This is a genomic window from Rubritalea profundi (genome assembly GCF_002954445.1).
Classification (GTDB): Bacteria; Verrucomicrobiota; Verrucomicrobiia; order Verrucomicrobiales; family Akkermansiaceae; genus Rubritalea; species Rubritalea profundi.
The window spans coordinates 2,611,666-2,669,336 of sequence record NZ_MQWA01000001.1 but is presented as its reverse complement, the minus strand read 5'-3'; the positions used below and the strand labels follow the sequence as shown (position 1 = coordinate 2,669,336).

General features: G+C 51.6%; 51 protein-coding genes (1 of these 51 running past the window's edge). 30 read left to right on the top strand and 21 right to left on the bottom strand.

The features are described from left to right. Both ilvE and BSZ32_RS11700 read left to right on the top strand, forming a co-directional pair. On the top strand, positions 1-609 hold the 3' portion of the coding sequence (ilvE, locus tag BSZ32_RS11705; RefSeq protein WP_105043582.1) for a branched-chain-amino-acid transaminase. It extends 273 nt beyond the left edge of the window; 609 of the gene's 882 nt are visible here — the last part of the coding sequence; the start codon falls outside the window, past its left edge; it ends in the stop codon at positions 607-609. A 199-nt stretch (positions 610-808) separates the two neighbouring features. After that, entirely contained in the window at positions 809-1,558 is a 750-nt protein-coding gene (locus tag BSZ32_RS11700; protein WP_105043581.1) for an MBL fold metallo-hydrolase, read from the top strand. Between the two features lie 89 nt (positions 1,559-1,647). On the opposite strand, the gene BSZ32_RS11695 is transcribed toward BSZ32_RS11700, so the two are convergent. Together BSZ32_RS11695 and BSZ32_RS11690 are read right to left on the bottom strand one after the other, a co-directional pair. Then, the gene (locus BSZ32_RS11695) at positions 1,648-3,075 is read right to left on the bottom strand and encodes a phospholipase D family protein (protein ID WP_105043580.1); all 1,428 of its coding nucleotides are present in this window, start codon (positions 3,073-3,075) and stop codon (positions 1,648-1,650) included. A 107-nt stretch (positions 3,076-3,182) separates the two neighbouring features. Then, positions 3,183-4,706, bottom strand: a complete 1,524-nt coding sequence (locus BSZ32_RS11690) for a beta-N-acetylhexosaminidase (RefSeq protein ID WP_105043579.1) — start codon at positions 4,704-4,706, stop codon at positions 3,183-3,185. A gap of 317 nt (positions 4,707-5,023) precedes the next feature. Between BSZ32_RS11690 and BSZ32_RS11685 the strand changes: the two genes are divergently transcribed. From BSZ32_RS11685 to BSZ32_RS11655, 7 genes are all read left to right on the top strand, one after another. After that, entirely contained in the window at positions 5,024-5,215 is a 192-nt protein-coding gene (locus BSZ32_RS11685; RefSeq protein WP_105043578.1) for a hypothetical protein, read from the top strand. A 129-nt stretch (positions 5,216-5,344) separates the two neighbouring features. Next, positions 5,345-6,193 carry an endonuclease/exonuclease/phosphatase family protein gene (locus BSZ32_RS11680; RefSeq protein WP_105043577.1) on the top strand — a complete coding sequence of 283 codons (849 nt, stop codon included), beginning with the start codon at positions 5,345-5,347 and terminating at the stop codon, positions 6,191-6,193. A gap of 441 nt (positions 6,194-6,634) precedes the next feature. Next, positions 6,635-6,760, top strand: a complete 126-nt coding sequence (locus BSZ32_RS20135) for a hypothetical protein (protein ID WP_276308433.1) — start codon at positions 6,635-6,637, stop codon at positions 6,758-6,760. Positions 6,761-6,987: 227 nt separating this feature from the next. Next, the gene (locus tag BSZ32_RS20235; RefSeq protein ID WP_129589733.1) at positions 6,988-7,398 is read left to right on the top strand and encodes a thioredoxin domain-containing protein; all 411 of its coding nucleotides are present in this window, start codon (positions 6,988-6,990) and stop codon (positions 7,396-7,398) included. 15 nt (positions 7,399-7,413) lie between these two features. Continuing rightward, positions 7,414-7,719, top strand: a complete 306-nt coding sequence (locus BSZ32_RS20230) for a peroxiredoxin family protein (protein ID WP_105043574.1) — start codon at positions 7,414-7,416, stop codon at positions 7,717-7,719. A 15-nt stretch (positions 7,720-7,734) separates the two neighbouring features. Then, complete coding sequence (locus tag BSZ32_RS11660) at positions 7,735-8,397, top strand: hypothetical protein (RefSeq protein WP_105043573.1); 663 nt, start codon at positions 7,735-7,737, stop codon at positions 8,395-8,397. Beyond that, positions 8,394-10,082, top strand: coding sequence for a hypothetical protein (locus tag BSZ32_RS11655; protein WP_105043572.1), 1,689 nt, complete (start codon positions 8,394-8,396; stop codon positions 10,080-10,082). The genes BSZ32_RS11660 and BSZ32_RS11655 overlap by 4 nt, the downstream gene beginning before the upstream one ends. Before the next feature lie 668 nt (positions 10,083-10,750). Here BSZ32_RS11655 and BSZ32_RS20130 read toward each other — a convergent pair. Together BSZ32_RS20130 and BSZ32_RS18880 are read right to left on the bottom strand one after the other, a co-directional pair. Further along, complete coding sequence (locus BSZ32_RS20130; RefSeq protein ID WP_276308432.1) at positions 10,751-10,885, bottom strand: hypothetical protein; 135 nt, start codon at positions 10,883-10,885, stop codon at positions 10,751-10,753. Positions 10,886-10,959: 74 nt separating this feature from the next. Continuing rightward, positions 10,960-12,777 (bottom strand): glycerophosphodiester phosphodiesterase family protein, encoded by a 1,818-nt coding sequence (locus BSZ32_RS18880; RefSeq protein ID WP_165788806.1) that lies wholly within the window; start codon positions 12,775-12,777, stop codon positions 10,960-10,962. 519 nt (positions 12,778-13,296) lie between these two features. Between BSZ32_RS18880 and BSZ32_RS11645 the strand changes: the two genes are divergently transcribed. Further along, positions 13,297-14,379: a vWA domain-containing protein gene (locus BSZ32_RS11645; RefSeq protein WP_105043571.1), complete on the top strand. Its 1,083-nt coding sequence runs from the start codon at positions 13,297-13,299 to the stop codon at positions 14,377-14,379. A gap of 18 nt (positions 14,380-14,397) precedes the next feature. Here the strand turns inward: BSZ32_RS11645 and BSZ32_RS11640 are convergent, their stop codons facing one another. From BSZ32_RS11640 to BSZ32_RS11595, 10 genes are all read right to left on the bottom strand, one after another. Further along, positions 14,398-15,810 carry an arylsulfatase gene (locus tag BSZ32_RS11640; protein ID WP_165788805.1) on the bottom strand — a complete coding sequence of 471 codons (1,413 nt, stop codon included), beginning with the start codon at positions 15,808-15,810 and terminating at the stop codon, positions 14,398-14,400. A 165-nt stretch (positions 15,811-15,975) separates the two neighbouring features. Beyond that, entirely contained in the window at positions 15,976-16,824 is an 849-nt protein-coding gene (locus BSZ32_RS11635; RefSeq protein ID WP_105043569.1) for an FAD:protein FMN transferase, read from the bottom strand. A 7-nt stretch (positions 16,825-16,831) separates the two neighbouring features. Beyond that, the gene (locus tag BSZ32_RS11630) at positions 16,832-17,701 is read right to left on the bottom strand and encodes a hypothetical protein (protein ID WP_165788804.1); all 870 of its coding nucleotides are present in this window, start codon (positions 17,699-17,701) and stop codon (positions 16,832-16,834) included. 105 nt (positions 17,702-17,806) lie between these two features. Continuing rightward, complete coding sequence (locus tag BSZ32_RS11625; RefSeq protein WP_105043567.1) at positions 17,807-19,111, bottom strand: FAD-dependent oxidoreductase; 1,305 nt, start codon at positions 19,109-19,111, stop codon at positions 17,807-17,809. Positions 19,112-19,205: 94 nt separating this feature from the next. Then, entirely contained in the window at positions 19,206-20,684 is a 1,479-nt protein-coding gene (locus BSZ32_RS11620) for a FecR domain-containing protein (protein ID WP_105043566.1), read from the bottom strand. Position 20,685: 1 nt separating this feature from the next. Next, positions 20,686-20,871, bottom strand: coding sequence for a sigma factor-like helix-turn-helix DNA-binding protein (locus BSZ32_RS11615; RefSeq protein ID WP_105043565.1), 186 nt, complete (start codon positions 20,869-20,871; stop codon positions 20,686-20,688). Between the two features lie 38 nt (positions 20,872-20,909). Further along, positions 20,910-21,194: a sigma factor gene (locus BSZ32_RS11610; RefSeq protein ID WP_105043564.1), complete on the bottom strand. Its 285-nt coding sequence runs from the start codon at positions 21,192-21,194 to the stop codon at positions 20,910-20,912. 310 nt (positions 21,195-21,504) lie between these two features. Continuing rightward, positions 21,505-23,802 (bottom strand): FAD-dependent oxidoreductase, encoded by a 2,298-nt coding sequence (locus BSZ32_RS11605; RefSeq protein WP_206018827.1) that lies wholly within the window; start codon positions 23,800-23,802, stop codon positions 21,505-21,507. Positions 23,803-23,887: 85 nt separating this feature from the next. Next, positions 23,888-24,559: a PEP-CTERM sorting domain-containing protein gene (locus tag BSZ32_RS11600; protein WP_105043563.1), complete on the bottom strand. Its 672-nt coding sequence runs from the start codon at positions 24,557-24,559 to the stop codon at positions 23,888-23,890. Between the two features lie 766 nt (positions 24,560-25,325). Continuing rightward, positions 25,326-26,822: a sulfatase family protein gene (locus tag BSZ32_RS11595; protein ID WP_105043562.1), complete on the bottom strand. Its 1,497-nt coding sequence runs from the start codon at positions 26,820-26,822 to the stop codon at positions 25,326-25,328. 333 nt (positions 26,823-27,155) lie between these two features. Here BSZ32_RS11595 and BSZ32_RS20370 point away from each other — a divergent pair, with 333 nt between their 5' ends. Both BSZ32_RS20370 and BSZ32_RS19380 read left to right on the top strand, forming a co-directional pair. Next, positions 27,156-27,509: a sulfatase-like hydrolase/transferase gene (locus BSZ32_RS20370; protein ID WP_343125946.1), complete on the top strand. Its 354-nt coding sequence runs from the start codon at positions 27,156-27,158 to the stop codon at positions 27,507-27,509. Next, positions 27,497-27,754, top strand: a complete 258-nt coding sequence (locus tag BSZ32_RS19380) for a sulfatase-like hydrolase/transferase (RefSeq protein ID WP_206018825.1) — start codon at positions 27,497-27,499, stop codon at positions 27,752-27,754. Before BSZ32_RS20370 ends, BSZ32_RS19380 begins: the two co-directional genes overlap by 13 nt. A gap of 198 nt (positions 27,755-27,952) precedes the next feature. Here the strand turns inward: BSZ32_RS19380 and BSZ32_RS11585 are convergent, their stop codons facing one another. Next, the gene (locus BSZ32_RS11585) at positions 27,953-28,147 is read right to left on the bottom strand and encodes a hypothetical protein (protein WP_105043561.1); all 195 of its coding nucleotides are present in this window, start codon (positions 28,145-28,147) and stop codon (positions 27,953-27,955) included. A 227-nt stretch (positions 28,148-28,374) separates the two neighbouring features. On the opposite strand from BSZ32_RS11585, the gene BSZ32_RS11580 reads away from it, so the two are divergent. Both BSZ32_RS11580 and BSZ32_RS19375 read left to right on the top strand, forming a co-directional pair. Next, the gene (locus BSZ32_RS11580; RefSeq protein ID WP_206018824.1) at positions 28,375-29,178 is read left to right on the top strand and encodes a class I SAM-dependent methyltransferase; all 804 of its coding nucleotides are present in this window, start codon (positions 28,375-28,377) and stop codon (positions 29,176-29,178) included. Next, positions 29,168-29,371, top strand: coding sequence for a hypothetical protein (locus BSZ32_RS19375; protein WP_129589730.1), 204 nt, complete (start codon positions 29,168-29,170; stop codon positions 29,369-29,371). The genes BSZ32_RS11580 and BSZ32_RS19375 overlap by 11 nt, the downstream gene beginning before the upstream one ends. A 278-nt stretch (positions 29,372-29,649) precedes the next feature. Here the strand turns inward: BSZ32_RS19375 and BSZ32_RS11575 are convergent, their stop codons facing one another. Continuing rightward, the gene (locus tag BSZ32_RS11575; protein WP_105043560.1) at positions 29,650-30,087 is read right to left on the bottom strand and encodes a hypothetical protein; all 438 of its coding nucleotides are present in this window, start codon (positions 30,085-30,087) and stop codon (positions 29,650-29,652) included. 124 nt (positions 30,088-30,211) lie between these two features. Further along, positions 30,212-31,375 carry an MDR family MFS transporter gene (locus BSZ32_RS11570; RefSeq protein WP_129589729.1) on the bottom strand — a complete coding sequence of 388 codons (1,164 nt, stop codon included), beginning with the start codon at positions 31,373-31,375 and terminating at the stop codon, positions 30,212-30,214. A gap of 480 nt (positions 31,376-31,855) precedes the next feature. Here BSZ32_RS11570 and BSZ32_RS11565 point away from each other — a divergent pair, with 480 nt between their 5' ends. From BSZ32_RS11565 to BSZ32_RS11525, 8 genes are all read left to right on the top strand, one after another. Beyond that, positions 31,856-33,202 (top strand): heavy metal-binding domain-containing protein, encoded by a 1,347-nt coding sequence (locus BSZ32_RS11565; RefSeq protein WP_105043558.1) that lies wholly within the window; start codon positions 31,856-31,858, stop codon positions 33,200-33,202. A 74-nt stretch (positions 33,203-33,276) separates the two neighbouring features. Continuing rightward, complete coding sequence (locus BSZ32_RS11560) at positions 33,277-34,071, top strand: DUF3347 domain-containing protein (RefSeq protein ID WP_105043557.1); 795 nt, start codon at positions 33,277-33,279, stop codon at positions 34,069-34,071. A 54-nt stretch (positions 34,072-34,125) separates the two neighbouring features. After that, complete coding sequence (locus BSZ32_RS19815) at positions 34,126-38,055, top strand: efflux RND transporter permease subunit (protein WP_105043556.1); 3,930 nt, start codon at positions 34,126-34,128, stop codon at positions 38,053-38,055. Positions 38,056-38,107: 52 nt separating this feature from the next. After that, complete coding sequence (locus BSZ32_RS11550) at positions 38,108-38,584, top strand: DUF3347 domain-containing protein (protein ID WP_105043555.1); 477 nt, start codon at positions 38,108-38,110, stop codon at positions 38,582-38,584. Positions 38,585-38,648: 64 nt separating this feature from the next. After that, positions 38,649-38,891 (top strand): hypothetical protein, encoded by a 243-nt coding sequence (locus tag BSZ32_RS11545; RefSeq protein ID WP_105043554.1) that lies wholly within the window; start codon positions 38,649-38,651, stop codon positions 38,889-38,891. A gap of 99 nt (positions 38,892-38,990) precedes the next feature. Further along, positions 38,991-39,863, top strand: coding sequence for a sialate O-acetylesterase (locus BSZ32_RS11540; protein WP_105043553.1), 873 nt, complete (start codon positions 38,991-38,993; stop codon positions 39,861-39,863). Positions 39,864-40,253: 390 nt separating this feature from the next. Next, positions 40,254-40,748: a hypothetical protein gene (locus BSZ32_RS11530; RefSeq protein WP_105043551.1), complete on the top strand. Its 495-nt coding sequence runs from the start codon at positions 40,254-40,256 to the stop codon at positions 40,746-40,748. Then, positions 40,694-41,746 (top strand): hypothetical protein, encoded by a 1,053-nt coding sequence (locus BSZ32_RS11525; protein WP_129589728.1) that lies wholly within the window; start codon positions 40,694-40,696, stop codon positions 41,744-41,746. Before BSZ32_RS11530 ends, BSZ32_RS11525 begins: the two co-directional genes overlap by 55 nt. Positions 41,747-42,083: 337 nt before the next feature. Here BSZ32_RS11525 and BSZ32_RS11515 read toward each other — a convergent pair whose 3' ends face one another. Continuing rightward, on the bottom strand, positions 42,084-43,310 hold the full coding sequence (locus BSZ32_RS11515) for a hypothetical protein (protein WP_105043548.1): 1,227 nt from the start codon (positions 43,308-43,310) through the stop codon (positions 42,084-42,086). A 108-nt stretch (positions 43,311-43,418) separates the two neighbouring features. Here BSZ32_RS11515 and BSZ32_RS11510 point away from each other — a divergent pair, with 108 nt between their 5' ends. Next, positions 43,419-44,552 carry a Fic family protein gene (locus BSZ32_RS11510; protein ID WP_105043547.1) on the top strand — a complete coding sequence of 378 codons (1,134 nt, stop codon included), beginning with the start codon at positions 43,419-43,421 and terminating at the stop codon, positions 44,550-44,552. Between the two features lie 299 nt (positions 44,553-44,851). Beyond that, positions 44,852-45,835: a thioredoxin family protein gene (locus BSZ32_RS11505; protein WP_105043546.1), complete on the top strand. Its 984-nt coding sequence runs from the start codon at positions 44,852-44,854 to the stop codon at positions 45,833-45,835. Positions 45,836-46,519: 684 nt separating this feature from the next. Here the strand turns inward: BSZ32_RS11505 and BSZ32_RS11500 are convergent. Together BSZ32_RS11500 and BSZ32_RS11495 are read right to left on the bottom strand one after the other, a co-directional pair. After that, positions 46,520-47,683 (bottom strand): 1-deoxy-D-xylulose-5-phosphate reductoisomerase, encoded by a 1,164-nt coding sequence (locus tag BSZ32_RS11500; RefSeq protein WP_105043545.1) that lies wholly within the window; start codon positions 47,681-47,683, stop codon positions 46,520-46,522. Positions 47,684-47,707: 24 nt separating this feature from the next. Then, positions 47,708-48,595 (bottom strand): phosphatidate cytidylyltransferase, encoded by an 888-nt coding sequence (locus BSZ32_RS11495; RefSeq protein WP_105043544.1) that lies wholly within the window; start codon positions 48,593-48,595, stop codon positions 47,708-47,710. 116 nt (positions 48,596-48,711) lie between these two features. Between BSZ32_RS11495 and BSZ32_RS11490 the strand changes: the two genes are divergently transcribed. The 4 genes from BSZ32_RS11490 to BSZ32_RS11475 all read left to right on the top strand — a co-directional run bounded on the left by BSZ32_RS11490 (position 48,712) and on the right by BSZ32_RS11475 (position 52,543). Next, on the top strand, positions 48,712-49,677 hold the full coding sequence (locus tag BSZ32_RS11490) for a CPBP family intramembrane glutamic endopeptidase (RefSeq protein ID WP_105043543.1): 966 nt from the start codon (positions 48,712-48,714) through the stop codon (positions 49,675-49,677). Beyond that, positions 49,659-50,381, top strand: coding sequence for a ComF family protein (locus BSZ32_RS18420; RefSeq protein WP_129589727.1), 723 nt, complete (start codon positions 49,659-49,661; stop codon positions 50,379-50,381). Before BSZ32_RS11490 ends, BSZ32_RS18420 begins: the two co-directional genes overlap by 19 nt. Positions 50,382-50,428: 47 nt before the next feature. Then, entirely contained in the window at positions 50,429-51,256 is an 828-nt protein-coding gene (gene accD / locus BSZ32_RS11480) for an acetyl-CoA carboxylase, carboxyltransferase subunit beta (RefSeq protein WP_105043541.1), read from the top strand. Between the two features lie 72 nt (positions 51,257-51,328). Beyond that, entirely contained in the window at positions 51,329-52,543 is a 1,215-nt protein-coding gene (locus BSZ32_RS11475) for a bifunctional folylpolyglutamate synthase/dihydrofolate synthase (protein ID WP_105043540.1), read from the top strand. Between the two features lie 7 nt (positions 52,544-52,550). On the opposite strand, the gene BSZ32_RS11470 is transcribed toward BSZ32_RS11475, so the two are convergent. Then, complete coding sequence (locus tag BSZ32_RS11470; RefSeq protein WP_240610623.1) at positions 52,551-53,024, bottom strand: dihydrofolate reductase; 474 nt, start codon at positions 53,022-53,024, stop codon at positions 52,551-52,553. 80 nt (positions 53,025-53,104) lie between these two features. Between BSZ32_RS11470 and BSZ32_RS11465 the strand changes: the two genes are divergently transcribed. Beyond that, positions 53,105-54,202 carry a PIN/TRAM domain-containing protein gene (locus BSZ32_RS11465; protein ID WP_105043539.1) on the top strand — a complete coding sequence of 366 codons (1,098 nt, stop codon included), beginning with the start codon at positions 53,105-53,107 and terminating at the stop codon, positions 54,200-54,202. A gap of 160 nt (positions 54,203-54,362) precedes the next feature. Then, positions 54,363-57,587, top strand: coding sequence for a carbamoyl-phosphate synthase large subunit (gene carB / locus BSZ32_RS11460; RefSeq protein ID WP_105043538.1), 3,225 nt, complete (start codon positions 54,363-54,365; stop codon positions 57,585-57,587). Positions 57,588-57,671 lie beyond the last annotated feature (84 nt).

Here is a 57,671-nt window from a genome sequence, read left to right as displayed (position 1 = left end):
CGCCTAGTAATCACTCGCGGTGAGGGGGGTCTCGGCCTCAATCCATACCTCTGCCCAAAGCCATCGATGTTCATCATCGCAGCGGCTATCCAGCTCTACCCTGAGGAAAACTATACCAAGGGACTAGAGCTCATTACCTGTGCGACTCGCCGTCCAACTCCTGGTTCACTCAGCCCACAGGTGAAGTCACTCAACTACCTCAACAACATAATGGCAAAGATCGAATGTATCCAAGCCGGTGTCATCGAAGGCGTCATGCTCAACGAGCAAGGCTACGTAGCTGAATGCACAGGCGACAACGTTTTCGTCATCAAAAAAGGCAAGCTCTACACTCCTCCGGTTTCTGACGGATCGCTCGACGGCATCACCCGCCAGGTCATCTTCGAACTTTGCCAGAATGCAGGACTTGAGCTCACTGAGAAGTCGATGACTCGCTACGATCTCTACACGGCAGACGAAATCTTCCTCACCGGCACTGCGGCCGAGGTGATTCCTGCGGTGAAGTACGATCAACGTCTAATCGGCGATGGAACTCCGGGCCCGATTTCCAAGCAACTCGTGGAAGACTTCCGTGCCCTAGCCAACAGCGAAGGCACCCCCTGCGTCTAGTGTTGTAAAATTTAGACTCCCTTTTAGAATGGCAGCTCCAGTGATGGAGCTGCCATTTTTATACTCTAGCAGCACGAACCCTTACCTTCCCAAAGCTTTTAAAATTAAGCTGTAGAGCTGAAATCAAGAACTCTGAGAGATCTTCTTTACCTCACTATGCTAGTGGATTAGAGTACTCGATACGTAATTTCTAGTACCTATGAAAATCCAACTGATCCGCAACGCCACACTCTGTATAGATTATAACAGGCACCGTATTCTTCTAGATCCCTTCTTCTCCCCTAAAGGAGCCCTTCCCGCATTTGCTGGAATCGCCCCGAACCCTACTGTCGAACTCCCCTTATCAAAGGAAGAAATCGTAGCCGGCACGGAACTTATCCTTCTCACCCACCTCCACCCAGACCATTTTGATGAACCCGCTCAAGAAGCTCTAGCTAAGTTTCTGCCGGTCATCTGCTCCCCTGTCGATCAGCCAAACATCGAAGGAAAAGGCTTCACCAACGTCTCAGCACTCAAGGACCCAATCGAGTGGGAAGGCATCACCATTGAAGCCACATTTGCTCAGCACGGAACAGGAGATTGGTTAACCCGCATGGGCCACGTCACAGGATTTCTGCTCAGTGCCCCAAACAGGCCATCGCTCTACATCGCTGCAGACACGGTGATGACCTCAGAGGTTAGAAACTTCCTCCAAGTCCGTAAGCCCAACATCATAATCACCAACTCTGGCGGAGCCCACTTCCCAGACGCACCACCAATCATTATGGACATTGAGCAAACATTAGAAGTCTGCGAACTGGCCCCGAAGTCCAAAATTATCGCGATCCATCTAGAAGCGCTCGATCACTGTCCAGTGACCCGCACAGCATTGCACCAGGCCGCTGAAGACGCTGGAATCTCAGCTAAACGCTTATTGATTCCAGCAGACGGGGAATGCCTAACATTCTAGAGCTGACTCTCTATCGGTAGCCACCGAGCGAAGGAATCGACAAGACGCTGGGAAAAGCCACGTGCCGGCTGAGTAGTTAGGGGATGCTCCTAGGCTCCCTTCCATACAATCTCACCCTTAGAATCATACTCTAACTTCCAAGAATTCTCAGGCTTCACCATTTCAGAGATCTGAGAATATAGCTTACTTGTAAGCTGCGGAGATTTGATAAAAAGACCTTCCTCGGTATTGAGATCCATCGCTCTAGGGTCCATATTCAGCGAGCCTATGAAACAGTACTCACGGTCCACCATCACGGCCTTCATATGCATTCCGATAAATGGCGCGATGACGGGTGACACATCGCAAAGGTCCCGCTGTTGCTGACTCGGTTGAAAATTATATTCGTACAGCTCACAGCCTGCATCGAGTATTGCCGTCCTATACTTTCGGTAATGGCTGTGAGCCATCGTATGGTTATTCGCCCCCAGAGAAGGGACCAGAATTTTGACTCTTACTCCCTTCTTAGTCATTGCTCCCAATTTTTCAAATGATGCGCTTAAAGGAATAAAATAAGGAGACACAATGATGATCTCACGCTTGGCTGAGGCCAAGGATTCTGTCAAATTATCCACAACAGCACGGTCTTCTCCTAGAGGGTCGTCCCCGATAAACTCAGCTTCACCAGTAACCATCTGCAGTTTCAACTTTTGCAATCTACTATCCCAGTTCGCGGAATAGCTCGGGTAAGATTTCAGCTCCGTCTCTTTATTATGTAGGACTCTGTACTGCAATTTAGCGTATCCTTCCTGTAGATCAAACGATTCTGCTTTATTTGATAGGCGACTCGCGGGGTAGGCTGAAGCACTATTCCAGAATCGATCGAACTCATAATTTACTTGCTCCAACACTGCTCCAGTGGTCAGAACATCGAGGTCCCGAAAGTTATATTTTTTTGATAACCCATAGTAATTGTCCCCTATATTCCGTCCTCCATTAATAGAAAACACTCCATCCGCAATGAAGGTTTTGTTATGCATCCGACGGTTCATCACGGAATAGTTCACCAAGAAATAGACGGTTCGTCCAAAGGCGTTCGCACGGACTTTGTTCGGGTTATAAAGACGGATCGCTAGATTAGGATGAGCCTCAAGCGCGGCGAGTCCTGCACTGTCAGATGTGAGCCAGATGTCATCCACCAATAACCGCACTCTCACTCCGCGATCGGCGGCCTTCAGGACTCGTTTAAAAACGAGAGCGCCACTGACATCATCATTCCATAAGAACGTCTGGATATCCAATGAGCTGACGGCTGAGTCAATCAAAGCCAAACGCCAATTGAGCGCTTCATTCGCAGCATTGATCAACAAGAAATGTGATTGATTACCTCGCTGGGTAACCTCCAAAGATGCTTTCACCAGGGGGCTATCAGCTGGAGCCTGCAAACTCATCTCTTTCACTTCATGCACTACCGGGGGCAGCGTACCACACCCGTTGAGCGCTAATAGTCCTATGATAATGAAGAGAATTCGAGCCATGATTCAGGACGTTAACAATTCACCTACCCATTTGCAGCCAAAAAGAATCCCCATGGCTCGGTGTTAAAATCTAAGGATGGGGTAACCCTTCTTCTTGGCCTTTCAGGCTACCAATAACTGGCCCCAGTGCGTTCGAGCAGGCTCTTGGTTGTAGTCTGGGTACCAGTCCAGACACGCTCGGCCATGATTGGCAGGCGTGGGGCAGGCCGCCCGTATTCGGGAAAACCGGGGCCTGTTCCTAGGAGGAGTCCTTCTTCTGCTTTCTCCTCGTTGTCCCATGAGCACATCTGGGCACCGATAATTTTGTTGCGGTGCGTCTTCGGGTTGAATTTTTTCCAGTAAGTAAACGGCTGGGGGCTGCGGCCGGCTCCAAACATGAAGGGCGACCACCGGGCGATGGCTTCCGGAGTACACATGTAGATGTTGTCGGCGACGTAGAGTGGCGACCACGCGGTGTTGAGGATGGTATACCCCGCGTTGAAGTAATCGCTAGGCATGCGCCCTTTATGTTTAATGTCGAACGGACAAACAATGATATCGGGATGGATTTTTGGAGTGCCCTTTGGGTCGAACCCTTCCCAGACAAACATGGTGCGCTCTTTGCCTTTGACGACGTCATGCATCCGGTTGATGAAGTGGTGGTAGAGTTGGGTGCCGTTCTCAAGTTTTTGGCTTTTCATGGTGGCGAGGCATGCTGTGCATTGAATGTTGTTATAGTGGACTTCGTCGGCGCCCAGGTGCCAGTAGTCACCTGGGATCATGTCCATAACTTCGGTGAAAAGTTTTTCTAGTGCTTGGTAGGTTTGTGGGTTGCCGATGCAGAGTTTTCTTGCTGGTTTGTTGTTAGTTGTTGTCGTGCATCCGAGCGATGGGATGCTGCGGATCAGGGCTGCTGCGTGTCCCGGGACGTCGATTTCCGGGATGATCTGGACGTGGTATTGATGGGCTGTATCGACGAGTTGTTGGATTTGAGCCCGGGTGTAGTGTTGATCCTTGGTGGGCAGTGTGGGGAAGGCGGTGCTGGGCAGGGTGTAGCTTTGGTGATCACTGAAGTGGATCTGGTAACGGTTAAGTTTCAGTGCTGCCATGCGCTTGATCATTTTTAGATGAAAATCGATCGAGTGAAACTTCCGAGCATTGTCGATCATGAGTCCGCGGTGGAGGAATTCCGGGGCATCGTTGATGGTGAGTTGGGCAATGGGGTTTTGCGGCCCAGCGTGTAGTAGCTGAAGTAAAGTTCTGGAGCCCCAGAAAATACCTGTTGGGGTGGCGGCGGTGAGGGTGATGCCTTGAGCGATCGTGAGGCGGTAGCCTTCATCGCCAAAGCTGCCGTCATCCTGGAGGCGCAGGGTGATCGAGTTAGATGGCTTAGTGCCGTGGGTGTGGTGGCCGCACTCAAATCCGTTGGCTGAGAGATCCTGGGCGATGGTCTGGGCCAGTGGCTTGAGCGCCGCAGCGCCAGCATCATAACTTAGGGTCAGTTTTTTCCCTGGTGTGAATGAGCCTTTTTCGTAGGTCACCTGGCGCGGGTAGGGCACGAGTGGCAGCTCGGAGCTATCCTCTGCTGCGTGGACTATGGCTGCCATGATGATGGCTACGATGGTAGTGAGAGTGATTATTCTAAGCTGCATAGGTGAAACTGGTGAATTGAGTGGTCGTGATACAGGGACTGTACGCGAGGTTGTGCTAATTCTTGCTAGAAAGGAAGGTTATATTTTACCCGTATTTTGTCATCTCATCTAGAGTTCGCGAACTTCCGCATCCCCCAGAAAAGCATGGATAGTTGCCTCGTAGGACTTGAGCGCTATGGTCAGTTCAAATGTGTATTTTAAATTTACAGAACGCGATCTGCAAGTTCGCCCTTATCACATCATTTCTCTGGGCCTTGCCTGTTCATGCAGAACCTTAATCTGAAAAATCCGGGTGGCAGGCCGACCGCAACATTATAATGAACCGAGTTCCATATCTCTACTCAGCAACCTTTCCCATCGCTTTTGAAGACCCCAGCATGCCACTCGCCCCCAAGCTTACTCAACCTAAAGCGAGCAAAGAAAAAAACACAGGCGTTGAGCTGAGTGACTCGGCAAGTGCTGAAGACATTCAAAAACTTATCGAAGTCATCTCAGCAAATGTCGTGTAATAAATAGATCTAATAAATTCATCCCTACCAAACCATACCATTCCAATTTTCAAGTACCCGGACGACTCCAGCAATTCTCGGCCCTTATTTTTTTCTGTATCCTAACGGTTTTCATCGTAAGCTCCAACCATGATGATGCGCACACTGACCATTCTTTTTCTGGCCTGCACCGGTCTATTCGCCAACCCGACTCCTCTCAACATCATTTCCTACAACATCCGCCAGGACACGGCGGGGGACAAAGGCCCGCGGGATTGGCCGCAGAGAAAAGACATGCTTAGTGGCTATCTGCTCAACAACAAGGCCAGCATCATCGGCCTGCAAGAGGTCAGGCATAACCAACTGCTCGATATAGACAAAGCACTTCCCGACCACAGCCATGTCGGTGTAGCCAGGGAAGATGGAAAAAAACGCGGAGAATACTCCCCGATTTTCTATGATCGGAATATCTGGAAACTCGACCCGAAGGAGCACGGCACTTACTGGCTGTCCGACACCCCGGCTGTCGCCAACAGTCGGACCTGGGGCAACAACTACACCCGTATCTGCACTTGGGTGCGGTTGATCAAACTGAATGGCCCAAAAAAAGGGAACGCCATCTACATCTATAACACCCACTGGGATCACCAAAGTCAGCCGTCGCGGGTTAAATCCGGTGCGCTGATGCTGAAGACCATCAAAACCCGCACCCATCAGCAGGACCCGTTCATCCTCATGGGCGACCTGAATGCCTCCACAGAAAATCCCGCTGTCACCCAACTTCTCGCCGCCGGAGACCTAACCAACTTAGGCACCCAAAAAGTGCGTTCGTCCAGTCAATGGAAGACCGCGCTTGTTCCAGGTTTACCCATCGACCACATTTTCACCTCGGCCTCCATCAAAAATGCACAATTCAAGGTCGACACCAACGCTGGCGTAAAAGGTCATGCCGCCTCCGACCACCATCCTGTGCTGCTCAGCGTGCCAGCTCTCCCGTGAAGGCCCCTCCCCTGCATGATCTTGTTGTGAAAACAAAGGGAAGTGATTTGCAGGTACGTCCTACGTCGATTTTGGGTTATACCATTTGAGCGGTTAGATTGTCGGAATGACGCTGATAATTTTAGATTTCAACAAGGCACAAGGAAGGAGCATAGCAGCTTGCCCACCATAGATCGCAGAGCAACGGAGGGAGCTATGAGACAATCGAGCGGAGCGAGATAGCCAATCCCGCAGGGAGCGAGCGGGGAGAGCAGCAAACGCGTAACGCTGATAGAATATGAAAGAATCAGTGCCACCTCATTAATCCAGCTCTGCTGGCAAAGTGAAACCCAAGATTTGATCATTCCGCCAATGTAACTGTGAAGATGGTATTACTCAAAAAGCTAATTATTAGATGATGGACGCTTGGTTATTTTGTGTATGTATTTACTCATTAATCATATGAAATTAACTACCATTACGACACTGGCGCTGATAGCAAGCTCGCCGACAGCAATGTACGCACAGGAGTCTGTGCCAGCTACACCTCTTGTTCCCGCTGCTGAAGCCAACAAGGGGCTCTGTTAAATAGCAAATGAAAGCGATAACCTCTGAGTTTGATCAGAAATCGACTGCATTTACGAAAAAATTGCGGGCTGAGAAGAATCGGAAGAAGAAACGCAAGTTGTATAAGAGGCGGCCGGACCCACAGGCTTCAGTGGATCAGATAATCACCTTGGCTAAAAAAAAATTTAAGGCCGCAGGGTTTGAGTTGGTGCGCAGAAAAAACAGCCCGTGGGCCGCAGAGCTTAGAAGTGTTAGATCTGATCTTAACTCACTACAACGAGAGTGCAGTTCTTGGCTCTTTGGTGAGTGACTATTCTCGTATACTGGGTGTTGAAGGTCTGCGTCTGATTGTTGAAAAATCCGGTAATGAAAAAGTAAGCCAAAGCGCGACCTATCATCTGGCTTCGCTGCTTTCAAAAAAAGAGGCTAGCAAAGCTGAAGGAATCACCTTGATGAAGAAGCTCCAGGCCACAGATGGGCTTGCTGAGCGGAACCCCAAATTGCATAAGCAGATTGAAAGTGAGTTGTTTATCGCTGAAAACTTATCAATTGGCTCTGCGGCTCCTGATATTGTGGGTAAGGATCATGAAGGCAAAGAATTTAAGCTCAGCGATTACAGAGGTCAGGTAGTTCTGCTTGATTTCTGGGGTATTTGGTGAGGCCCTTCTAGGGCCATGCTTCCTCACGAGCGGTCGCTCGTAAAGGAACTCAAAGGACGTCCTTTCTCTATTGTCGGAGTTAATAGTGATAGTAAAGATCGCCTCAAGGAGCTGGTTAAAGACGGCACCACGATTTGGAGAAATTTCACCAACGAACAGGCTGGCGGAAAAATTTCTACGACTTGGGGGGTGAGGGGCTGGCCGACACTTTATTTGATCGACCACAATGGTGTGATTAAACACAAAGGCTTGCGCGGAGATAGAATGGAAAAGGCGATTAAAGAAATGGTGGCCGAAGCGGAAGCCTCCAAAAGTTTTTAGTGAACAATTGATACAATGAGCTGCCCACTATCTTTCAATACGTCCCGCCTTCTGGTTCTTCTCTGCCTACTCGTTGGCGTTGGGGTTGGCTCGATTTATGCCGAAGCACCCCGGACTGAAGAGAAGCCGAAGCATCTGACGCCTCAGGTCACCATGGCCACCACCCTCGAGCTGCGTGAGAAAAAGAGCGATGCCGTGGCCATTGCTTACCTCGGAGAGAAGATGCGGGAACGTGCCGGAAATTACGGAAACTTCCGCAACTTGTTCTCCTACACATGGCGGGAAGCCCAAGTCCGTAGTGGCCGTGTGGATGGGGCCTGGGCCTCTAGGCTCAACGACGTTGCTTTCACCGTGGCCTACGAAGAGCGCAACTATAAAGAGGCATCTGAAATCATATCAAACCTCTGCACCACCCTTAGCCGATCCGGTCGCTTTGGTCGATTTGCAGAGGTCATGGCGATCTGGGAAGAAGCTCAGCGATTGAGTGGCCATCGAATGGATCTGGACTCCTATCCTGATCTTGGTCCGGCGATTTCTTGTTTACCTGAGGTGCGCCATCGCCAGATGCCCGCCACTCTGCCTTCCCCCAAGGAAGTTGCTGGCGGTCTTCCGCCACGGAATCGCCCCAATCGTTTTCATATCATTGAGCCGGAGCGTTCGCTAACTTCGGCCATTTGAACTACAACGCTGGACGCTGGCGTGAGGGGATAGAATGGCTCGTCTGGGTCCGCGATTGGGCGACCAGCAAGAAAACTGGACAGCCCGTGGGTGAATACGCGCACCAATGGTTTGGGGTCACTGAGTCAATTAGTTTGATTCAAGTGAATATGGGATTCTACAAAGAGGCTCTCGTCATGACCGACGAGGCAATCGCCGCTCCGCATGGACAGACGTATCTTGGTTGTTCTCGAATCACCCTCGGCATCCTCCGCTACCTAGATCAAGCGCCCGACGATATCGTCGACCGACTTGGCGAGTTCGTCGTAAGGGCAAAGACAAACCGACATGTTTCGGAAGCTGGCCACAAGTCAGCGAAAGTCTCACTGGCCAAGGCCTTGCTCCACACCGGCCGAACCGGTGAAGCTGAAGCCCTGCTCAATACATTGGTAGCCGAAGGATCTCAGTACGCCCGCTCGGTCCGAGTTCGGCACTGGCTCGATTCCGGACGCGTCGAAGGAGTGGAGCAGGAACTCGTGGACCTGCTGAAGCTGCATCGTAAAAACGGCCATAAGCTTTCTGAGTGCTCTTTGTACAGCGACTACGCGGATTTTCTCCAAGCCAGAGGGCGCGATAGTGAGGCACTTATGATGCGCCGCGAAGTTGTACGGCTTTCGAGAGCCTTCGACCTGTTCTACCGATTACCTGTCGATCTAGCGAAGCTTGCTTCTCTGCTTCTCTGCTTCTCTGCTTCTCTGCTTCTCTGCTTCTCTGCTTCTCTGCTTCACCGCCTGGGCGACGAAGCCGGCTCGGCCACCGTGGCCAAAGAGGCCCGCATCTTGCTTGCTAAAGGGCGGATTGCTCCGAGTCGAGCCAAAGAGGCCAACAAGCATCTAGGCGATCTGAGTCACAGGTCCGTCGTCGAGACACCTGCCCGCGCCCCAGAAATTGACCTCCAGCCTCAGCGTTCGGTGGTCATCCCTTTAACAAACGTGCCCTGGACGAGCTACCTCAGCCTCGCCAATCCAGGAGATCAATCGCAAGCTGGACGCCTCCACGTGAGCGGACCGCCCGTTTCTCTTGCGATGGATGATGACTCAGGAGATATCTTCGCCACCCTTCTACCTGCCACCGAGGCCGGTGACAAGGAACTACCACTTACCATAGGTCCCGGCACTTATTACGTTATCCATATCCGTGGTTCGGCCAAGACGAACAAAGAAGCCGAGCTTCGTTTCAGTTGGAGCCAACAGAATAGTGATCCGGCTACCGTGGCCACCGTCTCGATCGAAGCTCCCGAAAGTGGTGTCACTGGAGCGATCATCCAAGCCGGAGGTTACAGGACCAATCCTTTCTACGGAGTGCCCATGCATCTCCACTACGTCACCAAGATTGACTCTCCGGCCTCGCCACCGCTGCGTTTTGTCTGTTCGCAAAAAACCCGAGTCGAAGTTTATCTGCTCGACGGCACACCGCTGGCCATCGACGGGCAGGGCAATGGTTCGTTGCTCGACCAAGGAGACCAGATATTCACTAGCAGCGACGGCAAAGGAAATCCATTGCTCCCATTGGTAGAGGGTGCCGCCGGTCTCAGCGTCGTACTTTACCCCGACGGGCCACTACCCGAGGAAGGCCTCACCCTCGATATTGAGATCTTCGAGGACGGCAACTGGCAGCTTTACTCGAGCAACCGTCTTGATCCCTGATCCCAGTCAAGCGGGCGAACGGGAGACCAACGTCACGCGTTTACTTCTTATACCACTTCACACTACACGACAATTTTTAAGCTGTGCTCCTGCCTGTCGTACAAGAGCGCTTTCGGCGTCTCTATGTAGTAGCCAGTAGGTAGTAGCGAGTAGCTAGCATGAAAAAAAACTAGAGTCCGACAGGTAGCAAGGTGCTGATTAGCTATCCAATGATAGCCACCTTGAGTGTTGATTCACAAATGCTATACTGATGCGCATCAAGATTTGTCCAATTGAGAACGAACTCTGAGATTGAGAGGGGTCCTTTCAGCGCCTAGTGGTGTTACGTTTTACGTGTTAAGTATTATGCCCACCCTTGGAGTGGAAATCCCAAAACATGGCGCGAAGTATAGCTCACTACTCACTACTAGCTACTCGACAAGTACCGTGGCTACGCCCTCAATGGTGGGTAGGTTCTTGATCTGAAAATTGTCGTGTAGCGTGATACCACTTAGACATTCGCGTCAAAATAAGAAATTCAGCGTGCTGATGTAGACACTCAATATTTTCAGAATACTCGTTATGATCACGATTGGCTGAAGGCCATTTTCATACCAGCTAGGGTGAGTGACGCAGGAACGTAACCCTAGGATAGGATAGAGAGATGTTTTTCTGGCTGAAGGCCAGACTCATGCTGAGACAAAGCTGATGGATAGATGAAGTTGGCCTTCAGCCAACATACGCTTCTTTACGCTTAACCTAGGGAATGCGCGTCGCTTCTTCCCTAGGCTGGTATTAGATTCGCCGATAGCGAAATAAGCCATTCCCTTCAGCCATTCACTATTTTGACGTGAATGACCACTTAGAGTTTGAAAAGAGTCTAAGTGGTATTAGGGCGCTAGGCTGGCGCCGACTCAACTGGGCTGGGGTGATATGCGGACTGAATATCCTCTGGGACATTGGTGGTAATAGATTTTGTGCCCAGTTTTTGGAAGCGTTTTGCGGTCTTGCCGTCGTCGATGGTCCAGACATGGTGGCCAATCCCCTTCTCTGTGAGAAGGCTGATGAAAAAGGCATCCACAAAATTCCGACTGGTGCTGAGTCCATTCGCCTGGATAGAGGCCAATGTCTCTAGCACGGCACTGTAAGTCGGGGCGATCTTTCCTAGCCGACTTTTTCTGAAACTCACCAGCCAACTGATCTTCCAATCGGGTGCCGCAGCCTTCAGTTCCTTGAGCATATTCGGTTTAAACGAGATCACCACAATTTGATCATGGCTCAGTCCTGATTGTTTAACGTCCTCAAGTAAGGCTGGAATAATCTCTGCCCCGCATTTCACTTCGATATAGATTTTCTTGCCCGCTGGAACTGTCGCGAGAACCTCAGTCAGAGTCGGAATGAACGTAGAGGTGAATTCCTCCGCGAACCAAGCTCCGGCATCAAGCGCGCGAAGTTCATCCAATGTGGAATCGGCTACGACACGGTTCATCTCGGTAGTTCGCCTGGTTGTGCGGTCGTGGATACAGACAATGTGGCCGTCCTTGGTCAGACGAAAATCGCCTTCAATGGCATCTGCTCCTTGCTCCCATGCTAGCTCGAACGCCGGCAAGGTATTCTCTGGCGCATACTTTGAAACGCCACGATGGGCGACGGTCAATGGCCTTGCTGTCGATTCCTCTCGGACGGAAATCTCTGTGATATTTCTGAATAGCTCGACTTCTTGCGGATCGTGCGGGGTTCCATCATTTCGCAGCAAGGCGTGGAACCAACAATCCGGTGCGATAGCATCCTCTTTTGTGCCCCAAGGCCAAATGGTCTGAACCTTTCCGGAAACGAGTCCCCAGTTATAGCAAGCCACATTTTCCTGCTTGAAGACGGGTAGGACAGTGGCCGCATCGCTGTGGCCGTGGCGCAGCCATATGGTGCAGAGTAACGGACGTCCGTGCTTCTTAAATGTTTCGATCTCAGACATAAGATCAGCAGCCATTCCGTAGCGGTGAAAGGTGATGATGTCCGACGCAGCGAGCTGGAAATCATTCAACTCTTTCAGGCCGTCATTCCAGATCCCGACACTGAGCGGCTGGGTCGGATTGACAGATCGGGCCCACTTGAAGGTCGCTTTCAGAAGCGGCAGTGACTTGGTCGCCTGGCCGCTGTTGCCGGGCTCGTTGTACAGGTCCCAGAAGAGGATGCGCTGGTCATTGCCAAAGGTGCTGAGAATATCTTTCACATAGCGTTCAAGCCGTCCCCATTGCGCCGGATCGTTCACCACAACATTGCCCGGACTCTGCAACCAACCGCTATTTTCTACACTCCTGCAATCATCAAAGATAACCAAGGTCGGCTTGATTTCATACTTCGCCGCGATTGTTAAAAACTGATCGATCCGCTTCTTCAAGCCCTCGGCATCGGCCTCCCAAGCTAAGTCATGCAGTGAAACGCGGACCGAGTTCATCCCGAGCTTGGAAGCCCACAGCAGTTCTTGATCGATCGTTTGCGGGTCCCAGGTCTCGGCCTGCCACATCTCCAGTTGGTTGATTGCTGTGCTGGGAATGAAATTACACCCGACTATCCAGGCTTGCTCTGCGTACCATTGATTGGCCCGCTCTTTGATCCATTGATTCGTCAATGCCCCATCGGTCGCGGCCACAGTGACCTGGAGGACCATTGCCAGAATAAGCCCCATGAGGGACAGTATAGATCTACTTTTTTTCATTCTATTTTCGTTTTGGTCCAGCCCCGGATGAGGCAGCAAAAGAGTCTTTCATCATCGCCGTGGTTACGATGAACGCAAATCCTTTCACTACAAGCATTACGTTCGTGCGGGAGTGCATCAATGAAAAGAGTAGATTGCACATGCATCTACAAGTTGAGTAGCTTGTGTCATGATTCTCGAAGTCGATCAAATCTCCCTAAACGACTAAATTACTTATTTTGACGCTATTGTCTAAATGGTATTAGTCACGCATTTATAACCTACCCAATTTCTAGATAGGTGTAAATGTGAATATTCCTTCCCTTGTGTGTGTGTGTGTGTGTGTGTACACATCTAGTTCATCAGTAACTTATTTTAAACTCAGTTCTAAATCCGGTTTAGCCCTGATTTCTATCATCTCGCTACTGGTGATGGCTGCGCTGGCGATGATTAGAGCAATTCTTGATTGAGTCCGCAACGCACCTAACATGGTTAAATATATAAAAAATTAAGTCCTTCTAATACTAAAAATATTCCAATATGTCCATTCACGCCCAAACTACCCCAGAGGCTGCTGCAACTCTTGCTGCACAGAAGAGAACATCTACCGTTTCGGCATTGATTATTTCAGTGCTTGCGCTTTTTTTGATTTTTTTGATCCTCTTTGTCATAGCATTGACTATTGAAGTCAAAAGGCCGCCTGAGATTATTTCTTATAATGCTGGAGTCGATGAAACAGAGGATATAGAGAAGCCTGAGACGACAAATCAGGTCGAGCGTAAGCCCTCGGCACCATCTTCATCAATGGCGAAGGTGATTGCCTCGAATACAGCTTCACCAACAGCGGTACCTGTACCTGACACCGAAGTAACCGAACCTGCTCTAGACTTTGGTAATGGGGATGATTTCGGCGATGGTTGGGGTGATGGCGACGGCTGGGGCAGTGGTGGCGGCGGCGGAGCTTCGTTTTTTAATCAAAAAGTCAAAGCTGAGCGTATTTGTTTCGTGATCGATTATTCAGCCTCAATGAGAGGGAAACGTTTCGAATTACTTAAGGTTGAATTAGCTCGTTCTGTTGGAGCTCTACCCGCATCAATTGAGTATCAACTCGTTTTTTTTGCGGGCCCAGCATGGGTTGCTGGCTGTGATCTGCAAATGAATGGCAGAGATTCTGCAGAGGTGAAGTACGACGGAAAGAACTACCAGTGGGTCGGAAAGGATGCCTACAATTGGAGTACGGAAAACAATAAATTACCTACTCCTCTCTGGTTAAAGGCGACCAACAAAAATTTAAAAAAATCACTTGAAATTATTGAAGAGACAAAACTTGTTTTCGGAACGGCTTGGAAGGCTCCTTTAGAAATGGCACTCGATATGGAGCCTCAGCCAGACATAATCTTCTTTATGACTGACGGTTCTTGCGGTGGGAAATCTGCTCAAATTGCGGAGGAGATAGCAAAAAAAGCGAAGAAAAAAGATATTGTAATTAATGCAATCGCAATGATGTCCCCGTCAGCACGTGATGCCATGGGATCTCTCGCGGAAATCACGGGTGGTCAGTTCTCAATGGTCGACGAGTCCGGTAAGTCAAATGTGCTGATCAAAGGTCAGGACGACAAGTGATACCGTCCTCCCAGTAATCTATTTCCGCTCAGAGGCGAATTTGAAGGTCTTACATTCAGCTGGGGTGCGTGCGCTGTCCATCAAGTCACGTAATTCAGAAACGATTTCTGGATATTGGCCGGCCACATTTTTTGCCTCCGAGATGTCCTTTGATAGATTGAACAACTCGAATTTTGGGTCCAGATCGGTGTTAGTTTTATAGAGGATCAGCTTCCACTTACCTTTGAGAATGGCGCGTTTGCCGCCCTTCTCAAAAAACTCCCAGTAGAGATAGTCATGTTTTTTCTGCGCGCCTTTACTCAGCAGTAGCGGCACCATCGATATCCCGTCGGTGTCTGCTTGTTGCTCGGCACTGGCCAGCTCGCGCACGGTCGGCGAAATATCCCAAAACGCTGAAACATGGTCGGTGACCTGACCTGGCTTAATTTTTCCGGGCCACCATGCTATCATCGGCGTGGCGATGCCGCCGTCCCACATATCGCGTTTGCCGCCGCGCCGATCACCATTGGAGTTGAAAGAATCACGCTTGTGCCCCCCCTCCTGCATCGCGCCATTATCACTGGCAAACATGACTAGGGTGTTTTCGGCAATGCCCAGTTCTTCGAGCTTCGCAAACAGCAGCCCCATGTTGTGATCCATGTATGAAACCATCGCGGCGTAGGTAGTTTTCGGCTCGCGCTCGTAAGAATAGTGAGTGTGTTTATCTTTCGCAGGCAACGGCTTCTCTTTCAAGATCGGCCGGTATTTAGCCTTCCATTCCTCTTTCGCCCGCAGACTGGCGTGCGGAATCTGAAAGGCTAGGTGCAAGAAAAATGGTCCAGACTTTTGCCTTTCAATGTACTCAAGCGCCTCGTTCACGACGAGTTCGCTGCTGTAATTATCGCCATCATGCAGCGTGTTTTTGGGATACTCAACTTTGGTGACCGTGCCGCCATCGTTACGCCACAAATACTTTGGGAAATACCAATGCGCCTGAGTGTGCGAGGTGAAGCCAAAGAAATAGTCGAAGCCTTTTTTGAAAAGCAACGAGGCGTCATCGGTATTGCAGCCGAGTCCCGACTTGCCAATCAGCGCGGTGTGGTAACCGGCCTGCTGCAGCGCTTTTGGAAATATTAAATCGTGCGGGTCTTCGCGCATTTGCAGTTTGCCATTGCCACGCACGTAGGTGTGCCCGCTGTGTTTTCCTTCCAGCATACAACTGCGTGACGGCCCACAGACCGTGCTGCCGGCATAATGGCGGGTAAATCGCATTCCCTCAGTGGCCATGCGATCGAGGTTCGGTGTCTGAATCACCTGTTGCCCGTAACAACCTAAATCGCCGTAGCCCAAATCATCGGCCAGAATATAAATGATGTTCGGTTTCTCCTCTGCGTTCACAGCGACGGCAGCCAAGCCGGCGAGCATCATTACTGCTATTATTTTGTTCTTCATCTGTTTGCCCTTTAAAATAAAAAAATCCCCCTTGGGAATGGTCTTCCGGTGATGAGTACACCGAGATTCGGCAGCTAACAAACATCTTTTAACCAAGTTCTCGGTATCAATTATTTCACCAACAACGATCAGGGAGATTACCGAACCGTACGCCACTTCCCCATGTTATCTTTTCGCTCCCATTGTCTCAATCACCGTGCCATCTGTTTTGATGAAGATCGCACGAATTTTATGTTCCTTGGCCCAGGCGAGGCCAGCTTCACTCCCCATCACAAAAAGTGCGGTGGCCAGTGCATCCGCTGTGGCATTGGACGGGTGAATCACTGAGCTTGATAGCAGATCATTGGAAATGCCATGGCCAGCTTGCTTAATATGATCTGGTTTAAAATACTGGCCAGAAGTCGCGATCGAGGTGTCGGATAGCTCCACATGCGGGCCTTTGACGTGTGCGTGTGACGGAGGGATATAGATGGCCACAGTCCACAGTTTTCCCTTAGCGTTCTTACCTTTGGCTTTGATTTCTCCGCCAATATCTACGAGGAACGCATCGATATGAAGTTCCTCACCCAAGTAATCACAAATGCGATCGACAGCATAGCCTTTAGCGATGGCTGAAACATCGATCTCGTTCCCTCTATAATGGATATCAAAAGCGCCATCGGTGCTAGCTTTCACCTCCTCGGACAATGCGATGATCTCGCTTAATTCCTTGGAGAGCCGGAAGTCATCCTTCGCTGCGGATCGATTGAACCGAGAGATTTCGGAATCGGCTTTCCAGCTTGAAGCGATATTATCGATACGCTGGAACTCATTTTCCACCTGCTGCTTGAGCTGATTAGGGGTCAGACCTAGTTTTTTATGTAGTTTTTTATGCGCTTGGTATTGAACCTTATAGCGGGTGCCAAAGATGTTTCCATGAAACGAATGGTAGGGCGCCTCGTCGCCGCCCTTGTTGATGAAAATGAGAACCCCAGCAATCAGCAGCAAGGCAACGATAAACAATTTTCGGGTCATCGTCGGTTCACTTTGAGATCTCAGACCGCTCGATCTTCAGCAAGGCGCTATCAAAGAGGTCATGCGCGGTGGTGATCGTTTCATCGGGATAAAAAAGCGACCAGATGGTTTCGTCATCCTCGATCTCTGATTTTGGATAGCCGACGAGCTCTAGCAACTGGTAGCTACGCGGGTTCTTGTTATCGACCTCGACCGAGTACACCAGCGATGGCTGATCTGCGTAATGCGCATTTTTATCACCCGCCAAATTAATTTCTATCAGCAGCCGATAGGGAGTTTCCTTTGCGGGATCCTTGGGAACGATGTAATCAGCTGGGTCAAAACTCTCGTTAGGGGTGGCCGAGCTGAGGGCATCGACATCGGCGGACTGCTCTTCCCCGCTCATTTCCAAAGCTTCTGCTTTATACTTCTCATACTCGCTCTTTTTATAATGCCAATACGGCAGCGAAGTTTGATTCTCGGCCGCTTCGCTGTGGTACAAGGTTTTGAGATGGTAAGACGAAGTATTTTCCAACCATATCGCCATGTGGGGTGGGGTTTTGACATCGTAGGCCTTGCCGGCCTTGATCGTCAGTTCCATCTTATAATCGTCTGCCGGACTGTATTGGTAGACCATGCTGTCCTCGTTCATCTCAAATCGGTCCAGCGCTGGGCCAAGGTTGGCGCTGAGGCCGAGGATGGCTTTGACGGGTTCGGGTTGCTTGAAAAACACGACTGTTAGTCCGGCGGTGATGACCAGGGTGAGCCAGAGGGATTTGCTGTGCAGGTAGCCTTTGAGTGGTCGGATGTTGTTGACTATGTGACAGACGGCGAAGATGACAAAGAGGAAACCTGTGAGCGCGTGTAATCCCACCACACCGATCGAAAACGGCTGCACAAACGCGATCACACCTGTCACCGACAGCACAAGAAAAACGAGTGCGACAAACAGGGAAGTAAACCTGCGGTGCAGGCTGCCTAGGTTCTTTTTTTTTCATGGCTATCACACTTTGCCCGGAATGATGGCACCGTGCTTGGCTAGGAGTTGGTGAATTTCAGCGAGCGGCACCTCCAGCGGGGTGGTCCCCTTCTTGGCTGCCAGCGCGGCTGCGACTCCCGCCGCTTGTCCCATGGCCATGCAAGGCGCTTGCACGCGCAGGCCGGAGTTGGCCAGTCGGTCGCTGGAAACACAGCGGCCGGCCACGATGATATTGCGGCTACCTTTCGGGATCAGGGCGCGCAGTGGGATGGTTGGCACGGTGCCGGGTTTGAGAGGTTTGGGACGCACACCAGTTTTTGTGTGGAGATCGACTGGGTAGAATGCGTTGCAGATGGCGTCGTCGAATTTTCTTCCGGAGGTGTAATCGTTGACTGTGATCATAGTCTCGCCAACGATGCGGTAGCTCTCGCGAAAGCCTGGCTCGGGCTGTAGGTGCATGAGGCGTTTCGTGCCCTTGGCTTCACGGAGTTTTTCCAGCACCAGTTGGCGGCCGGCAAGCTTGGCTTCGGTGACGGTCCGGGAATTAGTGGAATCGGCGCCGTGCACGTAGATCTGGTGCAGCTGCTTGCGGCCGACACGGTGCTCACCGCCGAGCTGGAAGAGGTATGACCCAGGTTGAGTTTCGTCCTCGCGCATGCGTTTGTAGCCGAGCAGGCCAACGACTTCGGCGCCACCGGTGCAATCGACGATCTGTTTGCAGCGGACGCGTCGGTTGGTGCCAAAGCCAGCGCAGTTGAGCTCCCAGCCGGTTGGTGTTGCTTTGGCATTCTGGATGAACTCGTGGTAGGCGATCTCGACTCCGGCATCGACGCATTTCTCTTCGGCTAGAATCGAGTAAACGAACTGGTTGATGGTGACCTGGTTGTGATGGTGGGCTTTGGGCACCTTGGCGAAATTGGGGAGTGTTCCACCGTCGAGTTCGACGGACTCCTTGACCAGTTCCCAACCAATGCCGGCGATGATCTGCTTTCCCCATGCGTCGAACAAACCGGGGTAACAAACTCCGCCGACGGTAGTCATGCCGCCGAGCTGGCCGCTACGTTCCAGCAGAAGGGTCTTGGCTCCAGCGCGTCCTGCCTGAATGGCTGCAATGGAGCCAGCGGTGCCACCTCCGACGACAACGACATCGACGTCCGTGGTCAGATCGGTGCCGAGTTCTTCGGGTTCGCTGCTGACGTTGGTGCCATCGCGACGGGCGAGCGCGACATGCGTGGTGCTGGCAATGGCCATGCTGGCAAGGCCGTACTGAATAAACTTGCGTCGACCGGTCGATGGGTCGTTGTTGTCTGGGTGATTATTTTTCTCCATAAATTCTTGTTGTTACCTCTATTTCTGCACGCCTACCATGATGAGGGACGGCGGGTGCATCCTACCCCTTCACCGGATCATACGGCGAGCGAAATCAATCCTCGTTCAAGCGGATTGAAAGCGTGGGTGCGGGCAAGTATGGGTGACGTCGACTGGCGAAGCCGTGGACCAGGCCGGCATCCTCGGTTTCAACTGTATCGCGGACCACGGTTAGGGTGATTTCTGAACCGGCATGATCTCGCAGGTAGGCTGCCAGCTTTTCTCCATCGATCCCGAAATCGCCCCGCTGCACACCTTGCTCGATGACAAACGACCCGAGTTTGTGCACCTTGGCGGTCACCAGAGCGGCACCATTCCCCGTGACGTTTGCCGGGGCATTCTTTTCGTTGAGTAAATCTTCAGCCCACGGCACGTCATGGGCAAGCAAGCCGTAAACACTGAAGGTGGCGTCCGGCACATGCGACGCCAAACCCCAACCGGTCGGTGCAAAATGAAGGGATAGCTTGGCATCCGCGATGCGTTCCGGTGCGACACCATCAAGATCAAAACCCAGGTAGGCTTTCCGGTGTGGAGCTTCGTAGATGTGGCCATTCTTTAGATAGAGAAGCACCTCGGACCCGTGATCCTCGACGCGGCCGATGTAAGCGTCTTTGGCCGATTCTATAACGGTCCAATCTGATTGATCCATGTCGGGGCTATCATCCGTTCGCCAGACCGGCTCACCCAGTCCATCCTGCGCCGATCCCAGTTTCCCTTTTTCCACGGAATTACGCTGACCTGCTTTCAGGCTGACGATTTCACCGGATAACGCCGATTGCACTTCCACGAGTCCTTCATAAACCTGTGTGCGTGTTCCGCCAGTTCCGGGAGCGACGCTTACTGAGAATCGGGTTCCGAAATCAACCACCTTCGCAGATGGAGTTTTGACCTGAAAACCTATTGCCGAATTCGGAATATCTACCACCACGGTTCCCTTCACCAATTGCACATTCATGGCATCGATCAGGCTCAGCTCTGCGGGGGCTTCGAGATTCACTTTTGCACCCGAATCGAAGTGGAGTGTCACTAAGCCTTCGGTTAGACGCATGGTCCCTGTACCCAGGCGAGCCCCCTCAGAGGTCGACAAGTTCCCGCTTTCCCAGCGGGCCGCACGCACCTGCTTGATGGTGACAAATGATTCCGCTTCTGCTGGTTCCACGGTCACGGGTGTTTCTACTGGCTGCTGAAACCAAGCGAAGGTGGCTATCAAGGTGATACAGGCAGCCACGGCTAGCACGGGCGCGACAACTCCCCGTTGTTTTGAAAAATAAGTGCCATTCTGAACGGATTCCGTGCCGGGCTTGGGCAGTGAAACAGGCATGGCATCAGCGGCCAGCCCACCGGTGTAATCGAGATGCAGGCGCGCGTGCAGATCCATGTGGCCTCGGTAAAACTTGCGCGCATCCGGGTTGCTTTTGAGCAGGGTGTTGAGAGCCTCCCGACTGTCGTCATCCACGGTGCCATCAAGTACCTCGGCGATCAGCATCAGCAATTGCTCCTGGTCTTTTTTATCAAATCCTCCGGTTTTCATCATTCTACCTCTTCAGTTTTAAATCAATACACGTGTGTAGCGATTGGCGAATGCGCATCAACATCATTTTCATCGCGCTTTCTTTTTTGTCGGCATCCTTGGCGAGTTGCTGGACCGACTGGTTTTGGCTGTAGCGAAGGTTGATCAGTTGCCGCTGCCGGTCGGGCAAGCGCGATAAACAATCACGCATCGCCAGAATGCGATCGCCGGCTTCATGCTCTGCATCCGTTACTCCTCGGCAAACTGGGCAAGCAAGTCGTCATCAAACAAATGTCGGTCGCGTTTCCGTTCGCGTAAAAATGCCAGCGCCTGGAAATACGCACATTTCCGAGCCCAAGCACCAAAATTCGAGCCCGGTGTGAAATCGTCCATTTTGCGCCAAAGCACCAGATTGGTTTCCTGCAGCACATCATGGGCATCATGTACATTGCCCAACGACGTAACCAGATAACCGAACAGGCGGTTTTGCCAGTCGGTGAGTTGGTAAACGAATTCTTTGTCCGGTGGCTTCATGGTACATCTTATGTATACCGAAATTCAGCCTTGGGTCACATGGAGATTTTGTTTTTTTTGACCGCCCTACTTCGCCGAGGCTACGAAGGGCAGTCTGAATTTTGCGAATTTTTCTTGGGTTGCTACTTCAATTTTTAACCACGGAAAGCACGGAAATTACGGAAGGAAGACCTGGTTGGGGGCTTAGGTTGATAGCGGGCGGGACGCCCACGCTCCCTTCTTGCATCAGGCGAAGCCTGTCTTACTTAGTATTTGGAGTTTAAAACTTGGAGTTTATCCCCATTTGGTCTTTAGAGTTTATCCCCTCCACTCACTCCATTTCCACCCGGTAAAAGACGCGGGGGTCTGTGTCGATGCCTGCGCTGGCGAGGTTGAAGGCACGGGTGGTGGTGTCGCCGGTGTCGGCTGAGATGCCGGAGTCGAGGGTGTTGGTCCAGTCGGTCATATCCAGCGAGTAGGCGACGCGGTAGCTCTCGCCCGGACTCGAGTCCCAGGTCAGGGTCAGCGTGTTGGTGTCGGCTGCGTGATTGACTTCCTTGACGGCAAACTTGATCAACGAGAACTGCAGAGCGTCGACGATGACAAATCCGGTGGTCCCAACGGTGCTGATGGTGACCACGGTTTCCTGGCCGGCGATGAGTCTGGCGATCCCGACCTCACGCATGTTGCCGCCCGACGGCAGTGCCACGGTTTGATCGACAGAAATTTCGGTAACATGAGTGCCGCTGGTGACCGTCAACGGCACGTTGGTGGCGCGGGTTTCGTGCGGGGAGTAGGCCATGTAAACCCGATAGAACCCGTCCTGTGGCGCGGTGAAGCGGAAGGTCGCCGTGTCGGAGCCGTCGTTGGCTGTGTCTGCCGCCCCTGCGAAGCGATAGCCGTCGCCGACATAATCAGAATAATTCGTTGAGCTTCCCCAGGTGCCCACCAGCTCGGCGGCGGGATCGTCGACTAATACGCTGGTGTTGGGGTCGAGTGGTTCGGGTGGTTCGACCGGGCCAAATCCCTCCGGAAGGTCGAGTTCTTGTCCCTGGGCGAGTAGGCGGGTTTTCAGATTGGCATACGGCAGGTCCTGCACGGTGACGTCTTTATCGGCTGCTAGAGCCGCTGCGATACCTGCGCTTTGCCCGAGCAACATCCAGGTTGCCTCGATACGCAGTGAGGAAATAGCGACGTGAGTGCAGGACAGCGCGACCGGCACCAGCAGGTTGTCACACTCGGCAGGCACCGGCAGGATCGCACGATACGGGACGTGATACGGATAGCCCCGGGAATTGCCAGCCGGTTTCACCGGATAAATGGTGCCCTCGTTGCGGACTCCTCCACCAGGGTAGGCGATCCGTTGGCAGTCGTGTGAATCGATCGGGAAAGAGGAAATCATGATGGGATCGGTCTTCGCTGGATTGGCGATGATGTCGTTCTCGGTGACGACATACATCCCCTGCATGCGGCGGCTCTCGCGCACGTAGAGCTGCGGTGGGAAGTTACCGGTGGTGGTGAACTCATCGGCGCACAGCCCCCACTGGGCGTAGTTGTCGCGCTGGGCCTGAGTAAACACCGAGTCGGTGGTGAGGAAGTGATAGAACTCTAGGGTGTATTGCTTGTGCCCCTCGAAGATAGCGGCGCGGCCAGCCTCGTCAGCCGTCGCCCAGCCCTTGGCGCCACCGACAAAGCCGAGCGAGAACTGTTTCGCAATCGAGTTGTTGCCATCCCTTTTACTTCCCGGGACACTGTAAAGGTCAAATCCCACCGAGCCAGCCCCATGGGTCTGCACGTAGCGGCGCATCACCTCAAAGCGGGCCGGATCGTAGTTGGTCGGGGCGGGCATCGCGACCTTGTTCTCGGCGTTGGTCGTCATTGAGAGCCGGTAGCTGTAGGTCATGATGTTGTCGTCGCCGTCATCCGTCGGCCCGGCGTCGGTGCCGGTGGTCAGCGGCAGCGGATCGCCCCCGGCATCGAGACCGCTGATATTCATCGTGGATTTTGGATAGCGTTTGCCGGCCAGCGACTCGCCAAAGTCCGCTTTACCCTCGCGCCCGATCGTCCAACTGACTCCCGCTGCCGCCATCAGGTCGCCCTCGTAACTGCCGTCAATGAAAACGCGCCCCGTATAGGTGCCATTGCTCGTAACAACGCTGGTGATGCGCACGCCGGATTTATTCACCGACTGGAGATAGCGCCCGGTCAAGACCGTCACGCCAGCCTCGGCGAGCATGGCATTGGTAACCCGCGATGCCACATGAGGTTCGTAAGACCAGTTCGTCTGGTTCTTCACATTGACATCGTAGGGCAGGCTGACCCCGCGGCCTGTGTAGTCCTGTTGAATGCCCAGGTGCCACTCATGAAACAGGCCCATCAACTTGTCACGATACATCTGGTTCGAATCGCTGAAGCTCAGCCCGCCGGTGTTCATGCCGCCGACGTGGGCGGTTGGCTCGAGAAGGATCACCGAGGCGCCCTCGCGAGCGGCGGCGATGGCGGCGCAGAATCCGCCCGGCGTGGAGCCGTAAACGATCACATCCGCGCTGGTCTGGGCATGGGCTGAAAATCCGCCAGACAGCAGCAGAACAGCTGCGGTCGCGAGGGAATTGATCATTTTGAAGTTCATAGGAATGAATCTAAGGCAAAAAAAACGCCCCATCCCGGTGAAACGGAACGGGGCGCTGTGAAAGAAGTGATTTCAAGATATCCGCTTACTTGCGGCGGCGGAGAATCAGCGCCAGCCCACCGAGGCCGATCAGGGCGGTGGTGGAGGGCTCGGGGACGGCGCTATAAGTCACGCTCAGTTTTGGAGCCGATGTTCCGGCTGACTCATTGTCTACGAATCGGGCGAAGTCATGGGTGCCGAGGTTCGACTCATCGTTATTGGCGATGATCAGGCGGAGGATTCCATCCCCGGCGAGTGCGTTCGACACGGCGGTCTGGAAAGCCGCCGAGTCGCCGAAGTTATGGGTCTGGCTAGTCTGCTCCACATCGAAGCTGGCCGAGGTGAGAAAGGTGCCGAAGGTTCCGCCTGCGGGAGCACCGCCGCCCGGAACGTCCCATGTCGCGGTGGTTTCGTCGATATCGAAGGCGTGTGTGTAGATATTAAACGTGGTGAGAGCTCCACCTCCGCCCACGTTATTGATGCCCGCCGTACCCAAGGTCGTCAGGTCCAGGGTCACTGAATCGATCAGATCTATCGTAGGAATCGTGCTGATATCAAATTCAAACAAGCCTCTTAGCCTCTCATTTCCGACTTCTGCGAGCCCGATGATGATCGAGCCGGCGTCGTTTTGATTAGTGGCTGCACTTTTAGTGCGAATCATCACGGCATCGTGGGTATAGGCACCGGACGGCGAAACGCCTTCCTGGAAGCTGATCACCGCAGCCTGGGCTGAGCCGGCGGCAAGCGCGAGGCCGGCGAGCGCGGCGAGAGTGGTTGTTTGGTGGATGGATTCATTGTATCGTTATTTGTGTAGTTGGGTATTTTTAGTGTATCTATATGGCCGGATCGGGGCCAGAAAATGGAGTATCCGTCCGTGATGGACAGAAACCGTCACAGCTAAACACCACCCGTCACCCCATCGGTCACATTTTTTTCCATCTTTTTTCCTCAGGCTCCCACTCAAAACCTCTCAGACTTGCTGTGTGGCAGTAGAATCTGGAGGCTCAATCGCGAAATAAGTCTCGAACTACTTGATCCACTGAGAGACTAGCAATACTAAAAACACAAACAGCCACACTGTATTCATCTCTATATTAGCCAGTTGCAACACTCCGAACCTCACTCTGCTTCTCAACTTCTAGAAAAGCTAGTCTCCCAAGATCTAATACCACTTAGTGAATCAAAAGAGACTAATACTGGAGTGATTTTTTGATCAATCAAGGCTAGACGAGGGAATGGTGCGAGCACCATGACCGAGAGAAACGCCGATTTATCAAGAAAGCGCCCAGCTCTCATAGCTTTCCGCGTAGCGCATTTTCCTAAAGCCAGCAAAAAGAACATTTGTCTCTTTGGTTTTGCTAAGTGGTATAACAACCCGGAGACGCTCTGCGCCTATCTTTCGCGTGTAACACGTCGGCATAAGGGTGCTGGATTCTGCCGTGGCTGATGGCAAAATCGAATGGAGCTGGGCGTTTAGCTTAGCACTACTTTGATTTCGTTTCCTTCGGAGCGGGAAGCTGCATTCTTTCGCGGACGTGGAACTCACTCCACTGCGTGACATCGTCTTTGATCAGATTCCATTTCTCCACGGTCATCCAGCCGCGACCAAAGGGTTTACGAGCTTGGCGGCCCCGAGACGTGTGTTCGAATAATTCAGCTGGAGGCTTCACCGCAGCGACCGGGTCAGCCATTTCACCGAGCCATGCATCATAGCGCTCTATCATGGTCTTGGTGATCTCGGGGTACTTGTCTGCGAGGTTGGTCGTTTCGGTTGGGTCATTCTCGATGTTATACAACCTCCATGCTGGCTCATTGCGGAACTTTACCGTGCGCCATTGTTTCCACCGAGTGACCTCTGATCCGTGGGTGTTCCAAAACAGGATATCATCGGGGTTGGCTTGCTTTTCTTCCAATAGCAACGGCATCAAATTTTTGCCTTCGCAGTGTTTGGGTAGTGGGGTTTTGGCGAGCGCTGCAGCAGTGGCGTAGAAATCGATGGTGCTCGACATGCCGGCATAGCTTTTGCCCGCTGGCAGGGTGCCTGGGAAGCAGGCGATCGTGGGCATCCGGTAGTTGCCTTCCCATTGCAGGTTGGAGCGGTTTTTGCCTCCTTTACCGCCGCGATAAGGGAGTGGACGATGCTCTGCGTGAGGATCGCCACCATTATCGCTGCTGAAGAGAATGAGGGTTTCTTCATGGATATCCATGTCCTTCAATGTTTTAAGCATTTCACCGATTTGCAAATCGAGCGCATAGAGTGTTGCCCGCAGATATTGGCGTGGGCTGTATTTGCCCTGGTGTTTAGGGTTCAGAGTGTCGAGGTATTTTTGCGGGACTTCTGTGTTAGGGATGTGAACCGCTAGAGGCACGAAGTAGAGGAAGAATGGATCCTTGGATTTGCCATGACGCTTGATGAAATCCACACAATAGCCACCTTCCACCTCAGTGAGATAGGATCCGTCAGCACCGATGTAGGATTTTCCTCCACCGAATCCCTCACGCCCTTTGACGCGCGGCGGGTGCATGCCGGCCTCCATGAACCCGCGATCTAGTGCCCCTTGGTCCCAGCTGCCGATGTCCCACTTTTCCAAGCCAACGATGCCTGTCATGTAACCGGCGTCACGCATAGTCTCGGCCATTGTGGCTTTGTCTTTGGGAATAGGAACGCCGCGTGAGAGGCCGAATTTGCCAAACCGTTGGGTGTACATGCCCATCATCAAAGAGGTGCGACTTGGGCTGCAGGGCGCATTGTGCGTGTAGGCGTTTGTTAGCCGAATACCATTCTTCGCCAAGCTGTCGATATTTTCCGTACCTGGATCGGGACAACCGAAGGCACCCACATCACCACGCGCAAGATCATCCACATAGATGATAATGATATTCGGTCGCTTTGCTTCGCTGTCAGCCCAGAGATGTGGAGAGATTACTCCAACGAGGAGGATTGAAAGCAGAATGCTGCGGATCTTCAGAGAGTGATGCATGTTTACTAATGGTTAGGATTAATGGCTTGGAGCAAGCGTGCGAACGATGCTGAAATAAACTGTCTGGGCGACAGAAAAACACAAGTACATTGATATTCGGGCTTACGAAGAATTGGCGAGCATTTGCGGTATAACCGCTATTTTTTCGTGAATGCTTGAGCTTGCCGTTGAGTGCTGAGATGGGTCAGCGATAAATTGCCGCAAAACAGAATGCGTTTCCCTCATACTGGAACACGAATTTGCTGGCGTCACCTAGGAGGACAATGCCATTTTTGCGATGTTGACACATGAATCGCACCTTCCCCCCCTACTCAGCCTTTTCCTCACAACACAATGCATCTAACCTCCTCACTCATAAAGAAATCCCCTAGCAGTTTCATGTTTTCATTAGCTCTAACGATATGCGTGGCTGCCTCTACATCTGCTGCTAAAAACTCTCAGCCGAACATCGTTTTTATTTTAGCCGATGACATGAGTTACGATTCAGTATCCATCTTTAACGACAAGATCGGTAACATGAAAACCCCTGAACTTGATACGCTAGTCAGGCAGGGTATGCATTTCACCGATGCGCATTCGGCATCTGCCGTTTGCACGCCAACACGCTATGGGCTCCTAACTGGGCGTCATTGCTGGCGAACACATCTCAAAAGCAGGTGCTTTGGACTTACGGGATGCCTCTTATAGAGGAAGAACAACTCACTATTGCAGAATTACTGCGTGAAAAAGGTTACCACACGGGTCTTGTAGGTAAATGGCATTTGGGTACCGGCTGGAGAAATAAAGACGGGAAGTTTGTCTTTGATGGACTCCAACATGATCAAAAAAATTACGCCTCAAGCAAAGCTTACGTTGAAAATGGCCGCTCAACACCGGGGCCGGTGCAAAAGAACTTTGAAGCTAAAACTAGTTGGCTAGGGCTCCCTTGGTGAAACAAGCTCCACAACCAAAGTACGCGTTTTACCAATTTTTACGCCAACCCGACCTGCGCCTCGACACGAACCGCGCTGATGCAGGGTCGAGCTCCCTTAAAAAAGGCATTGCCCACAGACCAATATAGGGACACAACTTTCAGAATATTTTAACACAGAAAAACAACAAAGCGCATCCGACCGGTGTATCGATTTGGTTCACTTCGCTGCCGCGAGCTTCCAGATCTTGACATCATCGACTTCCGCTCTGCCACTGACGGCAAATGCTAGGTTCTGCTTCACCTCATGGTCAATCCCTGCTGATTTGATAGAAATACCAAAATTGTCAGAGCTAGTAATTGTTTCATAGTATCCTCCTTGAACTGTATTGGCAGAGTTTCCAGCGTCAAGCATTCTGCAATGTAGCTCTGGGTCGCAGATAGGGACACAAAACTCCGCATAGAATCTGTTAGGCTTCCTTTTTACCGCTGAACACCTGGGCGCATCAGCTACTAGCCACACGGTGGGTGTCATTGCCCCAAGCTCGTAAAATCTATCACCCCCCCTAGCTTGATCGCCCTAGAAATACGATATTCAGAGGAAGTTTGTATCATGAATCCATGTATGCTAGTGACATGGTTATGAAATTCTTCGAGCGCAAGCGGATTGTTTGGCATCTGATGCTGTTACTGTTGGTGGTAGGCGGCATCCTATATTTGGATAAGGAGGGTGCTTACTCTCAAGAAAAGAGCAACGAGAGTGAGAAAGTTGTGGCGGGTGCAGCCGAGCCGTATGCTCCTACGCCCCATGTCTATCAGAAGAAGAAGGCAAGCCGAGATGGCACGGGCAAGGTGTATATGAGCCGGGAGATTTCTCACGTGATGGGGCATGCTGCCATCAGCTGGCTAGAGCGTCCTGAACGAGAAGCTGAGGAAGCCACCAGCCGTGTCATGAAGGGAATGAAGCGGGAACTTAATCCGGATGCGCTGATCGTGGATGTGGGATCTGGCTCAGGTTATTATTCGTTTTTGCTGGCGAATTTGGTGCCAAAGGGAAAGGTCATTGGGGTGGATATCCAGCAGGAAATGGTCACCCATTTGGCCCAAAAGGCACAGCGCTTAAGGGTGACCAATGTGGTGTCTAACCTCGGTAAGATCAATTCCGTCCAGCTGCCATCAAAAAGTGTGGATGCTGCATTTATGGTGGATGCCTATCATGAGTTTTCTCACCCCAACGAGATGATGCAGTCCATCGTGCATGCACTTAAGCCGGGTGGCCGTGTCTACCTCCTAGAATACCGCGCAGAGGATCGTTCTGTGCCCATCAAACCACTGCATAAAATGAGCGAGGCGCAGTCGATCAAGGAGATGCAAGCGGTTGGATTGAAGCATGTCAAAACGGAAGGCTTTCTCCCCTGGCAGCATTTTATGGTGTTTGAAAAATAGCTTTGAGATTGTTAGTCCGAGCGGTCATTCGCGCCAAAATAGTGAAGGACTGAAGGGGATGGCTTGTTTCGCTATCGGCGAATTTCATGCCAGCCTAGGGAAGAAGCGACGCGCATTCCCTAGGTTAAGCGTAAAGAAGCGTATGTTGGCTGAAGGCCAACTTCATCTATCCATCAGCTTTGTCTCAGCATGAGTCTGGCCTTCAGCCAGAAAAACTATCTCTTCCGTATCCTAGGGTTACGTTCCTGCGTCACTCACCCTAGGCTGGTATGAAAATGGCCTTCAGCCATTCGTGGCTGTGGTTATGGATTACCCCGCCATGCGGCTTCGCCTTTGACGGGGCTGGTATAAAGTTCTCCGTTGGAGAACCCAGCTCGACTCAGCCGCAATGACTAGGGTTGGCGCGATAGAGAGATGGTGGGGATCTCGTATGATGCTTTTTTCGTGTAGGGTGAAAAATCAGTACTGTGATCAACCTATAAGTAGGCCCAGATCCTTCGTGCTGCTGCCGAAGCTGCCGGTATCGATGTTGTGCCTGTGGAGGAGCTCTAGGTAGAGGTTGCAGAGTGGCGTCGGTTTTTCTAGGATGGTGTGTGGCTGATGGCGGTAGCCTCCGCCGGCAATGATGGTGGGGAGGTTGTTGCAGGTGTGGTTGGACGAGTCACCGAAGTTGCTGCCGATGACCACGGTGGTGTGACCGAGCAGAGTCCCCTCACCCTCTTTGATTTGATCGAGCTGCGAGAGGAACTTGTTCAGTTGACGGGCGATTTCAGCTTCGATCCGGCTGAGTTTGGTGAGCAGGTCTTTTTTTCCGGAGTGGTGCGAGAGCGTGTGCCATCCGCTGGTGGCTCCTGGCACGCTGATGGCTCCGTAGATCCAGTCGAGAGAGAGGGTGATGACCCGAGACATATCTCATAGACACACAATAGTTACTTATTAATGGCGCAAGCTCCCTCTCCTCTGAGCTCAACGGGTTGACTCATACTAGCCTAGGGCAATTACGCCTCCATCAGGGGCCGCCCTTGGTTGGGGCTCACACAGCGGCCTTCGCCCGTATCAGGATCAGCCAGGCAGCTGCGAGTCCGGTGATCCCGCAGAATGCCCAGAGCAGCTCTGGGCTGGAGCCGAACAACCAGAGTCCCGCCATCGGCCCGACTCCGGCCGCGATATTCCAGCTGAAGCCGTTCACGCCCATGTAGCGGCCGCGCATCTCGTCTGGCGCGAGGTTTGCCACGTAGGTGCTGGCCACCGGCGAGGAGATCATTTCCCCAATAGTGAGGACGACAATGGCCAACACCAGCATAGTGAGCCCCGAGCCGAAGGCCAAAAGCGCCAGCCCGCCGCCGAGCAGCGAGTAACCCAGCGCCATCAGCCTCTGCGGATCGTGGCGGCGGGTCCAGTTAGTCAGCGGTAGTTCAAAGAACACGATCATCATCCCGTTCAGGCCGAGGAGGAACCCGTAGGCCTTTGCGTCGAGACCCGACTCCCCGGTGACCTGCAGCCCCAGCGTGCTCCCCGTTTGCCAGAACACCGCAGCGACGAGGAAAGAAGCTCCGACCGAACGCAGGAAGGGCCAGTCCTTTGCTATCACCGGCAGGGCGGCGCCCCATCCAGCGTTCGTACTCGCCTTCCTGCCGATCCCTTTTTTGAGACCGAAAAGAACGATTAGGCCGAGTATCACCGTGGTCGCGGCATCGGCGATGAAGAGCCAGACGAATGACGACGCGGCGACCAAGCCAGCAGTCATCAGACCACAGGCGGTGGCGAGGTTGATCACCAGCCGCTGCACGGCAAATGCCCTCACTCGAAGTTCCTTGCCGATGAGATCAGCCGTCAGCGAACTGCTGGCCGGATAGTAGAGGTTAGTCATCAGCCCAGTTAGGAAAGCGCCCGCGATGAAGGACGGAATGGAATTTGCAAAAGCCAAGAGAATCATCGCAACTGCAGCACCGAAGCACGAGATGAGTAGGGTCGGTTTGCGGCCAATCCTGTCCGTGAGGTAGCCGCCGAGAATCGATGCGCAGAAGCCTCCAGCACCGTACGCCCCTAGGGTGTAGCCTGTGACTGCCGGCGGGAAACCTAGTTGCCGTAGATAGATAGCTAGGAACGGGATGACGAAGTGTCCGAAACGGTTGATGAACGACCCCGCCATCAGCAGATAGAACGGCCTCGGCAGCAGCCTGAGGTCGGCGAGCATACTCCCCCCTGAATGTAGCTTGTTCGCTTGCGTGCCTTTCACTGAAAAAAGATTGTAGTCGCTAACCCGCCGAGCCAAGGAGATTCTGCGCAGCAGGAGTATTTTGAAATACGGATCTCAAATCCGGGCTTTGGACAAGGCATTCGGACACGGAATGGGTGCCTGCCTAGCCGATTGAATCAACGAGTAAATCATGTTGTCGCAGAGCTGCAGGATGAGAATGGTTTTCTCTGCTAGTTCAGGCGTCTTAGCTAGGATCAATCACATCACAACACTTCTCTGCAGCACATTGACCTTCAGCGCGAATCGCCACTAATAACTTGAAGAAATCTCTTGTATGCAGGCACTAAAACAATCACTCTGACTAACAGTCGCTTTATGAGCGCCTGCCCTCGTTTACCAAGCATCAGCATACCAATCCAGATCGTATTCTAGGCTCCTTTCATCTGCTTCACATTTACCTCTAAAAATTTTCCCTCCATGCAAAAGAAAAATACACTTCGCCGAATCCTAAGCTTTGTTAAAAAAACAGCCTTCATTCTACTACCCCTTATATTTTTCTTTGCTGGTTGGTGGTTTGCCCAGCCGTCTCAAAAATCAGATGGAGGTCATGTAAAACAAGCCGACGAAGAAGAACCCCAACTCTGGACCTGCTCTATGCACCCCCAGATAAGGCAGCCTCAGCCTGGCCCATGCCCTATCTGCGGTATGAATCTCATCCCACACACTGTTAGTAAGCATGAAGGCGGGCTACGAAAAGTTACGATCAGCGAAGATTCAGCAGCGCTGCTAGACCTACGCGTTAGCCCTGTGCTGCAAGCGCCAGCTAATGTAAACGTACAGATGTTCGGCAAGATTGATTACGATGAACGTAAAATAGTCACCACCACTGCCCGTATGGGCGGCAGACTGGACAGGCTCTATGCTGACTTCACAGGCACAATGGTAAGCAAAGGCGATGCTCTCGGCGAGATCTACTCACCTGACCTGATATTAGCACAGCACACTCTTATTCACTCAAAAAAGGAATGGCAAAAAGCCAAATCAGCCACTGAACGGAAACGTCTCCTACGCACACTCGAATCTGCACGCGAAAAGATGCGCTTACTTAACCTCAGTGATGATCAAATTGCAGCTATCGAGTTACTCGAAAAGCCGAGCAACTACATCACGATACTCGCCCCGCAAACTGGTGTTGTCGTCAACCTCAACGTAAAGGAAGGCCAGTATCTGAAAACAGGTGATGTCCTATTCGGGATTGCCGATCTCACGTCAGTATGGCTAAAAATGGAAGCCTATGAGTCAGACCTTCCATGGCTGCGCTACGCCCAACAAGTCTCCTTCAATGTAGAAGCTATACCTGGAAAAACATTTCATGGCCGAATTGCCTTCATCGACCCTCAGCTCGACCCCCAGCGCCGTATCGTCAAAGTCCGCGTCAACGTGGACAATCAAAAACGCTTGCTCAAGCCTGGCATGTTTGCCAATGCCTCAGTCAAAGCAAAGGTTGCGATGAACGGCCGCGTTCTCGACGCTGATCTTGCGGGCAAGTGGATCAGCCCCATGCACCCAGAGATCGTAAAATCAGGCCCAGGCTCGTGCGACCTCTGTGGCATGCCACTTATCCCGGCTGAAGAGTTCGGCTTCATAGCCCCTTCCCTCCCGTCCGAAAACCCACTTCTCGTCCCAGCGTCCGCGGTTCTGCGGACTGGAAAACGCGCGGTCGTTTATGTTCGCCTTCCCGCAGAAAACGAACCTATTTTTGAAGGCCGTGAAATCGTGTTAGGCTCTAGAGCTGGTGACTTTTTCATCGTTCTAGGTGGCTAGACAAGGGAGAACTCGTCGCCACGAATGGAGCATTCAAACTCGACAGCGAGTTACAAATTAAAGCCAAGCCTTCAATGATGAACCCCAATGCAGGACTTGAGGAACACTCCTCTAAGTCGCCACCTAAACAAATTAGTGGCCAGTGGCCCTCAGTATTACGCTCTTACGGAAAACTCGAATGGGCAATAGAACTCGATGATGCCACAGCGGCAGACATCAATCTAACGGCTATGCAGGATGCCCTGCGTAAGATCAAATATGATCAACTGCGAGCCAAGGATCAGGACCTATGGAAAGAGTTCTCGATGCGTTTGGATAACACTCTCACTATAGCCAGATCGATGCCGGCGAATAAAACAAGCTTAGCTCTCATCCGCAACCAGATGAACGAAACCCGCCGTTTTATGGGCCTTTCATCCACTCCGATTGCCCCGATAGAAACAGATAAAAAATGGATTACTCCATTGACCGCTAGTAAAGAAACCTACCTCTCGCTAGCCAAGGCATTATCCTCCGACCATGAAATTGACGCTCTCAAATTAATCCCACAGTTGGTAGCTGAAGCCAAAAAACTCCCCAGTGCTACTGACACGGCTCAACTGCTTAAAAGCCTCAAGCATCTCGACATGCAAAAGGACATCAAAGGTATCCGCGCGGCCTTCAAACCCGTAAGTTCTAATTTCCTTACCATCGTTCGCAATCACGGGATGGATAACCTTGGCAACCTCTATACCGTCCATTGCCCAATGGCTGATCAAGGCAAAGGTGCCGACTGGCTTTCAGATAAGTACGAGGTGAAAAATCCTTACTTCGGTAGCTCTATGTTAGGTTGCGGTGATGTCACCGACACTTTGTCGAAGATCAAATAGGATCAACAATTTCTTTTTGCCAACCTGTCACGGATCATTCCAAGCCCAGCCATGATGAACAAACTTATTTATTTCTGTCTTAACCAAAAGCTAGTGGTCTTCATCTTGCTGACCTTTGTTATTGGTTGGGGAGTGCGGGTTGCTCCATTTGACTGGGACACGGGTGACTTCCCGCGTGACCCCGTCGCCGTCGATGCCATCCCGGATCTTGGCGATAACCAACAGATCATCTTCACTGAATACATGGGGCGCTCACCCCAGGATGTAGAGGATCAAATCAGCTACCCACTGACCGTCTCCTTACTCGGCATACCAGGTGTGCAGGAAGTCCGTAGCTATTCGATGTTTGGCCTATCTTACGTCTATCTTATCTTTGAGGAAGACGTCGATTACTACTGGAGCCGCAGCCGGATTTTAGAAAAACTCAATTCTCTCCCTGCGGGAACTCTCCCCGATGGCGTTATCCCCGCACTGGGTCCTGATGCCACCGGTCTCGGCCAAGTCTATCAGTATTTCCTCGAAGGTCAGGATCCCACCGGCAAGCCCGTTCCTGGATGGAACCCCGAAGAACTCCGCTCGATCCAGGACTGGTATGTGCGTTACTCACTTCTGGGAGCTGAAGGTGTGGCCGAGGTAGCCTCTGTCGGTGGATTTGTGAAACAATACCAGGTCGAGGTGGATCCGGTAAAACTTCAAGCATGGAATGTCACCCTGACTGAGGTCGCTGACGCTGTTCGCAAAAGCAACATGGAAACCGGAGCTCGTAACCTTTCGATCAATGGTGTGGAATACATTCTCCGAGGCACTGGATATATCAAAACTCTCAAGGATCTTGAGGACGCTGTCGTCACCGTCAGAGATAATACCCCGATTACCATCGCACAAGTCGCCACCGTCCAGCTGGGGCCTGCAGCACGTCGTGGCGCTATTGATGTGAATGGAGCCGATGCCGCAGGCGGTATCGTCGTCGCCCGTTTCGGAGCCAATCCACTACAAACCATCAAAAATGCCAAGGCCAAGGCGGAGGAGGTATCCGCCTCACTCCCGATCAAAGCCGTGGTCGATTGGGGGAAGACTGACCGAGGACAGGTCGTGGATTTCGCCAAGAAACACAATATCTCGCCCATCTTCGCCACCGAAGAATCCGCTGATACCAACCTGAATCATGAGGCCTGGACCCATTGGGCGAATACCCACGATATGGAACTCTGGCCAAGTTGGTTCAACACCTCCAAGGTCACGATTGTCCCTTTCTATGATCGCTCTGGACTCATCAACGAAACGCTCAACACGCTCGACGAAGCCCTCCATCAACAGATCCTCGTCACCATTATCGTGGTCGTCATCATGGTGCTTCACCTGCGCTCCAGCATTCTCATCTCTGCGATGCTTCCGCTTGCTGTGCTGCTCACCTTTATCGGTATGAAACTCTTCGGAGTAGATGCCAACATCGTGGCGCTCTCAGGAATTGCCATAGCTATTGGAACGGTGGTGGACGTGGGAATTGTGCTCACAGAAAACATTATAAAACACATCAAGGAGGCCAAACCTGGATCCAACTCAGCCACGGTTATCTACGAGGCTGTGACAGAAGTCGCCGGTGCTGTAACAACCTCGGTAATGACCACCGTGGTAAGCTTCCTCCCGGTCTTCACTATGACAGGAGAGGCGGGCCGACTTTACAAGCCCCTAGCCTACACGAAGTCCTTTGCCCTGATTGCCTCAATCATCGTAGCGCTGACCATTATTCCGCCGATCGCCCACTTCCTACTAGGCATCCTCCCGCGTTGGTTCAAACGCGCTGAAAACGAGGGAGCCGGCAGTAAAGCAAAATTCGGCACCCGCCAGATCATCATCACAGCCTTACTCGGCATTGGTGCAGGAATTGCCCTTGAGTTCTCAATCATCCTTTCGCTAGCCTTACTTACTTTGGCTGCCGCCTTTGCCTTTCAGTCCAAAATTCCAGACCGGTTCCGTAAACTCGGAGTGTTGTTCCTCAATGTGGGGACTGCCCTCATCGTAGGATGGATGTTAGCCAAAAACTGGATGCCTCTAGGGCTTGATGCATCGGTAACAAAAAACTTTATCTTCGTCATCGTCATCCTCGGTGGCCTACTCGTCTTTTTTAAATTATTCGAGCTCTGTTACGTCAGCATACTCCGCTGGTGCCTCAACCACAAAGCGTTGTTTCTCAGTATTCCTTTGATAATGCTCTTCGCCGCCGCTTGTGTTTGGATGGGATTTGGCAAGGTGACATCTGGATTTCCGGATTTCGCCAAAAAATCGGAACTCTATCAAGCGGTTGGGAAAAAGTTCCCCGGTCTTGGAAAAGAATTTCGGCCCGCACTGGATGAAGGCTCTTTCCTGGTGATGCCGACGGTCAGCCCACACGCATCCATCGATGAAGCCAACGAGGCTCTACGTAACCTCGATGCCGCTATCGCTGCGATTCCTGAAGTCAAACAAGTGGTCGGCAAAATAGGGCGTGCTGAGACGGCACTCGATCCAGCGCCGATCTCGATGATTGAAACCATCGTCAACTACAAATCTGAATTCCGAACCAATGACAAAGGTGAATTACTTACCTTTAAAATCAATGATCAGGAAGGTTACGTTTACGATAAAAGAGGTGATCTCATCGAAGACCCCGATGGCAAACCGTTTCGCCAATGGCGACCTGAAATAAAAACCGTCGATGATATCTGGCAAGAAATTAGCAAGGTCTCTCAAGCGCCCGGTTTGACAGGCGCCCCCAAACTCCAGCCAATCGAAACCCGTCTTATCATGTTGCGCACCGGCATGCGTGCTCCGATGGGAATCAAGGTGAAAGCGCCCACTCTGCAATCTCTGGAAGATTTTGGCATGCAACTCGAACGACTCATGCGCGAGAGCGGCATCCCCGGGCTCGACAAATCCAGTATCAATGCCGACAGGATTGTTGGTAAACCCTATCTCGAAATCAACCCTGACCGCGAAGCCGCCAAGCGCTATGGGCTCAACGTCGTGGACATGCACAATACAATTCAAACCGCCATCGGTGGGAAAATAGTCACCACCACCGTGGAGGGGCGCGAACGCTATGGCGTGCAGGTGCGCTACGCCCGTGAAGCTCGGGACAACATCGAATCGATCAAGAAAATCCTTATAAAAACCAAAGAAGGAGCTCAGGTACCACTCGGTCAAGTCGTCACTATCGACTACGTCCGCGGGCCGCAGGTCATCAAGAGTGAGGACACTTTCCTCACTGGCTATGTTACTTTCGGATCCAATCCAGGGTTTGCCGAGGTCGATGTGGTTGAATCCATCCAAGCTCACCTTGAAAAAATAGAAGACGAGGGAAAACTCAAACGCGCTGGTGGCATTCGCTACGAATTTGCAGGCAACTACCAGTCCGCCCTTGAATTTGATAAAAACATGGCCGTCATCATGCCACTCGCCCTGCTCGCGATTTTCCTGATTCTCTACCTGGAAAACCGATCTGTGCTCAACACCTTCATTATCTTCAGCGGCATCGGCGTTGCCTTTTCCGGAGGATTCCTCCTACTCTGGCTTTACGGGCAGCCTGGATTCATGGACTTCACCATCTTCGACCACAACTTGCGGGAGCTGTTTCAGATCAAAACCATCAACCTTTCCACCGCTGTCTGGGTCGGGTTTATTGCCCTCTTTGGCATTGCCACCGACGATGGAGTGGTCATCTCCACCTACCTGCGGCAGAGGTTTAAAAAAGACAATCCGCAGACGATCAAGGAAATCCGCACCACCACCGTGCTCGCGGGAAAACGCCGCTGTCGCCCTTGCCTGATGACCACCGCTACCACCTTGCTGGCGCTTCTACCTGTGCTCACCTCCACCGGACGCGGAGCCGACATTATGGGCCCGATGGCCGTCCCCATCTTCGGTGGCATGATGGTTGTGATGATCACCATGTTTGTCGTCCCGGTGCTGTTCTGCACGATGCAGGAGGTGAAAAGAAAATTATAAACTCTCGCCTCATCCGAGGCTCTCAACAGAAACAAAGAAACCACAATAAAGTATGAAAAACACCACATTAGTAAACACAGTTAGCCTCGCCATCTTCGGATTTTCGATGGCCGTCATGCCTCTTCACGCTGCAGAGCACAACCATGCTAGCCATTCCAAGATAGAGGCACATGCCGATCACATGCTCGAAGGCTACAACGTCGTTGCCTCAGCCCTTTACAAGGACGACCTCGCAACCGCGAAAAAAGCCGCAGCAGGCATTGTGAAGCATGATAAAAAAAGCTCACTCGCCGCTCCAGCCAAAGAGCTATCCAACGCAAAAACCATCGCGGAAGCCCGAAAGAGTTTTAACGCTCTCAGCGCCGCTGCTATCAAAATTGCGGAAACAGAAAAAGGCTACAAAGTAGCTCATTGCCCAATGGCAAACGGTAACAAAGGCGGCGACTGGCTCCAAAAGAACAGCGACAAAACCGTCAACAATCCTTATTTTGGAGCGATGATGGCCCACTGTGGTAGCTTCAAGAAGTAAGTTCCACTCCATTAGCCTTTGAGCGAGGACTGCCAGTCCCCGCTCAAAAGCCAAACAAGTGACTATGAAAATTCTTCCAGTCATTCTCCTGATCACTGCGATTGCCATGATCCAGATCTCTCCCCAGCTTCTCGCGGATGCTCAGCACATACAGGATCATTCCGCTCCTGCTGGTCAAACTGAACCAGTTACATATTCTACTGAAGACCCCTCTGATTCAGAAAATAACGCAGAAGATTCTACGGAAACTATACCTTACCGCACGATCAAGTATGCCGGAAAGTTTCACCCCATCGCTGATCTATAAGACAGACTAAATGAGTTTGAAATGATTTTGAAATGATTTTGAAACAATGCCTGCCAGCGCTACGTTTAGCATTCATAGTAACACCGAAAGAATAAAATCATGTACAATAAGAACTTAAATAGAAAATCCCTGATCGTCTCTGTCTTGCTAGTATTCAGTTGGATCAGCAGTGGCATCGCCAATGAATCTGACCAACTATCCGCTAAGCCGGAGCTTATTTTTCTGCTCAGTGGGCAGTCGAATATGGCTGGCGGTGGCTACACCGCAGACCTTCCGGATACAGAAAAATACAAACCTTACCACAGTGCTCCAGCAAATGTTTCTGTCTGGAATGTTAAAGATAAAAATTGGCAACCACTGGAAATCGGCAAACGATTTGGCCCCGAGATTGGATTTTCGCATGCACTTTCAACGGCCCTTCCCGGAAAACATATCGGTCTTGTAAAATATGCAGCGGGAGGCACTTCCATGGACAAATGGGCAGCCACTGGAAAGCTCTACCCGCGCCTGATAACAGCTTTCAAAGAGGCCAGTAAAAACGCACCCGACGCCCAACTTGCAGCGATGCTCTGGCACCAGGGGGAAAGCGATTCTGATACCAAAGAAGTGGCTGAGGCGTATCAAGCCAAGCTGGTCAAACTGATCGCTACAGTACGCAATGACACCAATGAACCGAACCTGCTTTTCATTCTAGGACAAATCAATCCGGCAAAATCATACTGCGGCCGTCCACGTTTTCTCCATGCCGATATTGTGCAAAAGGCTCAGGCTGAGTTGAAGGTCCCCAATACAGTCATGATCAAAACCGATGACTGTGAAATGAACCCGTACCATGCAGGCTTGAATAGCCCCAAAGAAGCTCAGGTCCCCAAAAACGAAGATAACATTCACTATAGCGGCAAAGGTCAGATCAAGATGGGCAGACGTTTCGCGGAAGCTTACCTGAAAACACACGAAGTGCTGCCTGAGTGACCAAAGAACCTCTAGGCAAATGGCTTGCCAGCACTGGCAGTCCCTTACTATTTTAAAATCAAATAAATCTATGAACATGCGCAAGAAATTTTCTATTGGCCTTTTGGTCTTATCGGCAGGGGCAAGCAATCTCCTTGCCGAGGTCAAACTACCGGCGGTGCTGTCGGACAACATGGTTCTGCAACAACAGAGCGATGCCAGGTTCTGGGGTTGGGCCGCTCCCGGTGAGAAGGTGGAGGCTCACAATTTAACAGACAGACTAATAGCGCCTAGGATTGACGGTTGCTCTTTTGGGGTTCCGCGGCATGGTCACGGCTTAGGCAACGTCACTTACACTCGGAAAGCAAATTTCTAGCAGGAAAAGGATGGTCCAACTTCAAAACAATTTCCATGATCACTTATCCTAAACGCGGGCTCATTTTTTGCTCCCTCCTCGCCCTCTCCGCTTCCATCAGTCTGGCAGCTACTAACGAGGCCGACAAAGCTCGCGCCGCCTATCCCGGTTCTTTTTCCCGGCCACCGTCCGAGGGCAAAAACTACAACACCTGGCGTGACGCCTCCGGCCCCGATATTGGTGAGACCAAGGTCGATCTCGGCCGATTGCCTTCGCGTGTCGACAATTCCGCTCGCCCCCAGTTCCCGGCAATCTTCAAACAGAAATGGGGGGCATGTGGCCAATTCGCATCCGTGGCCTCGATCTTCACTTACGAAATGAACGTGTTGAATGGCACCGTCGCAGACACTGACGCGACCTGCTTCCCGGCTCACTTTTCATGGAATATGATGAACCTAGCCGAAAACAAAGGATCGGAGCCTATCACGGTTGGGAGGTGGCCAAGCACATCGGCGTGCCCACTGCCAAGTCCCACGGTGGAGTCCGCCTAAAGAAGATCGGCCTGTGGCCAAACGGCTACCAGATCTGGCGCGAAGCGATGGAGTATCGAGTCTCGGGCTATCGCTACTCGCCGGCCAATACCATTGACCAACTCAACGAAGCCCGTGGTTGGCTTTTCGACCGCAATCAACCGAAGCCGAACAAGAAGACCCTCGGCGGCCTATTCGCGTTGGACGGCCGTATGGGCGAGTTAAAAAAAGTCACAGTCACCATTCCAAAAGGAGAACATGCGGCGGGCGAAGACATCTGGACCCGCTGGGGGCCCAGCGGCTATGGCCACGGCATTACCTGTGTGGGATACGACGACCAGGTCGGACACGACTTGAACGGCGACGGGAAAATCACCAACGATCTCGACCTCAACGGCGATGGCAAAGTCACGCTCGCCGACTGGGAACGCGGAGCCTACATCGTCGTCAACTCATGGGGCAAGAGCTGGTCGAAGGACGGCCGTATCTATTTGCTCTATAGCGCCATGATTGACCCGACCTGGAAACGTGGCAACGACCTGCGCCGGGCCGAAGTTACCCGTTATCTGCCTCGCCGCACGCTGAGGCTCAAGCTCGCTTGCGACGACCGGACGGACCTGCGGATGACCATAGGCATTGCCGGGGATAAGAACGCCTCCGCTCCCGAGCACGAATTCGCACCGCAAGCCTTCAACGGTTGGCCCCTCTTCGGCGGCGGCAATGCCGGCCACGTTCCGATGGCTGGCCCGGGTGATGACACTCCGATCGAAGTAGGAATCGATCTCACTTCTTTGCTGAAGAACTTGGCACCCGACAACGACGGCAAAGGCCGACTCTTCCTACGGCTCAGCCGCGCCGACGGCAGCAGCGCCACCGGCGAATTACACGAATGCGCCTTGCGCAGCTATGATCCCAAGGGCAGCTTCCTCGGTGAATCGCAACTGATTATTAAAGATGGAAACTTTGGCAAATCGCTCTTCACGATCGATGCTGTCATCAGTGAACTCGTAAGCGATTGATGGCCAAAATGAGCGGCGCGTGCTTTAGCCATAGAGACCAATAACTCACGCTAACCCATAGAAACACTGCACTCTCTCATAGTTTGTCTGTCTAAGTATATATGTAGAACGTCGGAGATCTAAAAGGTCTCTTATATCAAAAAGGTCAGGCCCTTAGCTTGTATTCCCCCCCGCAATAAGTAAATTCCTAGCAGTAACTACAGCTTTGAGCACTCTTTTGCGGAGATGTAGGATTTGACGAAGAACCAAGCGGCTCGAAGGATGATTGGAGGTTAATTCTCTGCCCCCATACGTTTCCATCTGCCCGATCTGGAGCAGGAAATCAATTTCATTCATGCTAACCGCAGGGCTTGAGGGCTTTATTGACGGCTCCGTTGCCTTCGACGGCAGTCCATCGACTATGGTTGAGCGTGTCCCATGTAAACAGTAACGCTCCCGCAAAACCGGTATCCAGCATGTCCTGCCGCCAGTCATACAGGGCGGCTGCTGCCGTTGCGTCATCCGGATAAGAGATTCGATGTGCACCGAATTCTCCGGAAATAAACGGTTTCGTGTTCTTGTTCTGGATCATCGACCATTCCTGGCTTTCCATATGCTGGGCAACCGTGGTTCCGGTGGACTGAACATACATGTGCAGATCTCCGAAGTCGGTTACGGATACCACATTTTTCATTCGTCCAGGCCAGCGCACATCTTTTGTCCCAATAGGAAGCAGGCCGTTGGTTGCCATGCCGGCTTTTTTGACGGCGGCATAGCTGAAGAGTCCAACGTTGACCAATGTGTCCGGATCAATGCGTTTGACGGCATCGCGCCATGTTGAGAGGGCGAGAACCAGGTTATCGTCCGCGCAGGCCTGGCGGGAGGCTGCACTGCTCATGTCATAGGTTCCGGCGGCAGTTTTAAAGATCCCAGTTGTTACGCTGAAGGGTTTCGCATTGGTCCAGGAGCAGGGTTCGTTGCTGATTTCATAGGAAAAAATCGTGGTCGCCAGCCCGGCGTTTTTGACGGCCTGAACAACGCGTTCGAGATAGTCCGTCTTTGCAGCAATACTGCCCGGTGTCATGTTTTCCCGGTTGTTCCCTTCGATGTCACGTAGATCGGCCAGGGCGATGTCCCGATAGTATGTGGTCCACGGCCAGCCGTCCAGAACGACCTGAACATAGAGATTGTGGTTACGGGCTCGTTTCGAGTATATAGACAGACTAAATGAGCCCGAAACTCCAATAATCCCTATTCTACAAAGGATCTTGGAAATTGGTATGGGTCTATGGAGGGCTCTATCAGCCAGAGTTGTGTGGGGATGACGGGCCTGAATGGCGTTCGGAAGTTTGCTGGTGAGGACTGAGCGCTGTGAGTCAGCAGCTTCGCTGGGATTATTTTGAGCGACCGAGACGGTCGCGTTACGTGGAGTGAGCGTCACATTGCACAAATATTGTATGTCTAAATTTTCGAGTGTGATCTTCGCGGGGAGTTGGGCTGGGCGGTTAGAAACCGCCGCCACGCTTCGAGGTGCTTTCAGACCTCTAGACCAAGATGACTGCGAATAGCGGAGTTCTTGATACATGAGACTCACTATGTCAGAAGTTGGCTTAATTCTGACATTTGATCTTGAGGAGGCTTGTTTTCTGATATAATAATTTAGCTAAATCAAAAAATGACGACTATTTGACATATGGATATAAAAGACTACAGAGCAGGAGAGCTGGAGGAGCGTTTCCAGTACCGAGCCTTTTTACCGACGAAGGTATGCCACGCATGGGATATGTCTGATGCAGAGCTCACGGATTTACTAGGTAAAGCCGACCGTGCCCTAGGTGAGCTAAATGCCTTTTCTCAACTAATCCCAGACATTGACTTTTTTATAAGGATGCACGTGGCGAAGGAGGCGACGCAGTCCAGTAGACTGGAGGGAACGCAGACCAACATTGAGGATGCTTTCAAGGATCTGAGCGACCTAGAGCCTGAGGGACGTGATGATTGGGCTGAGGTGCAGAGCTACATTGAAGCTATCAATGGTGCTATCAAGAGCCTTGAGAAGTTACCTCTGAGTAATCGTCTGCTATGTGAGACGCATGCTATGCTGATGGCAGGCGTACGAGGTGAGCATAAGCAAGCTGGGGAGTTTCGGCGGAATCAGAACTGGATAGGTGTCAGCCTAAAGAATGCTGCCTTTGTGCCGCCACATGATGAGCATGTGCCTGAGCTGATGGGAGATTTGGAGAAATTCCTACATGCTCAAGGTTTTTTTGTGCATCCGCTGATACGTATAGCAATCGCCCACTACCAGTTTGAGACCATTCATCCGTTTCTAGATGGGAATGGGAGACTGGGGCGCTTGATGATCTCGCTCTATCTAGCCTCAGAGCGGATACTTGCACAACCAGCCTTGTATTTGTCCGATTATTTTGAGCGTAACAAAACTGCCTACATTGATCATCTGATGGCGGTGAGGCAAGGGAACCACTTGCGAGCTTGGCTCGTATTTTTTCTGCATGGTGTTGAGGAAACCGCCCGAGCCTCGGCACAGGTGTTTCGTTCTATTTTATCGATTAAGCAGCGTATCGACACTGAGGTGCTACCAAGCTTCACCACACGGAGGCAGGAGAATGCTCAGAGGCTGATGCTCCATCTCTACGCACATCCTGTGGTCGATGTGAAGTGGGTAAGTCAGCTACTCGAAACAACAGCGAATACAGCCTCTGCTATGATTCAAGACCTCGTCAAGCATGGCGTGCTGAAAGAAGGCACAGGCAAGCGTCGCAATCGCCTCTTCCTCTTCACGGAATACATAGCCCTCTTTAAGTGATATTGTGAGTTAGCAGCTTCGCTGGGATTATTTTGAGCGACCGAGACGGTCGCACTACGTGGAGTGACGGTCACATTGCACAAATATTGGGTGTCTAATCCTGCACGACTTTCAGGCCTTCGATACTTCTCAGTGCGCATGATCTATGAGATAGACTGAATGAGCTGTGCAGGGCGATCTGTAAAGTGTGTCAACCACCCAAAAAATGAGACAAGAACCGATATCCGTGACGATATGATTGGACAAATGGGGGAATAAAATCACATTCCCCTACGTCCCAATCGAAACAATCACAAATTATGATCATTAAAAAATTACTACTCGCCGGCCTAGCTCTGGCAATGACCGCCTGCTTTGCCACTGCCGCTGGAGACGAATGGATGACCGACTTCGAAGCCGCTAAGAAAAAAGCTGCGGCTGAAAACAAAGAGCTGCTCGTCGACTTCACCGGTTCCGACTGGTGTGGATGGTGCATCAAGCTCGTCGATGAAGTTTTTAAACACGACTCTTTCAAAAAAGGTGTCGCTGATAAGTTTGTGCTGGTTGAGCTCGATTTCCCTAAAGACAAATCCAAGCTCAGTGAAGCCACTCAGAAACAAAATGCTGAGCTGCAGGCAAAATACGGAGTCCGTGGCTTCCCGACCATCCTGTTACTGGATGCTAAAGGTCGCCCCTTTGCACGCACCGGTTACCAAGCTGGCGGCCCTGAAAAGTACCTTAGCCATCTCGATGAGCTAGGTAGCAAGCGTGTCGCCCGTGACGAAGCTCTAGCAGCCGCCGAAAAACTCGAAGGCGTAGCTAAGGCCAAGGCCCTGGTCACGGTCCTTAAAGCCCTTCCGGAAGATCAACTCGGTCATTACAGTGACATCACCGACCAAATTGCCAAGCTCGACCCAGCCGATGCATCGGGCTTCGTCGCCGAACAGAAGCGCAAAGACGCGCTGGCCAAAATTGGAGCAGATATCAACGCAGCCATGCAGGCCGGTCAGGCCGATGGGGCTATCGCATTGGTTGATAAGTTCATCACCGACTACAAAGTGGTGGGCGAAGAAAAGCAAAGCATTCTTGGCATGAAAATGAACCCATTGTTAAGCACCAATAACTTTGATGGTGCCGCCAAGGCGATCGATGAGATCATCGCGGCAGCCCCTGAGTCAAAAGCGGCCAAGTTTGCAGAAAGCTTCAAGCCACAACTGCAGAAAATGAAGGAAGCGGCATCCAAGCCTAAAGCTGCAAACCCAGCACACGGTGAGCCCGGCCACGTCCATGGTGCTGGCGAGTAAAGATACATCCGCCCTACTCAAAAAAATCAGAATAGACGTCGCATAGCATAAATATTGGGTGTCTAATCCTGCACGATTTTCAGACTTTCGATACCTCCCAGTGTCAAAAGTCGAAAGGTCGCAAGTCTGGTGAGATCGCGTGGGCGCGATTGCTGGATCCACAAAGTCAGCAGACTTTGCTAGCTTGACCTTAGACCTTCTGACCTTCGACTCTCCCCAGTGCACATTATCTATGAGACAGACTAAATGAGCTGCGCGGAAGTTCACTGGTGAGGTCTGAGCGCTATGAGTTATACCATTTGAGCTGTTAGATTGTCGGAATGACGCTGATGCTTTTAGATTTCAACAAGGCACAAGGAAGGAGCATAGCGAGCTATGTGACAATCGAGCGGGGCGAGCAGTAAACGCGTAACGCTGATAGAATATGAGAGAATCAGTGCCAGCTCATTAATCCAGCTCTGCTGGCAAAGTAAAACCCAAGATTTGATCATTTCGCCAATGTAACTGTGAAGATGGTATTAGCAGCTTCGTTGGGATTATTTTGAGCGCCCGAGACGGTCGCGCTACGTGGAGTGACCGTCACATTGTGAAAATATTGTGTGTCAAAATCTGCACAGTTCGACATATTTGACAGCACTCATCCTAGCGATTGATATCGCGAGAAAAAACGGATAGGATAGGCATCTAAATCGACTCAAGGACGCGTTGAGCGAGAACTCTAGTATCTGCATCTGCAGCAATAAGCTCGTCGAGTGATTTGCCGGGATTCCACTCATGGGCATCCATCACTTTTTCCACTAATTTCCAGATGTCGGTGAAACCAATTTCTTTAGCAATGAAAGCGTCTACAGCGACTTCATTTGCCGCATTGTACACTGCGGGAAGCGTCCCACCTTTGGTTCCTGCTCGGACTGCTAGATCAATGGCGGGAAAAACATCACGGCGGGCAGCCTCAAATTCTAACTTGCCGATTTCGGCAAAATTGAGTGGTTTCAGTCCAGTGCCTACACGCTCAGGGTAGGTCACGGCATATTGGATAGGGAAACACATGTCTGTGGTGTTGAGCTGTGCTAGCACCGAGCTATCGGAAAACTCTACCATCGAGTGCACGATGCTTTGCGGATGGACGATGACATCGACTTTATCCATCTCGACCCCAAACAGCCAGCGAGCCTCGATCATCTCAAGGCCTTTATTAAAGAGTGTGGCTGAGTCGATCGTGATCTTACGCCCCATTTCCCAGGTTGGGTGTTTCAGCGCTTGCTCTAACTGCACATCCACAAGCTTGTCAGCATCCCAGGTGCGGAAAGGTCCGCCGGAAGCCGTGAGTATGAGTCTTGAGATTTCTTTCTCACCACCGGTGTGACCTTCGAGACATTGAAAAATAGCATTGTGCTCGGAATCCACTGGCAGCACTTTGACGCCTTTGCGCTCTGCGGCCGCCATCACTAGCTCACCGGCCATCACGAGAATTTCTTTGCTCGCGACTGCTAGCTCTTTGCCGGCCTCGATCGCAGCGAGCGCTGGATGTAATCCGGCAGTTCCAACAATTGCCACAAGAACCATATCGGCGCCTTCTAGCTCAGCGAGCTTCACTAGGCCATCGAGGCCAGTGTAGACTTGGACATCTTCGTCAACCAAGGCGCGAAGCTCAGCTTCCTTCTCAGGATTATAAATGGCAACATGCTTGGCGCCAGTCTCCTTCGCTTGTTGAGCGAGTGCTTGCACGCTATTCGCGGCGGCGAGCCCGACGATTTCCATCCGCTCTGGGATTTCACCAGCGACCTTGAGTGTGCTAGTTCCGATCGATCCGGTAGAGCCCAGGAGAACCACTTTTTTGCGCTTCATAGAAATGAGTATATATTAAATAAATTAAGCCACCCAAAGGAGGTAGAAATAGAGCACTGGAGCGGTGAAGCAAAGGCTATCAATCAAGTCTAGCGCCCCGCCAATTCCTGGAAGTGTGTTGCCGCTATCTTTCGCTTCTAAGCTGCGTTTGATCACAGACTCAGCAAGATCTCCAACAACCGTGCATAAGGAAAGCAGAACACTGAGACCAATCACATGCCCCCAGCCGCCTAACACGGAGAGCTGATCAGGCTTTAGAGCATAGAGCCCACAACCTAGAGCCACGGCCCAAACGATAGCCCCAAAGAAACCCTGCCAAGTTTTCCCTGGGCTGATATGAGGAATCATCTTGTGCTTACCAATCAGTGAACCAGTACAGTAGGCTCCGATATCAGTGATTTTAGTCACACAGACTAACCAAATGAGAAGCCAAGCACCTGGTACTGCGCCCTCAAGATCTGGAATAAAAAGCACACGCCCCATGAAGCTGAATAAAAAGGGTACGTAGAGGAAACTCAGCACCGTAGTAGCCACGGCGACTAATGGTTTACTTCCTTCGATCGGCTCACGCAGTTGGAAAATAAAGCTCGCGAGCACTGCCAGCGCTATGGCTGCACCATCAACCGCCCCCAACATTTCCAGCGCTCCAGCGCCTTTTGTTGCCAATAAGTAAGCAACCGTAAGAGTGTAACCAATAGAGAGTGTTAGCCCCCATTTGATTTGGCATGGCAATTCGTTAGCCCGAATCATCTTATAAAGCTCGACGCTCGCAGCGATGGCCAAAAAACAAATCAGGCCGAGGTACGCCCACTGATTTTTGCTCACAAATGTGCCCCCAACAATAGCTACCAACAACACGGTGCTAAAGAGCCGGGCGGCAAATACTTGAGCCTTTGATTTTCCATCACTCATACGTCAGAGCATCCAAGCCAGCCCAATGGTATTTTGCAATGAGATTTCCCATCTATTTATTTTCATAAAGATGCTTTAGAGTTCACAAAGATAATGAGCCTCTTATAAAGAACTACGTGGCTCGCCTATTCCAACATGAACTCGTTAAGCTTTTCCTCTTCATCCTCTGTAGCTTTCTTGGAGCCGCTTTAGTAGCCCCTCACCTCTACGCTTGGGGTAAAGACCTCGCAGCAGAGGCAGCAGTCAGTGAACTCTCCGCGCCGATGGAGTGGTTAGCTAACAAATGTGACAGGGCCAAGTTTTCACGTTATTTTAACCGAGGCCTGATGGGCTGCGCCTTGCTCTTTCTCTACCCATTGATCCGCAGCCTCAAGAGTAAAGACAAGATTGAAATCAAACCACCGCTGAAACAACGGCTCAACCCAGGGTCTCAAGGCTGGAAAGATCTACTTGTCGGAATCCTTTTTTCAGCTGGATTCCTCACGTTTCTGGTAGGCCTACTCTATCTCCTAGGTTGGGTAAAAACCTCGGACAACTTTGTCTTTGCTAAGGCCTTCCAAAAAGCGATCATCCCAGCGGTCATCGTAGCTCTGCTAGAAGAATGGTTATTTCGTGGAGTGCTCTACGGAGTGCTCATGCGTAAGCTCAATGCGGTGCAGACGATCATTGGCCTTTCACTCTTCTTTGCTGCCGTGCATTTCCTCAGCCCACCAAAAGGCATCGCCGTAGCTGACCCGCGGAGTATGATGGCTGGCTTTGAAATGCTCGGACTGATTGGTCAAAAATTCCTTGCCGCAAGTTCATTCTTCGGAGTCTTTCTCACACTTTTTGTGGTAGGAACGACGTTAGCCTACACCCGCTACAAAACCGGCAAGCTCTGGCTGGCTATCGGGCTGCACGCGGGCTGGGTATTCTCGCTCAAATTCACCAACAAGCTAACGGATCCAGTTGGTGAGTCGCAAAGGCTACTCTACAATGACAGCTTGATGGACGGCGTCCTCCCGCTCGTCACCCTCCTCATCACCGGGCTGAGCCTGACCTTTTACCTTCGCTCTCGAAAATTGTGCGCCACCCAAGACTAACACGTCTACTCGACTACCTTTACCCTCCCTCGTGCCACCACTGTGACACGCCGACGCAGGATGGGCGCTATCTCTGCAAGAAATGCACCTCAGACAGCGCTCGGGTAAAACCGCCTTTTTGCGATCGCTGTGGCGAGGGTTATGACGGCACGATCGACAGCCCTTTTCTGTGCCCCAATTGTCAACACCTCGATTTCAGCTTCCTTTTTGCAAGAGCCGCCCTGCGTAACACCCACGCCAACCACCAACTTGTGGTCGACTTTAAGTATTTGAAAAAGTTTTACCTCGCCAATGAGCTCGCTCTTTTTTGTAAAGAAACCATGGAAAGCGACCGACGATTTTCCGAACTCCCATCGCCAGTATTGATTCCCGTCCCGCTGCATTGGCGGCGGAAGTGGCACAGGGGCTTCAACCAAGCTGCAGAAATCTCCCGCCAACTAGAGCGGCACACTCACATTCCGACACGCAATGCTCTCAGCCGAACACGCAACACCAAGACTCAGACTCGGCTGGGAAGAAGTGATCGCCTCAAAAATCTAGAGGGGGCTTTTAGGTTCAGTAAGTTAGACCCACACTTCAAATCAGTAATACTGGTAGATGACGTCTTCACCACGGGCTCTACAGCAACTGCTTGCGCCGAGGTTCTAAAGAAACACGCGCCTCAGCTCGAAAACATTGTTGTGCTCACCGCCTTACGTGGCTAGTCTGCCGATAGAAACGGCATCCGCTGCCAAACAACTTTACTAAAGCCATGGGTATTTTCGAACGACCAAGACTTCGCAACAATAAGAGAAAGGACATGCCTAACGACCTTTGGACCAAGTGTCCGGAGTGCAATGCCATGATCCACACCCTTGATCTCAAACAAAACGATCAAGTCTGTAACAGCTGCGACCACCACTTCCTACTTGGCTCGGTTGAGCGCATTGCCTCCATCGCTGATGCCAGCACATTCGAAGAGACCAATGCTGAGCTCTACTCGAAAAACCCTCTCGGCTTCCACAAGTATGAAGAGAAAATCGACATGCTCCGCAAAAAGACTGGGATGAATGATGCTGTGGTCACTGGCCGACTGAATGTCGACGGCAACCCGGCAATGATCGCTGTGATGGACTTCAAATTTTTTGCTGGCTCCATGGGCTCCGTGGTGGGTGAAAAAATCACACGAGCCATCGAAACCGCCGTCAAAGAAAAGCGAGGTATGATCATCATTTCCTCATCTTCAGGAGCTCGCATGCAGGAAGGTATGCTTTCACTGATGCAGATGGCTAAAACCTGTGCAGCTCTCGCTCGTCTTTCTGAGCACGGCCTACCCTACATTTCACTTCTCACCCACCCGACAACAGGTGGAGTAACAGCCTCATTTGCAACCATCGGCGACATCAACCTCGCTGAGCCAAAGTGCATGATCGGCTTCGCTGGTCCACGTGTGGTGAAAGAAACCACCCACCAAGACCTGCCTCCTGGTTTCCAGACTGCAGAGTTCATGTTGCAGCACGGCCTCATCGACTCCATCGTTCACCGTCGCGACATGAAGAAAAAGCTCGGCCAGCTTCTCAGCTACATGATGCCACTGTAGGCATTACCCATTTTCACAAAGCCTCTCTGATCTGATTAGAGAGGTTTTTTTGTCTACTAATAGCATAGACTCATGACCTACCAACAAGCTCTCGACTGGCTCTACTCGACTCAGAATTTTGGCATCAAGCTCGGGCTCGATGGACCAAAGAAATTGCTACGTCAGCTGTTAGCCAATCCAACACGCAACACCCAGGTTGTCCACCTAGCTGGAACTAACGGCAAAGGGTCGACTTCTGCAATCATCGACTCACTGTCTCGCGCCACCGGTCTTCGCTGCGGACTATTCACCTCTCCCCATCTGGTAGATTTCCGTGAACGTATCCGCGTGAATGGCGAGATGATCCCCGAACAAGTGGTCCTCGACACCATTCTCGAGATCAAAGAAATTGTGACTGACTGGGAACACCACCCGACGTTTTTTGAACTCACTCTCGCTATCGCGATGCGCCATTTTAAAGAAACCGAGTGTGAGCTCATCATTCTAGAAACTGGTATGGGCGGCAGACTGGATGCCACCACCGCTGTCCCAGCGGACGTCTGCGTCATCACCCCTATCGCGCTCGACCACTCGGAGTGGCTTGGCGACACGCTGGAAAAAGTCGCTAGAGAGAAAGCTGGAATCATCTGTGAGAAGAAACCTGTGATTAGTGCTAAGCAAGAACGCTCAGCGGCCATAGTCATTGCAGAAGAAGCCGAAGAAAAACGTGCTCCCCTCACCACGGTGAATGGCCCACTACTTGGCTACAACATCAATCTAGCGGGCAAGCACCAGGCAGAAAATGCCCAACTAGCGATCGAAGCTGTCACAGCTCTTGGCATACCGCTCGATTTTGACTCGGTTAAATATGCGCTCTCTAACATCAGCTGGCCAGGTCGCTTTGAAACTCTTTCTGAGCAACCTCAAATCATCATTGATGGAGCGCACAACCCCCATGCGGCAAATGCCTTAGTCGATACATGGAAGCAACATTTTGGCGAACAAAAAGCCACTCTAGTATTCGGAGCCGTCGAAGAAAAAGACGTGGATCAAGTACTCGAAATTCTTTGTTCAATCAGCGAAGAGGTTCACCTCACCCCTCTCGATTCACCACGCTCCCTCAGCACTGAAGCCGCCATAACAGCACTCCCCGCTAACACCTCTCACACTTCCCACGAGAATTTAGAAAGCGCTCTAAAGTCACTCAGCGACTGTAAAAATCCAATCCTGATCGCAGGATCACTCTTCCTCATAGGAGAAGCAAAAGCGCTCTTTGGTGATGGTGGGTTCCAGCGCAGTACGCAGTAGCTCCTCTTTACTTCGTGTAGCGGCGAAGTTCGAAGTCGTCGAACTTCTCGGCTACCTCAAAACCTGTAAAAAAGTGCTCAAATTCAGGGAAGCGGGTGTCGCCCTCATAGCTTTGGTACACGTGGGATACTAATAACTCATCAATGTGCGGTAGGAAAAGAGAGTAAATTTCGGCACCGCCAATGATGAACACCTCTTCATCCATCAGTTCAAGTTGGCGCACGGCTTCAGGAGAATGCACGACTTCTACACCATCGGCTGACCACGATTGGTCACGTGTGATCACTATATTCTGGCGCTTTGGCAAGGGACGACCAATAGAATCATAAGTCTTTCGGCCCATCACAATCGGGTGGCCACTCGTCGTGCGCTTGAAGAGTTTTAAATCCTCGGGAAGGTGCCACGGCAGGTCGTTTCCTTTGCCGATCACTCGGTCAGAGGTCATCGCTACCATTGCAATCAATTTTGGCTGATTTTTCATTGTTGGGCAAGACTGACTAGAGCTCCGAGCGCGTGCAAGCCCAATGATTATGGCTAACAGAATCTTAAGCTTGCAAAAACATGGATAAGTTGGACAGTACTACAGTCCTTCTCCAATTAAGTACGTGTCTAAAAAAAAGTTCCAATCCAGCCGTCAATGTCACCCGCATGCTCTACTTGCTGGTATGTGAACTAGCAGGTAGCGCACTCGCCTTCCAAAGTCTAGGCCCAGCTAAGATGTGGATCGGCATCACGGGGGGACTTTTAGTCGGAGCATTCTTTATCATGGTTGAAAACCTGATGAAGCAATTCTCTATCAGAGGCTTCTCTATAGCGACTCTGGGACTAGTTATTGGACTTTTCTGCGCTTGGCTTCTGAATACGGTTCGAATCCCGGAACTTTTCACTGTTTCTTTTAGTGAACACATCCGGAAGCCGGAAGACTTTGCCCTCACCTTTAACGTCTGCACATACGCTACCCTCGGCTTCCTAGGAACAGTCATTGCACTGCGCAGCAACAAAGAAGACTTTGCCCTCATCATCCCTTACGTTCGCTTCCGACAAGAGGCACAAAAAGGTCGCCCACTGCTGCTAGACTCAGATGTCATCACCGATGGGCGCTTACCCGCGTTGATGAATTCTGGCTTTCTCGAGAACAACCTCATTATCCCTCGCTTCGTATTGGAAGAGTTACAAATCATGTCTAACTCACCATCTCCTGGTCGGCGCAAGCGCGGTCAGCGTGGACTCGATTGCTTAGAAGAGCTCCGCACCTCACAGCGCACACGTGTCAGTATTCACGATGCCACACCATCCTCGCCCGACGACAGCCATGATGCAATGTTGATGCAGATCGCCCGGCTCATCAACGCGAAGCTCCTAACCGCCGACGACAACCTCAGTAAGGTTGCACGCCTTCAGGACGTCACGGTACTAAACATCAACGATCTAGCAGACTCACTCAAACCTAAGGTTTCCGTGGGTGCAAATATGAACTTGGCGATCGTTAGAACTGGTAAAGAAGCTCACCAAGGAGTTGGTTACCTACCGGATGGCACTATGATCGTGGTCAACAATGCCGTTACTAGGATTGGTTCAGCTCTGGATGTCACAGTCATTTCCACCATCAACACCTCAGCCGGAGTGATGGTATTTGCCGAAATCGATGATAAAGCTTAAGCGTTCTTAAGCAGCCACAATCCTCTATGTGAAAGAGGTTTGCACCGCTACTCACAAGTTATTCACACAACTGCTTGATTTTCTTTTACGAAACAGGCAAGCAATCCTTTACAAAAGGAGTCTGAGTAGGCAGAAACACCTCAATTTACGACTCACTTTCATGCCAAAGGACACCTCGATTAAAAAGATTTTAGTTATCGGCTCCGGACCAATCATTATTGGCCAAGGATGCGAATTCGATTACTCAGGCGTACAAGCCTGCAAAGCCCTCAAAGAAGAAGGCTATGATGTGATCCTTGTAAACTCAAACCCGGCCACCATCATGACCGACCCTGAGTTTGCATTCCGCACCTACATCGAGCCAATCACTCCTGAAGTGGTTGAGATGATCATCATCAAGGAAAAACCCGACGCTCTGCTTCCGACACTCGGTGGTCAGACAGCACTGAACTGCTCGATGGACCTCGACAAGGCAGGTACGCTTGTGAAGCACGGTGTCAAAATGATCGGCGCCAACGCTGACGCGATCGACAAAGGTGAAGACCGCCTTCGCTTCAAAGAAGCGATGCTCAAAATTGGCCTCGACCTTCCACACTCTGGTGTCGCGCACAACATGGCTGAGTCTCACGCTATTCGCGAAGAGATCGGTACTATGCCACTCATCATCCGCCCAGCATTCACGCTCGGCGGTTCAGGCGGCGGCATTGCTTACAACATCGAAGAATTCGAAGAGATCTGCACACGCGGCATCGACCTCTCACCAGTTTCCGAAATTCTTGTTGAAGAATCACTCCTCGGTTGGAAAGAATACGAAATGGAAGTCATGCGTGACTGCGCTGACAACTGCGTGGTTATTTGCTCCATTGAAAACTTCGACCCAATGGGTGTCCACACCGGTGATTCTATCACAGTGGCTCCAGCGCAGACTCTCACTGACCGTGAGTACCAGATCATGCGTGATGCCTCGTTCGCATGTATCCGTGAAATCGGCGTTGAGACGGGCGGTTCTAACATCCAGTTCTCAGTAAACCCTGAAGACGGGCGTTGTATCGTGATCGAGATGAACCCACGTGTTTCTCGCTCCTCAGCACTCGCCTCTAAAGCGACTGGTTTCCCGATCGCTAAGATCGCAGCAAAGCTCGCAGTTGGCTTCACTCTGGATGAACTCCAGAACGACATCACTCGCGTGACTCCAGCATCGTTCGAGCCGACAATCGACTACGTAGTCACTAAGCTCCCACGTTTCACTTTTGAGAAATTCCCAACAGCGGATGCAGTTCTCACCACGCAGATGAAAGCTGTTGGTGAAGCAATGTCCATCGGACGGACATTCAAGGAGTCCATGCAGAAGGCTCTTCGTTCACTCGAAACTGGCCGTTCAGGCTTTGGTTTCGACGGCAAAGGAGCAAAAGCTCCAAGCTACGAAGACATCGAGCGCAAGCTTCACGTACCTAATGCTGAGCGTATTTTCTGGCTCAAGACTGCTTTTGAGAATGGCTGGTCAGTAGAAGAAATTTTCGAAGCCACAGCAATCGACCGCTGGTTCCTAGAGAACCTCAGCCAGATCGTAGAAGAAGGCGATGCTCTAGCAACGACTGAGAACCTCCTCGAAAAGCCATACGAACTTCGCAAAGCGAAAAAGTACGGTTTCTCAGATGTTCAGATCGCTTACCTTCAGAACACTGACCAAGACACAGTCCGCGCAGCACGTAAGAAACTAGGCATCATCCCTACTTACCGCCTGGTTGACACCTGTGCCGCTGAGTTCGAAGCCTACACTCCATACTTCTACTCCACTTACGGTGACGAAAACGAAGCACGTGAAAGCGATAAAAAGAAAATAATGATCCTCGGTGGTGGCCCTAACCGTATCGGTCAGGGAATCGAATTTGACTATTGCTGCGTGCACGCGTCCTTTGCCCTCAAAGAGCTTGGATACGAGACCATCATGGTCAACTCCAACCCAGAGACAGTCTCCACAGACTACGACACATCTGATAAACTCTTCTTCGAGCCACTCACACTAGAAGACGTACTCAACATCTGCGACCAAGAAAAGCCGGACGGCGTGATCGTCCAGTTCGGTGGTCAAACACCACTCAACCTCGCAGCTGACCTCGAGCGCCACGGCGTGCCAATCATCGGCACATCACCAAAATCTATCGAGCTAGCAGAAGACCGTAAATTCTTCTCCGCACTCCTCGACAGAATCGGCCTCAAGCAAGCAGAAGCTGGCACAGCAGTCACACCTGACGAAGCTGTCGTCATTGCGGACCGCATCGGCTACCCAGTTCTCGTTCGTCCATCCTTCGTCCTCGGCGGACGCGGCATGATGATCGTTTACTCAGACGAAGAGCTCCGCAAGTACATCAGCGAAGCTGCTGACGTCTCACCTGACCGTCCAATCCTAGTTGACCGTTTCCTCGAGAACGCAGTGGAAGTTGACGTTGACTGCATCTCTGACGGCGAAACATCCGTTGTAGGCGCGATCATGCAGCACATCGAAGCAGCAGGTATCCACTCAGGCGACTCAGCATGTGTGATCCCAGCCCCTTCTCTGTCCGACGACATTCAGGAACAAATCCTCAAAGGCGCCAAAGACCTTGCTCGTGAGCTCGAAGTATGCGGCCTCATGAACATCCAGTTCGCGGTGAAGGATGAAGAACTCTACGTCATCGAAGTGAATCCACGTGCATCACGCACCGTGCCATTCGTTTCCAAGGCAATCGGCATACCACTTGCAAAGCTTGCTGCTAAAGTAATGGCTGGCAAGACACTGAAGGAGCTCGGCTTCACGGAAGAGGTGCTCCCTAACCACCACTGTGTGAAGGAAGCAGTTTTCCCATGGCCTAAGTTCCCCGGTGTCGACATCGTTCTCGGACCTGAGATGAAGTCTACCGGTGAAGTAATGGGCATCGATGCAGACCTCGGCATGGCTTACGCTAAGGCTCAGATCTCAGCATTCAACCCACTTCCAACCGAAGGCAGCGTCTTCTTCTCCGTCAACGACCGCGACAAACCAAACTCTGTCGCAATCGCTAAAGACCTCGTCGACCTAGGTTTCACAGTCTACTCCACAGGCGGCACCTACAAGTTCCTCAAGGAACAAGGCGTCGCAGTCGAGCGCGTTTACAAGCTCGCTGAACACAAGCGACCAAACGTCATCGACATGATGAAGAACGGAGAAATAGCCTTCGTCGTCAACAGCCCTAGCAGCCACGAAGCCCGCGAAGACGAGATCAAAATCCGCTCCAGCGCAGTCACCAACAAGATCTCCCACTGCACCAACCTTGCTGCAGCTGAAGCATCTGTCCTCGCGATCCGCTCACTCCAGACTATGAAGTTCGAGGTCAAGCCGATCCAAGCATACCACGGCCTCATCTAAGCTAAAACTGCACACTCAATTTCAAAAAGCGCATCCAGTTTGGGTGCGCTTTTTTGTTTACCACGAACTGCTAGTACATAAACG

Excerpts from the sequence above, each read along its gene's own strand:
- BSZ32_RS11700 (WP_105043581.1), top strand. The coding sequence starts at position 809 with ATGAAAATCCAACTGATCCGCAACGCCACACTCTGTATAGATTATAAC.
- BSZ32_RS11695 (WP_105043580.1), bottom strand. The coding sequence starts at position 3,075 with ATGGCTCGAATTCTCTTCATTATCATAGGACTATTAGCGCTCAACGGG.
- BSZ32_RS11690 (WP_105043579.1), bottom strand. The coding sequence starts at position 4,706 with ATGCAGCTTAGAATAATCACTCTCACTACCATCGTAGCCATCATCATG.
- BSZ32_RS11685 (WP_105043578.1), top strand. The coding sequence starts at position 5,024 with ATGAACCGAGTTCCATATCTCTACTCAGCAACCTTTCCCATCGCTTTT.
- BSZ32_RS11680 (WP_105043577.1), top strand. The coding sequence starts at position 5,345 with ATGATGATGCGCACACTGACCATTCTTTTTCTGGCCTGCACCGGTCTA.
- BSZ32_RS20135 (WP_276308433.1), top strand. The coding sequence starts at position 6,635 with ATGAAATTAACTACCATTACGACACTGGCGCTGATAGCAAGCTCGCCG.
- BSZ32_RS20230 (WP_105043574.1), top strand. The coding sequence starts at position 7,414 with ATGCTTCCTCACGAGCGGTCGCTCGTAAAGGAACTCAAAGGACGTCCT.
- BSZ32_RS11660 (WP_105043573.1), top strand. The coding sequence starts at position 7,735 with ATGAGCTGCCCACTATCTTTCAATACGTCCCGCCTTCTGGTTCTTCTC.
- BSZ32_RS20130 (WP_276308432.1), bottom strand. The coding sequence starts at position 10,885 with ATGGCTTATTTCGCTATCGGCGAATCTAATACCAGCCTAGGGAAGAAG.
- BSZ32_RS18880 (WP_165788806.1), bottom strand. The coding sequence starts at position 12,777 with ATGAAAAAAAGTAGATCTATACTGTCCCTCATGGGGCTTATTCTGGCA.
- BSZ32_RS11645 (WP_105043571.1), top strand. The coding sequence starts at position 13,297 with ATGTCCATTCACGCCCAAACTACCCCAGAGGCTGCTGCAACTCTTGCT.
- BSZ32_RS11640 (WP_165788805.1), bottom strand. The coding sequence starts at position 15,810 with ATGAAGAACAAAATAATAGCAGTAATGATGCTCGCCGGCTTGGCTGCC.
- BSZ32_RS11635 (WP_105043569.1), bottom strand. The coding sequence starts at position 16,824 with ATGACCCGAAAATTGTTTATCGTTGCCTTGCTGCTGATTGCTGGGGTT.
- BSZ32_RS11625 (WP_105043567.1), bottom strand. The coding sequence starts at position 19,111 with ATGGAGAAAAATAATCACCCAGACAACAACGACCCATCGACCGGTCGA.
- BSZ32_RS11620 (WP_105043566.1), bottom strand. The coding sequence starts at position 20,684 with ATGATGAAAACCGGAGGATTTGATAAAAAAGACCAGGAGCAATTGCTG.
- BSZ32_RS11615 (WP_105043565.1), bottom strand. The coding sequence starts at position 20,871 with ATGCGTGATTGTTTATCGCGCTTGCCCGACCGGCAGCGGCAACTGATC.
- BSZ32_RS11610 (WP_105043564.1), bottom strand. The coding sequence starts at position 21,194 with ATGAAGCCACCGGACAAAGAATTCGTTTACCAACTCACCGACTGGCAA.
- BSZ32_RS11605 (WP_206018827.1), bottom strand. The coding sequence starts at position 23,802 with ATGAACTTCAAAATGATCAATTCCCTCGCGACCGCAGCTGTTCTGCTG.
- BSZ32_RS11595 (WP_105043562.1), bottom strand. The coding sequence starts at position 26,822 with ATGCATCACTCTCTGAAGATCCGCAGCATTCTGCTTTCAATCCTCCTC.
- BSZ32_RS20370 (WP_343125946.1), top strand. The coding sequence starts at position 27,156 with ATGCATCTAACCTCCTCACTCATAAAGAAATCCCCTAGCAGTTTCATG.
- BSZ32_RS19380 (WP_206018825.1), top strand. The coding sequence starts at position 27,497 with ATGCCTCTTATAGAGGAAGAACAACTCACTATTGCAGAATTACTGCGT.
- BSZ32_RS11585 (WP_105043561.1), bottom strand. The coding sequence starts at position 28,147 with ATGCTTGACGCTGGAAACTCTGCCAATACAGTTCAAGGAGGATACTAT.
- BSZ32_RS11580 (WP_206018824.1), top strand. The coding sequence starts at position 28,375 with ATGAAATTCTTCGAGCGCAAGCGGATTGTTTGGCATCTGATGCTGTTA.
- BSZ32_RS11575 (WP_105043560.1), bottom strand. The coding sequence starts at position 30,087 with ATGTCTCGGGTCATCACCCTCTCTCTCGACTGGATCTACGGAGCCATC.
- BSZ32_RS11570 (WP_129589729.1), bottom strand. The coding sequence starts at position 31,375 with ATGCTCGCCGACCTCAGGCTGCTGCCGAGGCCGTTCTATCTGCTGATG.
- BSZ32_RS11565 (WP_105043558.1), top strand. The coding sequence starts at position 31,856 with ATGCAAAAGAAAAATACACTTCGCCGAATCCTAAGCTTTGTTAAAAAA.
- BSZ32_RS11560 (WP_105043557.1), top strand. The coding sequence starts at position 33,277 with ATGATGAACCCCAATGCAGGACTTGAGGAACACTCCTCTAAGTCGCCA.
- BSZ32_RS19815 (WP_105043556.1), top strand. The coding sequence starts at position 34,126 with ATGAACAAACTTATTTATTTCTGTCTTAACCAAAAGCTAGTGGTCTTC.
- BSZ32_RS11550 (WP_105043555.1), top strand. The coding sequence starts at position 38,108 with ATGAAAAACACCACATTAGTAAACACAGTTAGCCTCGCCATCTTCGGA.
- BSZ32_RS11545 (WP_105043554.1), top strand. The coding sequence starts at position 38,649 with ATGAAAATTCTTCCAGTCATTCTCCTGATCACTGCGATTGCCATGATC.
- BSZ32_RS11540 (WP_105043553.1), top strand. The coding sequence starts at position 38,991 with ATGTACAATAAGAACTTAAATAGAAAATCCCTGATCGTCTCTGTCTTG.
- BSZ32_RS11530 (WP_105043551.1), top strand. The coding sequence starts at position 40,254 with ATGATCACTTATCCTAAACGCGGGCTCATTTTTTGCTCCCTCCTCGCC.
- BSZ32_RS11515 (WP_105043548.1), bottom strand. The coding sequence starts at position 43,310 with ATGTATCAAGAACTCCGCTATTCGCAGTCATCTTGGTCTAGAGGTCTG.
- BSZ32_RS11510 (WP_105043547.1), top strand. The coding sequence starts at position 43,419 with ATGGATATAAAAGACTACAGAGCAGGAGAGCTGGAGGAGCGTTTCCAG.
- BSZ32_RS11505 (WP_105043546.1), top strand. The coding sequence starts at position 44,852 with ATGATCATTAAAAAATTACTACTCGCCGGCCTAGCTCTGGCAATGACC.
- BSZ32_RS11500 (WP_105043545.1), bottom strand. The coding sequence starts at position 47,683 with ATGAAGCGCAAAAAAGTGGTTCTCCTGGGCTCTACCGGATCGATCGGA.
- BSZ32_RS11495 (WP_105043544.1), bottom strand. The coding sequence starts at position 48,595 with ATGAGTGATGGAAAATCAAAGGCTCAAGTATTTGCCGCCCGGCTCTTT.
- accD (WP_105043541.1), top strand. The coding sequence starts at position 50,429 with ATGGGTATTTTCGAACGACCAAGACTTCGCAACAATAAGAGAAAGGAC.
- BSZ32_RS11475 (WP_105043540.1), top strand. The coding sequence starts at position 51,329 with ATGACCTACCAACAAGCTCTCGACTGGCTCTACTCGACTCAGAATTTT.
- BSZ32_RS11470 (WP_240610623.1), bottom strand. The coding sequence starts at position 53,024 with ATGAAAAATCAGCCAAAATTGATTGCAATGGTAGCGATGACCTCTGAC.
- BSZ32_RS11465 (WP_105043539.1), top strand. The coding sequence starts at position 53,105 with ATGGATAAGTTGGACAGTACTACAGTCCTTCTCCAATTAAGTACGTGT.
- carB (WP_105043538.1), top strand. The coding sequence starts at position 54,363 with ATGCCAAAGGACACCTCGATTAAAAAGATTTTAGTTATCGGCTCCGGA.